52 protein-coding genes, 4 tRNA genes and 1 riboswitch (2 of these 57 only partly in view) are annotated in these 56,240 nt (G+C 72.4%); of the genes, 22 read left to right on the forward strand and 34 right to left on the reverse strand.

Annotation, left to right across the window (positions count from 1 at the left end; translation table 11 throughout):
* On the reverse strand, window positions 1-74 hold the start of the coding sequence (locus ABME01_RS10495) for a DUF4193 domain-containing protein (RefSeq protein ID WP_353828350.1). 220 nt of this gene lie to the left of the window's left edge; 74 of the gene's 294 nt are visible here — the first part of the coding sequence; its start codon is at window positions 72-74; its stop codon lies beyond the left edge, outside the window.
* A 193-nt stretch (window positions 75-267) separates the two neighbouring features.
* Between ABME01_RS10495 and sepH the strand changes: the two genes are divergently transcribed.
* The gene (sepH, locus tag ABME01_RS10500; RefSeq protein ID WP_353828352.1) at window positions 268-1,350 is read left to right on the forward strand and encodes a septation protein SepH; all 1,083 of its coding nucleotides are present in this window, start codon (window positions 268-270) and stop codon (window positions 1,348-1,350) included.
* A 169-nt stretch (window positions 1,351-1,519) separates the two neighbouring features.
* Complete coding sequence (locus tag ABME01_RS10505; RefSeq protein ID WP_353828353.1) at window positions 1,520-1,804, forward strand: hypothetical protein; 285 nt, start codon at window positions 1,520-1,522, stop codon at window positions 1,802-1,804.
* A gap of 40 nt (window positions 1,805-1,844) precedes the next feature.
* On the opposite strand, the gene clpX is transcribed toward ABME01_RS10505, so the two are convergent.
* The 6 genes from clpX to ABME01_RS10535 form a co-directional block, all read right to left on the reverse strand.
* Complete coding sequence (gene clpX, locus ABME01_RS10510; RefSeq protein ID WP_353828354.1) at window positions 1,845-3,122, reverse strand: ATP-dependent Clp protease ATP-binding subunit ClpX; 1,278 nt, start codon at window positions 3,120-3,122, stop codon at window positions 1,845-1,847.
* A gap of 140 nt (window positions 3,123-3,262) precedes the next feature.
* The gene (locus ABME01_RS10515; protein ID WP_353828355.1) at window positions 3,263-3,934 is read right to left on the reverse strand and encodes an ATP-dependent Clp protease proteolytic subunit; all 672 of its coding nucleotides are present in this window, start codon (window positions 3,932-3,934) and stop codon (window positions 3,263-3,265) included.
* Between the two features lie 19 nt (window positions 3,935-3,953).
* Complete coding sequence (locus ABME01_RS10520; protein WP_344369172.1) at window positions 3,954-4,544, reverse strand: ATP-dependent Clp protease proteolytic subunit; 591 nt, start codon at window positions 4,542-4,544, stop codon at window positions 3,954-3,956.
* 105 nt (window positions 4,545-4,649) lie between these two features.
* A complete protein-coding gene (locus tag ABME01_RS10525) occupies window positions 4,650-5,156 on the reverse strand; it encodes a tetratricopeptide repeat protein (RefSeq protein WP_353828356.1) in 507 nt (168 codons plus the stop codon).
* Between the two features lie 87 nt (window positions 5,157-5,243).
* A complete protein-coding gene (gene tig, locus ABME01_RS10530; protein ID WP_353828357.1) occupies window positions 5,244-6,728 on the reverse strand; it encodes a trigger factor in 1,485 nt (494 codons plus the stop codon).
* A gap of 52 nt (window positions 6,729-6,780) precedes the next feature.
* Window positions 6,781-6,855: transfer RNA gene (locus ABME01_RS10535), tRNA-Pro, on the reverse strand.
* Window positions 6,856-7,057: 202 nt separating this feature from the next.
* Here ABME01_RS10535 and ABME01_RS10540 point away from each other — a divergent pair.
* Window positions 7,058-10,807: an SCO7613 C-terminal domain-containing membrane protein gene (locus tag ABME01_RS10540; RefSeq protein ID WP_353828358.1), complete on the forward strand. Its 3,750-nt coding sequence runs from the start codon at window positions 7,058-7,060 to the stop codon at window positions 10,805-10,807.
* 100 nt (window positions 10,808-10,907) lie between these two features.
* Window positions 10,908-10,981: transfer RNA gene (locus ABME01_RS10545), tRNA-Gly, on the forward strand.
* Between the two features lie 73 nt (window positions 10,982-11,054).
* On the opposite strand, the gene ABME01_RS10550 is transcribed toward ABME01_RS10545, so the two are convergent.
* Entirely contained in the window at window positions 11,055-11,528 is a 474-nt protein-coding gene (locus tag ABME01_RS10550) for an aromatic ring-opening dioxygenase LigA (protein ID WP_353828359.1), read from the reverse strand.
* 213 nt (window positions 11,529-11,741) lie between these two features.
* Here ABME01_RS10550 and ABME01_RS10555 point away from each other — a divergent pair, with 213 nt between their 5' ends.
* Both ABME01_RS10555 and ABME01_RS10560 read left to right on the forward strand, forming a co-directional pair.
* Window positions 11,742-12,245 carry a Dps family protein gene (locus ABME01_RS10555; RefSeq protein ID WP_353828360.1) on the forward strand — a complete coding sequence of 168 codons (504 nt, stop codon included), beginning with the start codon at window positions 11,742-11,744 and terminating at the stop codon, window positions 12,243-12,245.
* Window positions 12,246-12,318: 73 nt separating this feature from the next.
* On the forward strand, window positions 12,319-13,023 hold the full coding sequence (locus tag ABME01_RS10560; protein ID WP_353828361.1) for a hypothetical protein: 705 nt from the start codon (window positions 12,319-12,321) through the stop codon (window positions 13,021-13,023).
* Between the two features lie 49 nt (window positions 13,024-13,072).
* Here ABME01_RS10560 and ABME01_RS10565 read toward each other — a convergent pair whose 3' ends face one another.
* From ABME01_RS10565 to ABME01_RS10585, 5 genes are all read right to left on the reverse strand, one after another.
* Window positions 13,073-13,732 (reverse strand): response regulator, encoded by a 660-nt coding sequence (locus ABME01_RS10565; protein WP_353828362.1) that lies wholly within the window; start codon window positions 13,730-13,732, stop codon window positions 13,073-13,075.
* 11 nt (window positions 13,733-13,743) lie between these two features.
* The gene (locus ABME01_RS10570) at window positions 13,744-15,294 is read right to left on the reverse strand and encodes a sensor histidine kinase (RefSeq protein WP_353828363.1); all 1,551 of its coding nucleotides are present in this window, start codon (window positions 15,292-15,294) and stop codon (window positions 13,744-13,746) included.
* A gap of 204 nt (window positions 15,295-15,498) precedes the next feature.
* Entirely contained in the window at window positions 15,499-17,037 is a 1,539-nt protein-coding gene (locus ABME01_RS10575; protein WP_353828364.1) for an amidohydrolase, read from the reverse strand.
* Window positions 17,016-18,020, reverse strand: a complete 1,005-nt coding sequence (locus ABME01_RS10580) for an Fpg/Nei family DNA glycosylase (RefSeq protein ID WP_353828365.1) — start codon at window positions 18,018-18,020, stop codon at window positions 17,016-17,018. Before ABME01_RS10580 ends, ABME01_RS10575 begins: the two co-directional genes overlap by 22 nt.
* Window positions 18,021-18,023: 3 nt before the next feature.
* Window positions 18,024-18,551 (reverse strand): ribose-5-phosphate isomerase, encoded by a 528-nt coding sequence (locus ABME01_RS10585; protein ID WP_353828366.1) that lies wholly within the window; start codon window positions 18,549-18,551, stop codon window positions 18,024-18,026.
* A 123-nt stretch (window positions 18,552-18,674) separates the two neighbouring features.
* On the opposite strand from ABME01_RS10585, the gene pepN (ABME01_RS10590) reads away from it, so the two are divergent.
* The 5 genes from pepN (ABME01_RS10590) to ABME01_RS10610 all read left to right on the forward strand — a co-directional run bounded on the left by pepN (ABME01_RS10590) (window position 18,675) and on the right by ABME01_RS10610 (window position 27,202).
* On the forward strand, window positions 18,675-21,227 hold the full coding sequence (pepN, locus tag ABME01_RS10590; protein ID WP_353828367.1) for an aminopeptidase N: 2,553 nt from the start codon (window positions 18,675-18,677) through the stop codon (window positions 21,225-21,227).
* The gene (gene pepN, locus ABME01_RS10595) at window positions 21,227-23,779 is read left to right on the forward strand and encodes an aminopeptidase N (protein WP_353828368.1); all 2,553 of its coding nucleotides are present in this window, start codon (window positions 21,227-21,229) and stop codon (window positions 23,777-23,779) included. The genes pepN (ABME01_RS10590) and pepN (ABME01_RS10595) overlap by 1 nt, the downstream gene beginning before the upstream one ends.
* A 115-nt stretch (window positions 23,780-23,894) precedes the next feature.
* Window positions 23,895-25,073 carry a mechanosensitive ion channel family protein gene (locus ABME01_RS10600; RefSeq protein WP_353828369.1) on the forward strand — a complete coding sequence of 393 codons (1,179 nt, stop codon included), beginning with the start codon at window positions 23,895-23,897 and terminating at the stop codon, window positions 25,071-25,073.
* Between the two features lie 14 nt (window positions 25,074-25,087).
* The gene (locus tag ABME01_RS10605) at window positions 25,088-25,471 is read left to right on the forward strand and encodes a globin (RefSeq protein WP_353828412.1); all 384 of its coding nucleotides are present in this window, start codon (window positions 25,088-25,090) and stop codon (window positions 25,469-25,471) included.
* A gap of 54 nt (window positions 25,472-25,525) precedes the next feature.
* Complete coding sequence (locus ABME01_RS10610; RefSeq protein WP_353828370.1) at window positions 25,526-27,202, forward strand: FAD-binding dehydrogenase; 1,677 nt, start codon at window positions 25,526-25,528, stop codon at window positions 27,200-27,202.
* Between the two features lie 13 nt (window positions 27,203-27,215).
* On the opposite strand, the gene ABME01_RS10615 is transcribed toward ABME01_RS10610, so the two are convergent.
* The gene (locus ABME01_RS10615) at window positions 27,216-27,896 is read right to left on the reverse strand and encodes a DUF8185 domain-containing protein (protein WP_353828371.1); all 681 of its coding nucleotides are present in this window, start codon (window positions 27,894-27,896) and stop codon (window positions 27,216-27,218) included.
* Between the two features lie 98 nt (window positions 27,897-27,994).
* Between ABME01_RS10615 and ABME01_RS10620 the strand changes: the two genes are divergently transcribed.
* From ABME01_RS10620 to ABME01_RS10630, 3 genes are all read left to right on the forward strand, one after another.
* A complete protein-coding gene (locus ABME01_RS10620) occupies window positions 27,995-28,876 on the forward strand; it encodes an acyl-CoA thioesterase (RefSeq protein WP_353828373.1) in 882 nt (293 codons plus the stop codon).
* A 125-nt stretch (window positions 28,877-29,001) separates the two neighbouring features.
* Window positions 29,002-29,472, forward strand: a complete 471-nt coding sequence (locus ABME01_RS10625; protein ID WP_353828374.1) for a QcrA and Rieske domain-containing protein — start codon at window positions 29,002-29,004, stop codon at window positions 29,470-29,472.
* Window positions 29,469-30,017, forward strand: coding sequence for a hypothetical protein (locus tag ABME01_RS10630; RefSeq protein WP_353828376.1), 549 nt, complete (start codon window positions 29,469-29,471; stop codon window positions 30,015-30,017). The genes ABME01_RS10625 and ABME01_RS10630 overlap by 4 nt, the downstream gene beginning before the upstream one ends.
* Before the next feature lie 9 nt (window positions 30,018-30,026).
* Here the strand turns inward: ABME01_RS10630 and ABME01_RS10635 are convergent, their stop codons facing one another.
* The 4 genes from ABME01_RS10635 to msrA form a co-directional block, all read right to left on the reverse strand.
* Window positions 30,027-30,506: an acyl-CoA thioesterase gene (locus ABME01_RS10635; protein ID WP_353828377.1), complete on the reverse strand. Its 480-nt coding sequence runs from the start codon at window positions 30,504-30,506 to the stop codon at window positions 30,027-30,029.
* Between the two features lie 4 nt (window positions 30,507-30,510).
* Window positions 30,511-32,193, reverse strand: coding sequence for an energy-dependent translational throttle protein EttA (gene ettA / locus ABME01_RS10640; RefSeq protein WP_353828378.1), 1,683 nt, complete (start codon window positions 32,191-32,193; stop codon window positions 30,511-30,513).
* Window positions 32,194-32,377: 184 nt separating this feature from the next.
* Window positions 32,378-32,965 carry a single-stranded DNA-binding protein gene (ssb, locus tag ABME01_RS10645; RefSeq protein ID WP_353828379.1) on the reverse strand — a complete coding sequence of 196 codons (588 nt, stop codon included), beginning with the start codon at window positions 32,963-32,965 and terminating at the stop codon, window positions 32,378-32,380.
* A gap of 177 nt (window positions 32,966-33,142) precedes the next feature.
* Window positions 33,143-33,667, reverse strand: coding sequence for a peptide-methionine (S)-S-oxide reductase MsrA (gene msrA / locus ABME01_RS10650; protein WP_353828413.1), 525 nt, complete (start codon window positions 33,665-33,667; stop codon window positions 33,143-33,145).
* A gap of 20 nt (window positions 33,668-33,687) precedes the next feature.
* On the opposite strand from msrA, the gene ABME01_RS10655 reads away from it, so the two are divergent.
* The gene (locus tag ABME01_RS10655) at window positions 33,688-34,695 is read left to right on the forward strand and encodes an aldo/keto reductase (protein WP_353828380.1); all 1,008 of its coding nucleotides are present in this window, start codon (window positions 33,688-33,690) and stop codon (window positions 34,693-34,695) included.
* 59 nt (window positions 34,696-34,754) lie between these two features.
* Window positions 34,755-35,432: a hypothetical protein gene (locus tag ABME01_RS10660; RefSeq protein ID WP_353828381.1), complete on the forward strand. Its 678-nt coding sequence runs from the start codon at window positions 34,755-34,757 to the stop codon at window positions 35,430-35,432.
* A 72-nt stretch (window positions 35,433-35,504) separates the two neighbouring features.
* On the opposite strand, the gene nadE is transcribed toward ABME01_RS10660, so the two are convergent.
* The gene (nadE, locus tag ABME01_RS10665) at window positions 35,505-36,329 is read right to left on the reverse strand and encodes an NAD(+) synthase (RefSeq protein WP_353828382.1); all 825 of its coding nucleotides are present in this window, start codon (window positions 36,327-36,329) and stop codon (window positions 35,505-35,507) included.
* A 149-nt stretch (window positions 36,330-36,478) separates the two neighbouring features.
* On the opposite strand from nadE, the gene ABME01_RS10670 reads away from it, so the two are divergent.
* Together ABME01_RS10670 and ABME01_RS10675 are read left to right on the forward strand one after the other, a co-directional pair.
* Complete coding sequence (locus ABME01_RS10670; RefSeq protein WP_353828383.1) at window positions 36,479-37,771, forward strand: ATP-binding protein; 1,293 nt, start codon at window positions 36,479-36,481, stop codon at window positions 37,769-37,771.
* A 107-nt stretch (window positions 37,772-37,878) separates the two neighbouring features.
* Entirely contained in the window at window positions 37,879-39,060 is a 1,182-nt protein-coding gene (locus tag ABME01_RS10675) for a cation:proton antiporter (RefSeq protein WP_353828414.1), read from the forward strand.
* On the opposite strand, the gene ABME01_RS10680 is transcribed toward ABME01_RS10675, so the two are convergent.
* A tRNA-Arg gene (locus ABME01_RS10680) sits at window positions 39,022-39,094 on the reverse strand. The two genes, ABME01_RS10675 and ABME01_RS10680, sit on opposite strands and share 39 nt — an antisense overlap.
* A gap of 98 nt (window positions 39,095-39,192) precedes the next feature.
* Between ABME01_RS10680 and orn the strand changes: the two genes are divergently transcribed.
* From orn to ABME01_RS10700, 4 genes are all read left to right on the forward strand, one after another.
* Window positions 39,193-39,834, forward strand: coding sequence for an oligoribonuclease (orn, locus tag ABME01_RS10685; RefSeq protein ID WP_353828384.1), 642 nt, complete (start codon window positions 39,193-39,195; stop codon window positions 39,832-39,834).
* Between the two features lie 40 nt (window positions 39,835-39,874).
* A tRNA-His gene (locus tag ABME01_RS10690) sits at window positions 39,875-39,950 on the forward strand.
* Window positions 39,951-39,973: 23 nt separating this feature from the next.
* Complete coding sequence (locus tag ABME01_RS10695; RefSeq protein ID WP_353828385.1) at window positions 39,974-40,321, forward strand: metallopeptidase family protein; 348 nt, start codon at window positions 39,974-39,976, stop codon at window positions 40,319-40,321.
* A gap of 25 nt (window positions 40,322-40,346) precedes the next feature.
* On the forward strand, window positions 40,347-41,597 hold the full coding sequence (locus tag ABME01_RS10700) for a D-alanyl-D-alanine carboxypeptidase family protein (protein WP_353828386.1): 1,251 nt from the start codon (window positions 40,347-40,349) through the stop codon (window positions 41,595-41,597).
* A gap of 9 nt (window positions 41,598-41,606) precedes the next feature.
* On the opposite strand, the gene ABME01_RS10705 is transcribed toward ABME01_RS10700, so the two are convergent.
* From ABME01_RS10705 to ABME01_RS10770, 14 genes are all read right to left on the reverse strand, one after another.
* A complete protein-coding gene (locus ABME01_RS10705) occupies window positions 41,607-41,852 on the reverse strand; it encodes a hypothetical protein (RefSeq protein WP_353828387.1) in 246 nt (81 codons plus the stop codon).
* A gap of 61 nt (window positions 41,853-41,913) precedes the next feature.
* On the reverse strand, window positions 41,914-42,477 hold the full coding sequence (locus tag ABME01_RS10710) for a nucleoside/nucleotide kinase family protein (RefSeq protein ID WP_353828388.1): 564 nt from the start codon (window positions 42,475-42,477) through the stop codon (window positions 41,914-41,916).
* Window positions 42,474-43,271, reverse strand: coding sequence for an energy-coupling factor transporter transmembrane component T family protein (locus ABME01_RS10715; protein ID WP_353828389.1), 798 nt, complete (start codon window positions 43,269-43,271; stop codon window positions 42,474-42,476). Before ABME01_RS10715 ends, ABME01_RS10710 begins: the two co-directional genes overlap by 4 nt.
* Entirely contained in the window at window positions 43,268-44,770 is a 1,503-nt protein-coding gene (locus ABME01_RS10720) for an ABC transporter ATP-binding protein (RefSeq protein WP_353828390.1), read from the reverse strand. Before ABME01_RS10720 ends, ABME01_RS10715 begins: the two co-directional genes overlap by 4 nt.
* Before the next feature lie 3 nt (window positions 44,771-44,773).
* The gene (locus ABME01_RS10725; RefSeq protein WP_353828391.1) at window positions 44,774-45,418 is read right to left on the reverse strand and encodes an ECF transporter S component; all 645 of its coding nucleotides are present in this window, start codon (window positions 45,416-45,418) and stop codon (window positions 44,774-44,776) included.
* 36 nt (window positions 45,419-45,454) lie between these two features.
* Window positions 45,455-45,565, reverse strand: a riboswitch (TPP riboswitch).
* 56 nt (window positions 45,566-45,621) lie between these two features.
* Window positions 45,622-45,954 carry a hypothetical protein gene (locus tag ABME01_RS10730; RefSeq protein ID WP_353828392.1) on the reverse strand — a complete coding sequence of 111 codons (333 nt, stop codon included), beginning with the start codon at window positions 45,952-45,954 and terminating at the stop codon, window positions 45,622-45,624.
* 64 nt (window positions 45,955-46,018) lie between these two features.
* Window positions 46,019-47,302 (reverse strand): DNA polymerase IV, encoded by a 1,284-nt coding sequence (locus ABME01_RS10735; RefSeq protein ID WP_353828393.1) that lies wholly within the window; start codon window positions 47,300-47,302, stop codon window positions 46,019-46,021.
* A gap of 33 nt (window positions 47,303-47,335) precedes the next feature.
* Window positions 47,336-47,947, reverse strand: coding sequence for a hypothetical protein (locus ABME01_RS10740; protein WP_353828394.1), 612 nt, complete (start codon window positions 47,945-47,947; stop codon window positions 47,336-47,338).
* Between the two features lie 161 nt (window positions 47,948-48,108).
* The gene (gene gatB / locus ABME01_RS10745; RefSeq protein ID WP_353828395.1) at window positions 48,109-49,626 is read right to left on the reverse strand and encodes an Asp-tRNA(Asn)/Glu-tRNA(Gln) amidotransferase subunit GatB; all 1,518 of its coding nucleotides are present in this window, start codon (window positions 49,624-49,626) and stop codon (window positions 48,109-48,111) included.
* Window positions 49,626-51,155, reverse strand: coding sequence for an Asp-tRNA(Asn)/Glu-tRNA(Gln) amidotransferase subunit GatA (gene gatA / locus ABME01_RS10750; RefSeq protein WP_353828396.1), 1,530 nt, complete (start codon window positions 51,153-51,155; stop codon window positions 49,626-49,628). The genes gatB and gatA overlap by 1 nt, the downstream gene beginning before the upstream one ends.
* Window positions 51,152-51,451, reverse strand: a complete 300-nt coding sequence (gatC, locus tag ABME01_RS10755) for an Asp-tRNA(Asn)/Glu-tRNA(Gln) amidotransferase subunit GatC (protein WP_353828397.1) — start codon at window positions 51,449-51,451, stop codon at window positions 51,152-51,154. Before gatC ends, gatA begins: the two co-directional genes overlap by 4 nt.
* 36 nt (window positions 51,452-51,487) lie before the next feature.
* Complete coding sequence (locus ABME01_RS10760; RefSeq protein ID WP_353828398.1) at window positions 51,488-53,308, reverse strand: alkaline phosphatase family protein; 1,821 nt, start codon at window positions 53,306-53,308, stop codon at window positions 51,488-51,490.
* A gap of 16 nt (window positions 53,309-53,324) precedes the next feature.
* Window positions 53,325-55,580 (reverse strand): NAD-dependent DNA ligase LigA, encoded by a 2,256-nt coding sequence (gene ligA / locus ABME01_RS10765; protein ID WP_436407426.1) that lies wholly within the window; start codon window positions 55,578-55,580, stop codon window positions 53,325-53,327.
* Between the two features lie 179 nt (window positions 55,581-55,759).
* Window positions 55,760-56,240, reverse strand: the 3' portion of a protein-coding gene (locus ABME01_RS10770; RefSeq protein WP_353828400.1) for a hypothetical protein. Its footprint extends 359 nt past the window's final position; the window shows 481 of its 840 coding nt (coding positions 360-840); its start codon lies beyond the right edge, outside the window — the gene reads right to left on this strand; its stop codon occupies window positions 55,760-55,762.

The raw sequence follows: 56,240 nt of genomic DNA on the forward strand, positions 1-56,240 counted from the left end.
ACGCGCTCCTTGATGGCCTCGATCGACTCGGAGTCGTCGTCGGTCTTCCGCGGCGCGTCGTAATCCGTTGCCATTCCCATCCTTTTTCCGTTGCCGTGGATTCGGCGGCCATAGTCTGCACGAAATCAAGTGCGTAAGCAAACCATCCGGCGGCCGTCCGAACCGGTGGAATGCACAACTGACGGCACGCCCGCGGTATTCCCGCGCCGCCCGGGGCGGGCGTGGCATCCTTGGGCGCAGGTCAAGGGCACGGAAGGGCTTCTCGCCATGCAGGAACTCAAGGTGATCGGGGTCGAGAGCGGCGCCCTCATCGCGGCCTCCGACGACGGCGCGCGATTCCGGATCGAGATCGACGAGGTGCTGCAGTCCCGCATCCGCAAGGCGGTGCCGGAGACGCGGTCCGGGCCGAAGCTCTCGCCGCGCGAGGTGCAGGCGCACATCCGCTCCGGACTCTCGGCCGAGGAGGTCGCCGAGCTCACGGGCGCGTCGGTCGACGACATCCGCCGCTTCGAGGGCCCGGTGATCGCGGAGCGCGAACACATGGTCACCTCGGCCCTGGCGGTCCCGGTGCACGTCCCGGAGAACGCCGACGCCGACGACGCCTCGTCGTTCGGGAGCATGGTCCGCGAGCGCCTGGCCCAGCTCGGCGCGCACGGCGAGCGATGGGCGAGCTGGAAGGACCAGGAACGCGGCTGGATGGTCAAGCTCGAGTTCACCGCCGACGGGATCGACCACGACGCCCGCTGGACCTTCGAACCCCGCAAGCAGGCCCTGCACCCGCAGAACACGGATGCGACGACGCTCTCGGCCCACGGCGAGGTGCGGGGCGGGATGATCCCGCGCCTGCGCGCCGTCTCCGCGACCGAGCAGGACGGCAGCCGCTTCGACAGCGGGGCGTTCACGTTCGACCCGACCGAGACCGCCGACCAGGACACGGCACCGCAGCCCGAGGTCGGGGCCGCTCGACCGGCGGCGACGACCATCACGAGTCCGGCGGTCGCACGTGCCGCCATCAAGCGCGCCGACGAGCCTGCACCGCCCGCCGGCGAGACCGCCGACCTCCTGGAGGCGCTGCGCCGTCGGCGGGGCGAACGAGAGGCCGCGCCGACGTCCGACCGACCTGCTCCCGAGCCGCTGCCGGCGCCCGCGGTCGAGGCCGACCCGGCGGTCGAGCCCGAGCACCGGGACGACGCGTCGGACCCGGATGAGCAGCAGCAGCGCGCCGGCGCCGCGGCCCGTGCCCTCTGGGGCGGTGCGAGCCAACCCGCGCGCTCGAAGAAGGGCCGCGCGGCCATGCCGAGCTGGGACGAGATCGTCTTCGGCGCCCGCAGCGACGACGACCTCGCCTGAGCACGATCGGCGCGACGCCGCCAGGTCGGAGACGCGAACTCGTCGACGTGCGCCGGCGGACCCCCGAGCGTGACCGCCCGGTCCGGCATCCGCGCCCGCTCCCGGGCGTTCCCTCGCCGACCGCCCGGTGCTAGCATTCGAACATACGTTCGAAGACTCGGAGGTCGGCATGCGGCAGACGATGGAACCGGTCGAGGTCTGGACCGACGCCGCAGGACTCCCCGAGCGACTGGTGTGGCGGGCGAGACGCTACCGCGTCGACGACACGCCGACGCCGCTGGTCGGCCCGGCCGACTGGTGGCTGCCGTTCGCCGGCGAGACGCCGGCGCCCGGCCGGGTGCCGCTCGCGATCAGCGGATGGCGCTTCCAGGCCTCGGGCGGCGACGGCGAGTCGCACGTGTTCGATGTCGGGCACGACGGCACGCACTGGCACGTGCTCCGGGTCTTCGACTGAACGGGCAGCTTCGGGGATCGCGGCGGGCGGACCGAGCCGCTCAGGCCGACTTCTCGGCCCGACGAGGCTTCGACGGCACGATGGTCGGGGCGGCGTTGTCGATGACCGTCTCCTTGGTGACGACCACGCGGGCGACCCCGGTCGTCGAGGGCACCTCGAACATGATCGGCCCGAGCACCTCCTCGAGGATGGCCCGGAGACCGCGCGCGCCCGTCTGACGGAGGACGGCGAGGTCGGCGATCGCCTCGAGCGCCGCGTGCTCGAAGTCGAGCTGCACCCCGTCGAGCTCGAACATCCGCTGGTACTGCTTGACGAGCGCGTTCTTCGGCTCCGTCAGGATCTCCATGAGGGCGTCGCGGTCGAGCGGCGTGACGGTCGCGACGACGGGGAGCCGGCCGATGAACTCGGGGATCAGGCCGAACTTGTGGAGATCCTCCGGGAGGACCTCGCCGAAGAGCTCCGCCTCGTCCTGCTTGGAGTGCAGCGGGGCACCGAAGCCGATGCCGCGCTTGCCGGAACGCGACGAGATGATCTCCTCCAGCCCGGCGAACGCTCCGGCCACGATGAAGAGCACGTTGGTCGTGTCGATCTGGATGAACTCCTGGTGCGGGTGCTTGCGCCCGCCCTGGGGCGGCACCGACGCGACCGTGCCCTCGAGGATCTTCAGGAGGGCCTGCTGCACGCCCTCGCCGGACACGTCGCGCGTGATGGAGGGGTTCTCCGCCTTGCGCGCGATCTTGTCGACCTCGTCGATGTAGATGATGCCGGTCTCGGCGCGCTTGACGTCGTAGTCGGCGGCCTGGATCAGCTTCAGGAGGATGTTCTCGACGTCCTCGCCCACGTAGCCGGCCTCGGTGAGGGCCGTGGCGTCCGCCACCGCGAAGGGCACGTTCAACTGCTTCGCGAGCGTCTGGGCGAGGTAGGTCTTCCCGCAGCCGGTCGGGCCGATGAGCAGGATGTTCGACTTCGCGATCTCGACGTCGTCGTGCGCACGGTCGGCCGAGGTCAGCGCCGCGCGGGCGCGGACCCGCTTGTAGTGGTTGTACACGGCGACGGCCAGGGCGCGCTTGGCGGCATCCTGGCCGATCACGTACTCCTCGAGGAACGAGAAGATCTCCTTCGGCTTCGGCAGCTCGAACTCGCCGGCCTCGGTCTCGCCCGCCTCGGCGAGTCGCTCCTCGATGATCTCGTTGCAGAGCTCGACGCACTCGTCGCAGATGTACACGCCCGGGCCGGCGATGAGCTGCTGGACCTGCTTCTGGCTCTTCCCGCAGAAGGAGCACTTCAACAGGTCAGCACTCTCGCCGATGCGTGCCATCGCTTCCTCCCTCGCGCAAGGTCTGTACCGAGCCTAGCCCGACGTTCGCCGCGTGTGGCCGATCCGCCACGGTTTGGCGGAAACGACACGAACGAGGGGCGGGTGCGCCATCCGCGCCCGCCCCTCGTTCCGCGCCCGCGCTATCGGCTGAGCGCCGGAAGGGTCTTCCGCGACGACAGGACCTGGTCGATCAGCCCGTACTCGCGGGCCTCCTCGGCGGAGAGGATCTTGTCGCGGTCGATGTCCGCGTTGACCTCGTCCTGGCTGCGGTTGGAGTGCTTCGACAGCGTCTCCTCCAGCCAGGTGCGCATGCGCAGGATCTCGGCTGCCTGGATCTCGATGTCGGATGCCTGGCCGTGTCCCGCCTCGCCCATGGCGGGCTGGTGGATGAGGACGCGGGCGTTCGGCAGCGCGAGGCGACGGCCCGGCGTGCCGGCCGCGGCGATCACCGCGGCGGCCGAGGCGGCCTGGCCGAGCACGACGGTCTGGATCTGCGGACGGATGTACTGCATCGTGTCGTAGATCGCCGTCATCGCGGTGAACGAGCCGCCGGGCGAGTTGATGTACATCATGATGTCGCGGTCGGGGTCCATCGACTCGAGGACCAGCAGCTGGGCCATGATGTCGTCGGCCGACGCGTCGTCGACCTGCACGCCGAGGAAGATGATGCGGTCCTCGAAGAGCTTCGCGTAGGGGTCCTGGCGCTTGTAGCCGTAGGCCGTGCGCTCCTCGAAGCTCGGCAGGATGTAGCGCGAGCCCGGGGCCTGCCGGCCACCCGAGAAGGCGGTGCCGCCGAAGGCGGGGATGTTCATGCTCACTGTCTCTCTCTTCCTACGCAGCCTGGTCGGTCCCGCCGCCGCCCGAGACATCGAGCGCCGACTCGCGGATGTGGTCGACGAAGCCGTACTCGAGGGCCTCCTGCGCGTTGAACCAGCGGTCGCGGTCGCCGTCGGCGTTGATCTGCTCGACGGACTTGCCGGTCTGCGCCGCCGTGATCTCGGCGAGCCGCTTCTTCATGTCGAGGATCAGCTGGGCCTGGGTCTGGATGTCGCTCGCGGTGCCGCCGAAGCCGCCGTGCGGCTGGTGCAGCAGGACGCGGGCGTTCGGGGTGATGTAGCGCTTGCCCTTGGTGCCCGCGGTCAGGAGCAGCTGGCCCATCGAGGCCGCCATGCCGATGCCGACCGTGACGATGTCGTTCGGGACGAACTGCATGGTGTCGTAGATGGCCATGCCCGCCGTGATCGAGCCGCCGGGCGAGTTGATGTAGAGGTAGATGTCCTTCTTCGGGTCCTCGGCGGCGAGGAGCAGCAGCTTCGCGGCGATCTCGTTCGCGTTGTCGTCGCGCACCTCGGAGCCGAGCCAGATGATGCGGTCCTTCAACAGTCGATCGAACACACTGGGCTGCAGTGTCGGTTCGGCCATGGATATCGCTCCGTTTCGTTGCGTTCGTTGTGTCGAATCTATCCGGTGCAACGTTCGCGAACCGGGCTGTTCGCCGTCGGCGGAGGAGCCGCCGCGCGGGGTGCGTCAGGCGCCGCCCGCGGCGTCGTGCTCCTCCGGCGCGACGAGTTGCCGGGCGTAGGCGCCGACGGCGCGACGGTACTGCGTGAGGTGCGGAGCGAGTGCCATCAGGGCGACGGCCGCGGCGGCATCCGCCTCGCCCGCCGACGCGAGCGCGAGCGCTCGGAACGCCGCCACCGCATCGGCGAGGTCGCCGGCGTCGAGCGCGACCTCGTCGAGGAGCGCGAGCGACTCGGCGGGGCGCCCGAGGTTGCGGATCGTCGACGCGAGCTGGATGTGCGCCTCGACGCGGGCCCGCCCGGACAGCCCGAGCTCGAGCGCGCGGCGGTAGCGCGGTTCGGCCTCGGCCTCGAGTCCCGCCGAGTCCCGGGCTCCGGCCGACTCGAAGGGACCGCGCGGATCGTCGTCCGGCAGCTCGGCGGCGAGGGCGTCGATCGCGGCGATGACCGCTCGCTCCCCCAGTTCCGGTGCGGCGGCCCAGACCGCATCGACGCGCTCCTGCCAGTCGTCCATGACCCCTCCTGCCCGGACCGGACGGTCCGGAGACGGCGGACGGGGCCGGGCGATACCGCCCGGCCCCGTCTGCACGGCGTGTTCCGATTACTCGGCGTCGGCCTTCTTCGTGGTGCGCTTGCGCGCCGGCTTCTTCTCGGCGGGCGCCTCCTCGGCGGCGGCGTCCTCGGCCGGGGCCTCCTCGGCGGCGGCCTTCTTGGTCGCACGCTTGCGCGCCGGCTTCTCCTCGGCGGGCGCCTCGTCGGCGGGAGCCTCCGCGGCGGCAGGCTCGGCGGCGTCGTCGGCCGACTCCTCGGCGACCGCGGTGAACTCGGAGAGGTCGACGGCGTTGCCGTCGGCATCGGCCACCTTCGCCTTGCCCAGCGCGATCGCGAGCGCCTTGTTGCGCGCGACCTCGCCTACCATGGCCGGGATCTGGCCGTTCTGGCTCAGGATCTGCACGAACTCGTTCGGATCCATGCCGTACTGCGCGGCGCCCTGCACGAGGTACTGCGTGAGCTCCTCCTGGCTGACCTGGACCTTCTCGGCCTCGGCGATCTTGTCGAGCACGATCTGGGTCTTGAAGGCCTTCGTGCTCGCCTCGGTGACCTCGGCGCGGTGCTCGTCGTCCTCGAGGCGCCCCTCGGACTCGAGGTGACGGTGCACCTCGTCCTCGATGACGCTGTCGGCGATCGGCACCTCGACGAGCTCGAGCAGCTTGTCGACGAGGAGGTCGCGGGCCTGCGTGCCCTGGCCGAACGACTTGTTCTTGGCGACCTGCTCCTTCAGGCTCGCGGTGAGCTCGTCGAGCGTGTCGAACTCGCTCGCGATCTGCGCGAAGTCGTCGTTCGCCTCGGGAAGCTCGCGCTCCTTCACGGCGCCGACGGTCACGGTGATCTCGGCGGTCTCGCCCTCGTGGTCGCCGCCGAGCAGCTTCGACGCGAACGTCGTCGTCTCGCCCGCCGTCAGGGAGTCGAGCGCCTCGTCGATGCCCTCGAGCAGCTCGCCGGAGCCGAGCTCGTACGAGACGCCGCTCGCGGTGTCGACCTCGGCGCCGTCGATGGTCGCGACGAGGTCGAGGGTGACGAAGTCACCGGTCTTCGCGGGGCGGTCGACCGTGATGAGCGTGCCGAAGCGGGTGCGCAGGCGGTCGAGCTCCTCGGCCACCTCGTCGTCCGAGACCTCGACCGAGTCGACGGTCACCTCGAGGCCCTCGTAGTCGGGCAGCTCGATCTCGGGACGCACGTCGACCTCGATCGAGAGGAGCAGGTCGCCCGAGAAGTCCTTCTCGTTCGGCCACTCGACGATGTCGGCCGAGGGACGGCCGAGCGGGCGCAGTTCGTGCTCGGTCACGGCGGCGCGGTAGAAGCCGTCGAGGCCCTCGTTCACCGCGTGCTCGAGGACGGCGGCCTTGCCGACGCGCTGGTCGATGACGGGAGCGGGCACCTTGCCCTTGCGGAAGCCGGGGACGTTGATCTGCTCGGCGATGTGCTCGTAGGCGTGGGCGATGCTGGGCTTGAGCTCCTCGGGCGTCACCGAGATGGTGAGCTTGGCGCGCGTCGGGCTCAGCTTCTCAACCGAAGTGGTCGGCATGGGGAAGATTCTCCTGTTTGGTGGAAGTACGTGGTCGAGCCGCTGCGACTCGTCGGGGCGACAGGATTCGAACCTGCGACCTCCCGCTCCCAAAGCGGGCGCTCTAGCCAAGCTGAGCTACGCCCCGAGTCGCCGGCTTGACTCGCCGGTCCGGCACGACGGCGCGCGGAAACACGTCGAAGCGCGGATGGACCCCCGAAAGTCTACTGCACGAGCCGTGGTTGGCCGTGGCCGGCCGGTTCGACCGTCCTGTCCGCGCCGGGCTGTGGACACCCCGGCTCGGGGTCGTCCCGGAGCCGCGGGGCCTCCGGGCCTGCCACAGTGTGCCCATGACCGCGCCGACGCACCCCGCCGACGACCTGCGCCGATGGCCCGGCGATCCCGCCCTCCTCATCGACACCACCCGCTGTCCGGCGTGCTTCGCCGCCCTGCACCGCCCGGCGTGCGACGTGTGCGGACTGCGGCTCGACGGTGCGGACGCAGCCGACCTGCTCGCCGCCGGCATGCGGGTGCATGACGCGGAGGTCGGGCGCCAGGCGGTGATCACGCGCATGCGCGCGGCGCAGGACGCGCTCGCCGCGGCCTCCGGCCCCGGGCCGACGGCGAGCGCGCGCGACGCGATCGATCCTCCGCCTCCGACCGGCGCGGACGGCGGGGTGACGCCGACCGCCGGACCGATCGCGCGGGAGCCACGGGGAGGTCCGCTCCCGGGCCCGGCGGTCGCGGCCTCCACGGCGGGCGCACCGCCGGCGACCGGCGCCGACGTGCCGATCGCCCCGACCGCACCCGCAGTCGCGCCCCCCGGTCGACGCCGCTCAGGCGTGCAGGTGTTCCTGCTCGTGCTCGGGGTCGTGCTGCTGTCGGTGGCCGCGATCGTGTTCCTCGTCGTGGCGTACGTCGTCGCCTCGTTCGAGGTGCGCTCGATCGTGGTGGCCGTCACGAGCGTGCTGGTCCTCGGCCTCTCCGCCCTCCTGCGGGTCCGGAACCTGCCGAGCACCGCCGAGGGCGTGTCGGCGGTCGGCGTCGTGCTGCTCCTGCTCGACGCGGGGATCGTCCGCGCCAACGACGTGTTCGGCGCCGCCGCCGTCGACGGCGCCGCGTACTGGGCCGCTGCGCTGCTCGCGACCGCGACGGTCCTCGCGCTCGGGGGCGTCGTGGGCGGCCTCCGCGTCCCGGCCGTGGCGGGCGCCGTGCTCGCGCCCATCGGCGTGTTCGTCGCCGCCGTCGCGATCGTCCCGGGCGACGACCCGTGGACCGCCGCCTGGCTCGGCGGACTGGCGGTGCTGCTGCTCGGCGCGGGCTCCCGGTTCGTCGCCGCCGCGCCGGAGCGGCTGGTCCTGCGCTGCATCGGATTCGCAGGCGGGACGATCGCCTCGGTCGCCGCCGTCAGGGCCCTCCCCGATCTCGGCGCCGGCTCGCTGTGGAGCTTCCTCGCCGTCGCGGCGGCGTGGACCACGATGCTCGTCGCGATGCCGGCGCCGAGCCCGTGGCGCACGCTGGCCTCGATCAGCGCGGGCCTGAGCCTGCCGCTCGGGCTCGCCCTGCAGGTCTCCGCCGACCTGCCGGCGAGCACGGCGGTGTGGGCGGCTCCGGTGATCACCGGCGGCGTCGCCGTCATGGCCGCGGCGTTCGCACGACGCGACTCGCTCCGGTCGGACGTCACGCCCGCGTTCTTCGGGGCGATGGCGGTCTGGCTCGGCGCGCTCCTGCCCGCGGTGGTCGTCGCGGTGGACGCCGCACTCGACGTGCAGTCCGTGCTCCTCCGCGTCTGGGAGCTGGACGCGGCCCTCCCGCGCACGACATCGTTCGGCGACGATGTCGCCGCCGCCGCGGTGGCCGGCATCGCCTCGGGCGCACTCGCGGCCTCCGCGATGGTGTTCGCCCGGCGGCGCGCCGCCGTGCTCGGATGGCTCGTCGCCGGCGCCTGGACCGGCGCAGCGCTCGCAGGGGCCGTGCTCGCCCCGACGCTGCTCGGGACCGCGCTCGTGCTCCTCGCGACCGCGGCCGCGGCGCTCGCGCTCGCGGCGACGCCGTCGCTGCGCGATGCGCGGGGCGTCACGGCGACGCTCGCGAGCGGCGGCATGCTGGCAGCGGCGCTCGCCTGGGGCGTCGCCCCCGTCTCGACGGCGCTCTGGTGGTGGATCGTGCCCGGAGTGCTGGGGCTCGCGGTGGCAGGTCGATTGCTCGCCCGTCGGGTCTGGCCCGATCGGCTCGCCGTCGCCGTCGGCGCGGCGCACCTGGCCGTCGCCGCGGTCGTCGGGTCGGTCGCCGCCTGGATGCTGCCCGGCTGGCTCGTGGCGTCCGGGCGTTCCCCCGCTCCACCGTGGGCCGACGCCGCGTTCGTCGCCGCACTGGTCTCCGCGCTCGCACTCGGCGCACTCGCGTCGGTGCCGAGGATGAGCCGGATCGATCGCGGTGTGCTCGGCCTCGCGGCCCTGATCGGCGGGGTGATCGCCGCATCGGCCGTCGCGGCGACGGGTTCGGTCACCTTCGGCTGGATCCCGGCGAGCGTGCTGGCCGTGGCGGCGATCGCCTGGTTGCGGCAGGAGCCCGAGCCCATGCGCCTCGCGGCCGCCGGTGCGACCCCGATCGCCCTCGGGCTGGCCGCGGTCTCCCTGGCCGGCGAGGTCGGCCCGGTCACGGTCGCGCTCGGCCTGGCGGTGGCGACCCTGCTCGCGTCGGCGCTCGGTCATGTCGTGCTTCCCCACGGTCGACCCCCGCGCGGGTGGTGGAGCGCGGCGACTGCGGTCGTCCTCGGCGCGACCCTGCTCGTCATGAGCCCGGGGAGTCTGGACCCCGAGGGCGGCTGGCTCGTCCTCCTCGTGCTCTCGCCCGTGCCGCTCGTGACGGCGTCCCTGTGGGGCGACCCGATCGCGGGCGACTCGTCCGCCAGGTATGCGTCGTGGGGTACTCCGGCGCTCGTCGTCGGCAGCGCGTGGGCCTGGATCGCGGAGCGGCCCGTCAACGCGGTCGAGTGGGTCACGCTGCCGCTCGCGACCGCACTCCTCGTCTCCGGCGCCGTCGTGGCGTGGCGACGACCCGCCGAACCGGGCACCCTCACGGGTCGCACCGCGGTGCTCGCCGCCGCGGCCGCGGTCGGCGTGCTGCCGAGCGTCGCGATGTCCGGCTCATCCGACCTCCGGACGCTGGTGCTGGTCGCGGTCGGCGCCGTCCTCGTGCTCGCGGGCTCCTTCGCTCCGGACCTGGTACGCGGCGTCCCCGTGCGCGCGGTCGCGGTCGCCACCGGATGGGTGGCCGCCACCGGTGCTGCGCTCGTGCGGGGGTCCGCCATCGGGGTCGGTGCGCCGGCGGAGCTCGGCGTCGAGTTCTGGCCGGTCGTCGCGCTCGCCATCGGCGCCACGGCGTCGGTGCTCTGGGTCCGCGACCGCGTCGAGCCCGAGCGAGCCGCCGAGGCCGCGCTCGCCGCGTCGATCGCCGCGGCATCGATCCCGACCGGGGTCGCCATCATCGAGGGTTCGGAGGCCCTCGTCCGCACCGTCGTCCTGCTGTGCCTGCTCGGGCTCGCGCACGTGACGGCGATCGCGAGCCGCATGCGACCGGTCGCCGGTCCGTGGCTTCGGTGGACGAGCATCGCGCTCGCCGCGACGATCGGCGCGGGGGCGCTGCTGCGCCCGCACGTCGAGCCGTTCGACGTCGTGACGGTGCCGATCGCCGCCGCCCTGATCTGCGCCGGTGCCGTGACGCTGCGACGGTCGCCCTCCGCTGGAAGCTGGGGCACGCTCGGAGTCGGACTCGCCGTCCTGCTCGTTCCCGCGCTGCTCGCCGACTGGGTCGACCCGACGCTCTGGCGGCTGGTCGCGCTCGGCCTCGCCGCGGTGGCGGCCGTGCTCGTGGGTGCGCGGCTCCGGCTGCAGGCCCCCTTCGTGATCGGGGGGTCCGTCCTGCTGGTGCACGCGGTCGCCCAGCTCTGGCCGTGGATCAGCCTGCTCTACCGCGCAGTCTGGTGGTGGCTCTGGCTCGGCATCGCGGGAGCCGCGCTCGTCGTGATCGCGGCGACCTACGAGCGCCAGCTGCGGCTGGCCCGAGGCGCCATCCACTCGGTCGCGTCGCTCCGCTAGGGCGTGGATCGGCGTCCCACGCCGGGACGCGCCCGCCACCCGCCATGCACGCGAGGGACCACTCTCACGTGTACGATGTTGCAGTGCCCGAGCGGGCGCTGGGGATGTAGCTCAATGGTAGAGCCTCAGTCTTCCAAACTGATGGTGCGGGTTCGATTCCCGTCATCCCCTCCATGTCATCCGGTCGATCCGGAACGTTCCCCGCCCCGGCGATCGGGCGCGACATCCGCCGCACCGACCCGCTTCGTCAGTCCGACGTGACCGTCGAGGGTGCCCGCGTCGGGACGAGGAAGTTCAACGCGAGGCCGAAGAGCAGGAAGAGCACGCCGACGCCCGCGGCGAAGAGGGCCACCCCGTACGACACGACCGACGTGAACAGCGATGCGCGCAGGAACGAGGCGGTCATGACGGTCTGTCGCGTCGGATCCTCGCGGTCGAGTTCGGCGTAGGTCGCGCCGTCGGAGGCCTCGAGCGCGTGGGTGTTGATGATGTCGGCCTGGACGAACGCGGAGATGGGGCCCGCGACCTGCTGGCCCTGCATCGCGGAGGCGTCCTCGGGGATCGTGATGTTCTCGGCGCGCAGCTGCGTCGAGACGCCGACCCACGCGACGATCCCGACGATGATCAGGAGGATCCCGCCGATGATGCCCAGCCAGGCGATGACGCGGATGGCTCGGCCCTGACCCCGGGTGAGGGCGACGGTGGCGGTGGAATCTGACATGGCGGGGTTCCCCTCGGTCGGTGCATCGGACACCTGCGACGCTACGAAACGGCCGCCGACCGGGACGGGGACCTTCGGCCCCTTCTCTCCGGGACGGCGGCGGCGACATCCGCCCTGTCAAGCCCCTGCGAGTCCGACGGGAATCCCGCGGCGCCCCCTGCGGTTGGTCGTAGCGTGGCACCCGTACGTCACGAGTGGAAGGGGATCAACCACATGACCGACTCGAAGACTTCCGCGAAGCCGACCGCCCCGATGAGCGGCGCCGACCCCGAGGTCGCCTCGGGCGTCTCCCAGTTCTTCACGCCCGTCGTGCACGAGCTCACCGCGCTCGCCGTGAACGGCAAGCAGGCGCACTGGAACGTGCGCGGTCGCGACTTCCTCGAGGTGCACGAGTTCCTCGACACGGTCGTCGACCACGCCCAGGAGTGGGCCGACCTCGCTGCGGAGCGGGTCGTGGCCCTCGGGCTGCCGATCGACGCGCGGCTCGCGACGATCGCCTCCGAGAGCGGCGCCGTGAACCCGGCCGCCGGGTTCAAGCAGTCCGACGAGACGATCGCCGACGTCGTCGCGCAGATCGACGTCGCGACCGAGAAGGTGAACGCGGCGATCTCGGGCCTCGAAGAGCTCGACCCCGCGAGCCAGGACGTCGCGATCGCGATCCGGCAGGGGCTCGACAAGGACCGCTGGTTCCTCGCGGCGCACGTCAGCGTGAAGTGACCTCGGCGGGCCGAGTCCCGCCTGCGCCGCGCCGTGAGGTGCGGCCGACCGGGCCCGGGTGCAGAATGCCGTCATGGCGGAAGCTCCCGGGCCCGAGCCGTCCCCGCTCGCCGACGATGCATCGGCGAGCGGCCTGACCGACGCGCAGCGCTCGCTCCGCGCGCAGATGCTCGCGACGGAGCACTGGAGCCTGCTCGCGTCGCGCAGCACCACGCAGAGCGAGGTGCTGACCCGCATCGCCATCTTCCTGACGCTCGTTTCGGCGGGCCTCGTGACGCTCGGCGTGCTGGGCAATGCGACGTCCTTCCGCGGGTGGTTCGGCATCGCCGCGCTCGGCGTCCTGCTGCTGCTGGCGCTGCTCGGCCTGATCACCCAGCGACGGGTGTTCAACGCGTCGCTGGACGACCTGATGTACGTGATCGCGATGAACCGGCTGCGCGGGGCGTACCTCGACCTCGACCCCGGTCTCGAGCCGTACCTGCTCTCCTCGGCGAACGACGACGAGCCGGGCATGCAGCGCACCTACTACGCGTTCGGCCGGCGACCCGGGCAGATCCTCGCCAGTTCCGCGATGGTCATCTCGGTGGTCGAGGCCGCCGTCATCGGGCTCTTCGCGGGAGGGACCACGCTCGCCCTCGGCGGTCCGGCCTGGGTGGCGGTGGTCATCGGCGCCGTCCTGGCGATCGGCTCGATGGTCCTGTGGTTCATCGAGGGGTACCGGACGTACGTGGACGTCTTCCGCGTGCACGCTCCGCTGCGCAGGACGACGGCGACCTGATCGCAGGCAGGGGCGGGTCGACGAGGGGTCGACGAGCTGTCGACGCTCGTCAGCGCCGCAGCCAGGCGAGCACCGCGAGCACCCGGCGATGGTCCGTGCCCGAGTCCTCGAGGCCGAGCTTCTGGAAGATCGAGGTGACGTTCTTCTCCACGGCGCCGACGCCGATGAACAGCTGGGCGGCGATGCCCGCGTTGGTGCGCCCCTCCGCCATCAGCTCGAGCACCTCCCGCTCGCGCGGGGTGAGGGACGCGAGCGGATCGCCGCGGCGAGCGAGCAGCTCGCGCACCACCTGCGGGTCGAGCACCGTGCCGCCGTCGTGTACGCGCAGCACGGCGTCCTGCAGGTCGTCGAGCGACGCGACGCGATCCTTCAGGAGGTAGCCCATGCCGCCGTCGGCGGACGAGAGCAGCTCCTGCGCGTACGTGCCCTCGACGTACTGGCTCAGCAGGAGCACCCCGAGCGCGGGCCGTCGATGTCGCAGCTCGATGGCCGCACGCACGCCCTCGTCGCGGAACGTCGGCGGCATGCGGACGTCGAGCACCGCGACGTCCGGCGCCGCACGATCGAGGTCCGCGAGCAGGGCCTCGGCGTCGCCGTAGGCGCCGACGGTCTCGAAGCCGGCTTCGTCGAACAGCCGGACGAGGCCCTCACGGAGCAGCATCGAGTCCTCGGCGAGCACGACGCGGACGGCAGCGGGACGGTCGATCATCGAGGCCAACCCTAGCGAGCGCCCGCCGGGTCGATCGGGCCGCTCCCCGCGGGCGACTCCGTCGACGGCGCACCATCCCCCGGCGCGGCGATCGCGCCGTATGCGTCCGTGACGGTCGGCGACGGCCGCGCCGGCACGTACGGGAAGTGGGCGCCGATCACGGTCGGCCCGCCGACGGGGCTGTCGATGATCAGCACCCCTCCGAGGCCGCGGACCCGCTCGTCGAGTCCGTCGAGCCCGTGCGCCGGGACGGCGACCGCTCCCCCCCGTCCGTTGTCGGTGACCCAGAGGTCGAGCCAGTGACCCGTGGCTCCCGTGTCGCGCGTGGCGAGCCGGAGGCGGACGGCGCTCGCGCCCGAGTGCTTGACGGCATTGGTCAGCAGCTCGGCGGCGATGAAGTAGGCGTTCCGCTCGATCGCCGCGGGCAGGGCGGCATCCGTCGGCAGCAGGAGCTCGAGCGAGACCGGCACCGGACTGCGACCGGCCAGCGACTCCAGGGCGCTCGCGAGCCCGCGGTCCTGGAGCAGCGGCGGGGCGAACCCCCGCGAGAGGGCGCGCAGCTCGTCCAGCGTGTCCCGCGCCTGGTCGCGCGCTTCGCCGAGCAGTTCGCGTGCGGCGTCCGGGTCGGCCTCCAGCTTGCGCTCGATCGCCGCGAGATCCATCTGCAGGCGCACGAGCCGCTGCTGCGGGCCGTCGTGGATGTCGCGCTCGAGGCGTCGCAGCGCGGTGTCCTCGGCCTGCACGGCGGCGCCGCGCGATGCGGCGAGCTGCTCGACCTGGCGCTCGAGCGCCTCCGATCGCCACGCGCCCAGCATGCCGCGCCCGATCGCCCCGTGGAGCCGCGTGAAGCCCGTCGTCACATACGGGAGAGTGAGCAGGAACACGGCGCCGAGCAGGAACTGCGCGACCGCCTCGATCGCGAGCGGGTCGAGTGCGACGGCGGCGGAACCGCCCGGCCAGACCCGGTCGAGGACCCATTCGACCGGCCAGGTGTCCCCGGCCTGGTCGGGCAGGAACACGGCCCAGATCCAGAACGTCAGCCCACCGAGCGCGATCGAGATCCACACGATCGCGAAGGTCCAGCTCACGAGCGCGACGATCGGCGCCACGACCATGCCGTGCAGCAGGTACAGCCAGTAGTGGCCGTCGACGAATGGCGCGAAGAACGCGCGCCAGGGACCGTCGCCCGCGGGCCCCGCGGCATCCCATCGAGGACGACGGATGGACGGCCGCCCCGCCCACTCGAGGCGGACGAGCTCGAAGGTGCCGAAGCCGCGCGCGGTGTAGAGCGCGGCCGCGATGATCACGATGCCGACGACGATCACGAGCAGGCTCGCGCCCGTCGAGAAGAGCGTCACGAGCGTGACGAACGCGACGAGTGCGACCGGGAATCCCAGGAGGAGGTACCCGAGTTCGCGGGGCACGTCCGCCCACAGCCCGCCGTACCCGCGACGGCGTGCGCGGGTGACTCCGTCGGCGGCCCCTTCGCTCGCCCGGGCGGCTCGCGTCGGCTCGCCGGCGGTGACGCGAGCGGCCGGGTGCGGATCGGTACTGGTGGTCATGGTCGTGGGTCCTCCCGGTCATCGTCGCACGACGCCTCGGCTCGGGCGACGGGACGCATCGGCTCCGCGGTCGCCGAGGCAGGCCGCCGGATCGTGGCTCGAGCCTCTCGCACCGGGTCGGCGGCCCCCAGCCGACCGCCACCCGGATGGGTACGGGGGTTGGCCCCCGTCACGGCGGGCGCCGTCCGGATCCGATCGGTCGGATCAGAGGGCGCGGTGCGTGACCCGGCCGGCGAGGACGGTGAGCGCCACGGGCATCCGCCGGAGTTCGCCGACCGACGCGACGAGCGGATCGGATTCGATCACGGCGAGGTCGGCGGTCATGCCCTCCCGCACCACGGCTCCCGCGCCGTCGGTCGACGCGGCGAGCGCGAGCCCGGCGTCGATGGACTGCTCGGGGTGCCACGGTGCGCGGTCGTCGCGCGTGCGACCGACTGCGGCGGCGATCGCGACCCACGGGTCGAGCGGGGCGACGGGCGCGTCGGATCCGAGCGCGAGCTCGACGCCGGCGGCGGCGAGCTCGCGCAGCATGAACGCGCGGTCGGTGCGGCCGGCCCAGTACAGGTCGGCGACGTCGCGGTCGTCCATCGCATGCTCGGGCTGCACGCTCGCGACGACCCCGAGCCCCGCGAAGCGGCGGACGTCCTCGCGGCGGAGCAGCTGCGCATGCTCGATCGAGGCGCGCCCGGACCATCCCCGCGGGCGCACCGCGGCGAGCGCGTCCAGCGCGTCCTCGTTCGCACGGTCGCCGATCGCGTGCACGGCCGGGTCGAGACCGATCCGCTCGGCGTGCCGCAGGTGCGCGACGAGCTCGTCGAAGGGCACGTTCACGACGCCCGTGGGGTGGGCGTCGGCCCCGAGACCGGGGTAGGCGTCGACGCACCACGCCGTGCGGGTGTTGAGCGACCCGTCGGTGATGACCTTGTACGGCCCGACCCGCACGAGCCCGTGCGTGCCCTCGACCGGGTCGCCGCTCCGCAGGCCCGCGGCCGCGGCCCGGTCGAGGTCGCGCGTGTACACGCCGAACCGCACGCGCAGGGCATCGGCCCCGCGGGCCGCGCGACGCGCCCAGTCGTCGCGGTTCCAGCGCATCTCGAGGTCGACGACGCCGACGACGCCGCGGGCCGCCGCCCGCCGGGACGCCTCGTCGACCCACGTGTCGAGCACGTCGTCGGGGAGGTCGTCGAGCTCGCGCACGAGCCGGAAGCAGTCGTCCTCGCGGAGCACGCCCGACTCCCCCGCGGCGTCGAGCGCGCCGTGGCGGCGGGCGGCGGCGCGGTTGACCCAGCAGGCGTGCAGGTCGGCCGCGACGAGCACGACGGGCACGTCGCCGGACACCGCATCGAGCCCGTCGAGCGTCGGCGCATCCGGCCACAGCCCGTCGCGGTAGCCGAAGCCGACCACCTCCCGCTCCCCCCGGGCGACGGCCGACGCGACGAGCGCGACCACCTCGGCGGCCGAGCCGGCGCCGCCGACGTCGAGGCGGCGCGAGACCATCGCCCACTGCGAGAGGTGCACGTGACGGTCCCACAGTCCGGGCACGATCCAGCGCCCGCCGAGCTCGATGCGATCGTGGCCGCGGTCGGCGCACGCGGCTCCGGCCGGGGCCACCCGCCGGACGACGCCGTCGACGACGTGGACGTCGACCGGCGCTGCCGCGCCGGGCAGGCGACCCCCGGCGAGCACCGTGGTGCCTGGGGCGCCGGAGCCGTGCGCAGCCGTCATGCCTGGTCGACCGGGCACCAGTACAGCTTCCGGGCGCCCATCTCCTCGAGCACGATGTTCGTCCCGCACACCCGGCACGGCAGCCCCTCGCGCTTGTACACCCAGTGCCGGTCCTCGCGGTTCGCCATGGCCTTCGCCCACTCCTCGCCCTCGAGGCCGTCCATCGTCATCATCTGGCCGGTCTCGACCCCGATGCGCAGCAGGCGCGACCAGTCGCGCCAGAGCTCGCGAACGGTCTCCTCGGGAACGAGCCGACCCGGCGTGTGGGGGTTCAGCCGGGCCCGGAACAGGAGCTCGGCGCGGTAGACGTTGCCGATGCCGGACACGACGTTCTGGTCCATCAGCAGGAGGCCGATCGGGGTCGGCTTGCGCCGCACGACGGTCGTGAACCGCTCCTCGGCCTCCGGGCCGTCCTCGAGCAGGGGGTCGGGACCGAGACGGGCCACGATCGCCTCGACCTGTGCAGGGTCGAGCACCTCGCACGCGGTGGGACCGCGCAGGTCGGCGACGACCGTGTCGGTGAGCAGGCGGACGCGGACCTGGCCGATCGGGTCGGGCGGGAAGGACTCGAGCCCGTCGCCCTCCTTCTCCGACTCCGACATCCGCAGCCGCGTTCGCCGCGGCGCGCCGATCGAGGTCAGCGAGTTCTCACCGGCGGAGTCGAACACGACCGCGTCCGGGTTCGGTCCGTCGAGGAAGGTGCCCTTCTGGTTCGTCTGCCCCATCCGCCCGTTCGCCGACGCGATCGTCGCGTCCATCAGGATGTCGCCCGCGAAGTCCCACGCGCCGTACATGCCGAGGTGCACGCGCAGCCAGCGGTCGCCCTCGAAGCCGAGGAACATCTGCTTGCCGACGGCGCGGGCATCGACCATCCGGCGCCCGTCGAGGTCGGCAGCGCCCTCGGCGAACCGTCCCTGCGGGCTCGAGGCGCGCACGGTGCGGCCGACGAAGTTGCGCTCGAACTGCCGGGTGATGCGGTGGACGGAGTGGCCCTCGGGCACGCGCTACTCCGCAGGCGCCTCGACGACGCGGCCCGTCGAGCCCTCGACGTCGACGCCCTTGCCCGCGATGTCGCCGGTGCGCTCGTACTCGGCGAGCTGGCCGATGCGGCGCACGTGGCGCTCGTCACCCGAGAACGGCTCGGCGATGAAGGCGTCGATGTAGCGGATCGCCTCCTCGACGGTGTGCTGGCGGGCGCCGATCGAGATGACGTTGGCGTCGTTGTGCTGGCGGGCGAGCAGGGCCGTGTCCATGCTCCACACCAGCGCGGCGCGGATGCCCTCGACCTTGTTCGCGGCGATCTGCTCGCCGTTGCCGGAGCCGCCGAACACGACGCCGAGGGTGCGGACGCCCGCGGCCTGGTCGCGGGCCACGGCGAGCGCGGCGTTGATGCAGAAGGCCGGGTAGTCGTCGACCGGGTCGTAGTCCGCAGGGCCGTGGTCGACGACCTCGTGGCCGCCGTTGACGAGGTGCGCCTGCAGCGTCCGGCTGAACTCGAGGCCGGCGTGATCGGTCGCGATGTGGATGCGCATGGGCCAAGTCTAGGGAGACGTCATCGACCTGCCGTCTCGGAGGCCGCGCGACTAGGCTGATCGGGTTGTGCCGCGCCACGAACGCCGGTGCGACGCTTCCGTTCGACGCAGATGGAGACCTGAGTGCCTGGAGAGAACCTCACCCGCATCGAGGCCGAGGAGCGCGCCGCGCTCGTCACGGTGCACGACTACGACGTCCGCCTGGACGTGACGACCGGTCCGGAGGTGTTCCGCTCCGAGACGACGGTCCGCTTCACGGCCCGGAAGGGCGCGTCGACCTTCATCGACGCGATCACCGCGGCCGTGCACTCGATCACGCTCAACGGTCGCGAGCTGGACCCGGCCGAGGTCAGCGACGGCGTGCGGATCCAGCTGCCCGACCTCGACGACGAGAACGAGCTCACGGTCGTCTCCGATGGCCGCTACATGCACACCGGCGAGGGCCTGCACCGCTTCGTGGACCCGGTCGACGACGAGGTGTACCTGTACACCCAGTTCGAGGTGCCCGACTCGCGCCGCATGTACGCGGTGTTCGAGCAGCCCGACCTGAAGGCCGCCTTCCGCTTCACCGTGACCGCGCCGGCGCACTGGCAGGTGGTGTCGAACTCGCCGACGCCCGACCCCGTCGACGCGCACGACGGCGCGAAGACGTGGGCGTTCGAGCCGACCCCGCGGATCTCGAGCTACATCACCGCGATGGTCGCCGGACCGTACGACGTCGTGCGGGACGAGCTCACGAGCGCCGACGGCCGCGTCATCCCGCTCGGGGTGTTCGCCCGGAAGAGCCTCTCGGAGTACCTCGACGCGGACTACGTGTTCGAGAAGACCAAGCAGGGCTTCGAGTACTTCGAGCGCAAGTTCGGCGTGCCCTACCCCTTCGCCAAGTACGACCAGCTCTTCGTGCCGGAGTACAACGCGGGCGCGATGGAGAACGCGGGCGCGGTCACCTTCACCGAGGTGTACGTGTTCCGCTCGAAGGTGACCGACGCCATCCGGGAGCGGCGCGTCGTGACGATCCTGCACGAGCTCGCCCACATGTGGTTCGGCGACCTGGTCACCATGAAGTGGTGGAACGACCTCTGGCTGAACGAGTCGTTCGCCGAATGGGCGTCGACGATCGCGACCGCCGAGGCGACCGAGTGGGAGGGCGCCTGGACGACCTTCAACGCGATGGAGAAGAGCTGGGCGTACCGCCAGGACCAGCTCCCCTCGACGCACCCGATCGTCGCGGAGATCCGCGACCTCGAGGACGTGCAGGTGAACTTCGACGGCATCACCTACGCCAAGGGCGGGTCGGTGCTGAAGCAGCTGGTCGCGTGGGTCGGGGTCGACGAGTTCTTCGCGGGCGTCTCCGCGTACTTCCGGAAGCACGCCTTCGGCAACACGACGCTCGCAGACCTGCTCGTCGAGCTCGAGGCCTCCAGCGGGCGAGACCTCTCGGACTGGGGCGCGCTCTGGCTCGAGACCGCGGGCGTGAACACCCTGCGACCCGAGATCGAGACCGACCACGACGGCCGGATCACCTCGTTCGCCGTGCTCCAGTCGGCCATCGAGGAGTACCCCACGCTGCGCCCGCACCGCCTCGCGATCGGCTTCTACAACCTCACCGGCGGCAAGCTCGTGCGCGACCACCGAGTGGAGCTCGACGTCGCGGGCGAGCGCACCGACGTGGCCGAAGTGGTCGGCCTCGACCGGCCCGACCTGGTGCTGCTGAACGACGAGGACCTGGCCTACGCCAAGATCCGCCTCGACGCCGCGTCGCACGGCGTGGCCCTCGCGAACCTCTCGGAGATCGAGGATCCCCTCGCGCGCGCCCTCGTCTGGAGCTCGGTGTGGGATGCCACGCGCGACGCCGAGACGCGGGCGAGCGACTACCTCGCGCTCGTCCTCGGCAACATCGCCAGCGAGACCGAGTCGACGACGCTGCGCATCGTGCTCGCCAACTCGGTGCTCGCCGCGAGCGCGTACACCGATCCGGCACGCCGCGCCGACGCGCTTCGCCGCCTCGCCGACGGCTTCTGGGAGCTGGCGAGCCAGGCCGCACCCGGCAGCGACGCGCAGTTCCAGTTCGTGAAGGCGTTCGCCTCGATCGCCGAGCACGGCTCGCGCCTGGAGGACCTGCAGGGCCTCTACGCGGGCGACGTCGCACTCGACGGGCTCGCCGTCGACACCGACCTGGGCTGGGAGCTGCTCATCGCGCTCGCCGCGGCCGGCCGGGCCGGCGACGACGACATCGACGCGCGCCTCGCCGAGGACGACACGGTCACCGGTCGCGAGGCCGCGGCCAAGGCACGTGCCGCGATCCCGACGGCCGCCGCCAAGGAGCGCGCGTGGGCGTCGATCGTCGACACCGACACCGCGACGAACTCGGTCGTGCGCGACACCGCTATCGGCTTCGTGCGCGCGGCCGACCCGGCGCTGCTCGAGGGCTACGTGGACCGCTACTTCGGCATGATCGGCCGCGTGTGGAGCGAGCGCAGCTTCATGATCGCCGAGAAGCTCGTGGAGGGCCTCTACCCGTCGACGCTCGCGAACCGCGCGCTCGCGGACGCGTCGCGCGCGTGGCTCGACGCGAACCCGGATGCGCCCGCGGCGCTGCGGCGGCTGGTGGTCGAGGCCCTCGCGGGCGTGGATCGCGCGCTGGCGGCGCAGGCCCGCGACGCCGAGGCCGCGTGATGTCGGGTCGCCCGGACCTCACGCGGGCGGAGGCCGAGGAGCGCGCTGCGCTCCTCGGCTCCCCCGCGTACGAGGTGACGCTCGACCTGACCGGCGGGGACGGCCGGTTCCGCTCGGACACCCTGGTGCGCTTCACCGCGACGCCGGGCGCCGCGACCTTCATCGAGGCGACGACCGCGGAGCTGCACGAGGTGGTCCTCAACGGCCGACCGCTCGAGGTGGCGTCCGTCTCCGACGGCTACCGCATCCGACTCGATGGCCTCGAGGCCGAGAACGAGCTGCTCGTGGTCTCGACCCGCGAGTACACCAACACCGGGGAGGGACTGCACCGCTTCGTCGACCCGGTCGACGGCGAGGCGTACCTGTACACGGAGTTCGCCGTCGCCGAGGCGAACCGCGTGTACGCCGTCTTCGACCAGCCCGACCTCAAGGCGTCGGTGCGGTTCACGATCACGGCGCCGGATCACTGGAGCGTGCTGAGCAACGCGCCGTCGCCCGAGCCGCACCCCGCGGCGTCCGGGACCGCGATGTGGGCCTTCGAGACCGGACCCGTGATCTCCAGCTACATCGTCGCGATCATCGCCGGGCCCTACGCGTCGTGGCGTTCGTCCGCGTCGAGCCGCGACGGGCGCGAGGTGCCGCTCGGGCTCTTCACCCGGGCGTCGCTCGCGCAGCACGCCGAACCCGATGTGATGTTCGAGCTCGTGCGCGACGGGCTGGCGTTCTACGAGGACGCCTTCGGGGTTCCCTACCCGTACGGCAAGTACGACCAGATCTTCGTACCCGAGTACAACTGGGGTGCGATGGAGAACGTCGGCGCGGTCACGTTCAACGAGGGGTACCTGTTCCGCTCTCGCGTGTCGGACGCCCGCCGCGAGCAGCGCGCCATCGTCGTGCTGCACGAGCTCAGCCACATGTGGTTCGGCAACTCGGTGACGATGCGCTGGTGGAACGACCTCTGGCTGAACGAGTCGTTCGCGACCTGGGCGTCGACCCTCGCGACCTCGCGCATCACGGAGTTCACCGACGTATGGGCGACGTTCGCGAGCGATGAGAAGACGCACGCCGCCGAGCAGGACCAGCTCCCCTCGACCCACCCGATCGTCGCCGTCATCGACGACATCGGCGACGTCGAGGTGAACTTCGACGCGATCACGTACGACAAGGGCGCCTCCGTGCTCAAGCAGCTCGTGGCGTGGGTCGGGCTCGAATCCTTCCAGCAGGGCGTCGGCGCCTACCTCGCGCGCCACGGCGGCGGCAACGCGACCCTCGCCGACCTCCTCGCGGAGCTCGAGACCGCGAGCGGCCGCGAGCTGGCCGACTGGTCGGCGGCGTGGCTCGAGACCGCGGGCGTGAACACCCTTCGCCTCGAGGTCGAGACGGATGACGCGGGCCTGATCACGGCGGCCCGGGTCGAGCAGTCGGCGGCGGCGTCCCATCCCACGCTGCGCCCGCACCGCGTCGCCATCGGGTCCTACGACGACGTCGAGGGCCGGCTCGAACGAGTGCACCGCGTCGAGCTCGACGTCCACGGCGCGCAGACCGAGGTGCCCGAGCTCATCGGCCGGCCCCGCCCCGCGCTGCTGCTCGTGAACGACGACGACCTCACCTACGCGAAGGTCCGACTCGACCGCGCGTCGTTCCGCACGGCCCGCGAGCGGCTGTCCGAGATCGCCGACCCGGTCGCACGCGCCGTCGTGCTCGGGTCGGCCTGGGACGCCGTGCGCGACGCGGAGCTGCCCGCGAGCGACTTCGTCCGGCTCGTCGTCTCGTGCATCGGACACGAGACGCAGTCCGCCGCGCGCGCGCTCGCGCTCGCCCGGCTCGAGCTCGCGACGAGCCGCTACCTCGCGGACCACCACCGCGACGTGCTCTCCGAGGAGGCGGCGGACGCGGTCTGGGCGCTCGCCGAGCTCGCACCGGAGGGCTCCGATGCGCAGCTGCAGTTCGTCAAGGCGTTCACCCGACTCGCCTGCGCGCCGGCCCACGCCGACGTGCTCGACGCGCTGCGCACCGGTGACGCGCGCCTGCCCGGGCTCGACGTCGACCTCGACCTCCGTTGGGAGATCACGATCGCGCGCGCCGCGCTGGGTGCGGCATCCGCCGACGAGATCGACGAGGCGCTCGCCGCCGACGACACGGCCAAGGGCCGCCAGCTCGCCGAGACCGCGCGAGCCGCGCGACCCGACCAGGCGTCGAAGGACGCCGCGTGGCGGCGCGTGGCGACCGACCCGACGCTGTCGAACGACCTCGCGCGGGCCATCGCCGACGGATGGCAGCGGACCGTGGACCCGGCGCTGCTCGCCGGTACCGCCGAGGACTACCTGGGCCTGCTCGAGCGGGTCTGGGCGGAGCGGAGCTTCACGATGGCGTCGCTCATCGTGCGTCGGCTCTTCCCGGCCCCGGTCGTGGACCCGGAGCTCGCGTCCCACGTGCGCGGCTGGCTCGAGGCGCACCATGAGCCGGCGCCGCTGCACCGGCTCGTGGCCGAGCAGCTCAGCGAACTCGATCGAGCGCTCGCCGCACGCGATCGCGACGCGACGACCGCCTGACCGCGGACGATCCCGCCGAGGCCCGTCGCTCGCTCCTCCCGGAAGCGGCGGCGGGCCTCGGGCCGTCCACCCGCCCAGCACGCGCCCGGGCGGGCGCGGATACACTTCGATCATCATGCGACCGTTCGACGAGCCCGACCCCGAGCAGGTCGACATCTCGGTCCAGTTCGACGTGTTCTGGCAGACCTGGTACGGGCAGGTGCTCGGCAACGTGATCCAGGTCGCGATCATCGTGCTGGTGGCGCTCATCGTGCGGTGGATCCTCCACGTGGTAATCCGCCGGACGGTCAACCAGGTCGTCACGGGCGTCAAGCGCAAGCAGTCGGTGACCGACACGCAGGCGTTGAACGCCGCCTCTCCGCTCGCCGCGGTGCGCGTCGTGCAGCGCACTCGCACGCTCGGGTCGGTGCTCACGAACATCGTGAACGTGACGATCGCGATCGTCGTCGTCCTGCTGGTCGTGCAGGTGCTCGCTCCCGACATCCTGGGCTCGTTCACGCTGCTCTCGGCCGCGATCGGCGCCGGCCTCGGCTTCGGTGCGCAGAACATCGTGAAGGATGCCCTGAACGGCATGTTCATGGTCGTCGAGGACCAGCTCGGCGTCGGCGACATCGTCGACCTCGGCCACGCGTCGGGCATCGTCGAGGAGGTCCGGATCCGGGTCACGAGCATCCGCGACGTCAACGGCACGCTGTGGTTCGTTCGCAACGGCGAGATCACGCGGGTCGGGAACATGTCGCAGGGATGGGCGCGGGTCATCGTCGACCTGGCGGTGCCCTACGACGCCGACATCGACGAGGTCGAGCAGCGGATGCTGGCGACCGCCACGGACCTGGCGGCGGCGGGCAGGTGGCGCTCCCGCATCCTCGAGAAGCCGGAGGTGTGGGGACTGGAGTCGGTCTCCGCCGATGCCATGGTGATCCGGATCGTCATGAAGGTGCGCACCTCCGCGAAGGACGACGTCGCCCGCGAGCTGCGCGTGCGGCTGAAGGCGACGACCGACGAGATGGGCCTCACGCTGCCGAGCCTGTCGAGCGTCGTGCTGTCTGGCTTCGACGGCGTGACCCGCGTCAAGGGCGCGAAGCCGCCGCGCACCGAGCCCAGTCCCGTGGTCCCGCAGCCGCCGAGCAAGCGCCTGCTGCGCGCCATGCGCGCCGCGCGGACCGTCACCGGCACCGGCAGCGTGCCGACCGTCGGCGGCGCCGGCGCGACCGCGAGCGCCGGCACCGCGACGGCGACCGCGCCAGGCGAGCGCACCGACGTCGAGACCGAGAACCCGGAGGACACCCCGTGACCCTGCCCGACAGCCTGCCCTCGCCGAGCTTCTACGAGCAGGTCGGCGGGCACGACACCTTCGCGCGCCTCGTCCACGAGTTCTATCGCGGCGTCGCGGGCGACCCGGTGCTGAAGCCGATGTACCCCGAGGAGGACCTCGGGCCGGCCGAGGAGCGCCTGCTGATGTTCCTCGAGCAGTACTGGGGCGGCCCCACCACGTACGGCGAGCAGCGCGGCCATCCGCGCCTGCGCATGCGCCACCTGCCGTTCAAGGTCAACCCCGACGCCCGGGACCGCTGGCTGGCGCACATGCGCGCGGCGGTCGACACGCTCGACCTCCCGCCCGTGCTCGAGACCACCCTGTGGGACTATCTCCAGCGAGCGGCGTTCGCGATGGTGAACACGTTCGAGGACTGACCCGCCCCGGCATCCGCCCCGAGGATGCCCACCGCCCGAGACGAAGGAGTCCCCGTGGCCGACCCGACCCCCCGCGCCGACGAGCGCACGGAGTTCGACGCCGTCATCGTCGGCGGCGGCCTCTCCGGACTCGTCGCGGCCGCCGAGCTCGTCGATGCCGGGCGACGTGTCGCGATCGTCGACCAGGAGCCCGAGGCGAACCTCGGCGGGCAGGCGTGGTGGTCGTTCGGCGGACTCTTCCTGGTCGACTCGCCCGAACAGCGTCGCCTCGGCGTGCACGATTCGCTCGAGCTCGCACGGCAGGACTGGCTCGGCTCGGCGGGCTTCGATCGCGACGAGGACGAATGGGGCCGCCGCTGGGCCGAGGCGTACCTCGAGTTCGCCGCCGGTGAGAAGCGCGACTGGCTCCGGGGCAAGGGCCTGAGGTTCTTCCCCGTGGTGGGCTGGGCCGAGCGCGGGCACGGCATGGCGATCGGGCACGGCAACTCGGTGCCTCGATTCCACATCACCTGGGGCACCGGCCCCGGCGTGCTGGAGCCGTTCGTCGCGCGGGTGCGCGCCGGCGAGGCTGCGGGGCTCGTCGACCTCCGCTTCCGGCACCGGGTCGACGAGTTCGTCGTCGAGGATGGTGCGGTCGTCGGGGTCCGCGGGGCTCGGCTCGCGCCGGACGACGCGGAACGCGGCGTCGCATCCAACCGGGAGGTCGTCGGCGAGTTCGAGCTCCGCGCGGGCGCCGTCGTCGTCGCCTCGGGCGGGATCGGCGGCAACCACGACCTCGTGCGGGAGGCATGGCCCGAACGGCACGGCACCCCGCCCGCGCACATGCTCTCGGGCGTGCCCGCACACGTCGACGGGCGCATGCTCGGCATCGCCGAGGCGTCGGGCGCGCGCCTGGTGAACGGCGATCGCATGTGGCACTACACCGAGGGCATCACGAACTGGGACCCGGTGTGGCCGTCGCACGGCATCCGGATCCTCCCCGGCCCGTCGTCGCTGTGGTTCGACGCGACCGGGAAGCGACTGCCGGCGCCCCTCTTCCCGGGCTTCGACACGCTCGGCACCTTCGAGCACCTCATGCGGACCGGCCACGACCACTCCTGGTTCGTGCTCACCCAGCGCATCATCGAGAAGGAGTTCGCGCTCTCCGGCAGCGAGCAGAACCCCGACCTGACGAACAAGGACCTCCGATTGCTCGCCGAGCGCCTCGGGTCGGGGGCGCCGGGACCCGTCGAGGCGTTCAAGGAGCGCGGCGCCGACTTCGTGGTCGCCGACACGCTGCCCGAGCTGCTCGACGGCATGCGCCGCCTCTCCCCCGACGGGATCCTCGACGCCGACAACGTCGAACGCGAGGTGATCGCGCGCGACCGCGAGGTCGACCACGAGTTCTCGAAGGACCTGCAGCTCACGGCGGTCCGCGGCGCCCGGAACTACCGCGGCGACAAGCTGATCCGCGTGGCGCCGCCGCACCGCATGCTCGACCCGAAGGCAGGGCCGCTGATCGCGGTGAAGCTGCACATCCTCACGCGCAAGAGCCTCGGCGGCATCCAGACCGACCTCGACTCGCGCGCACTCGGCGCCGACGGCGCCCCGGTTCCCGGCCTCTACGCGATCGGCGAAGCGGCGGGTTTCGGCGGGGGCGGCGTGCACGGATACCGCGCGCTCGAGGGCACGTTCCTCGGGGGCTGCCTCTTCACGGGACGCTCCGCCGGGCGCGCGATCGCCGCCGGGTGAGACGGCGCGGCCGCTATCCCTTGAGGGACCAGGCCTTGCGGCGCACGAGCACGTGACCGCGTCGCGAGCTCAGGCGCGTCCAGGGACCGGTCTCGAAGATCGAGGTCGGGTCGTCGCCGAGGAATCCGAGGCTGAACGCCGCGAACGCGGCGCCCGCGGGCACGTACTCGAGGTCGTCGATCCCGCGGCCCCAGATCTCGGCCCGGACACGCTGCACGAGCTGCTCGCCCGTGCCCTCCGGGATGGTCTCGGCCACCTCGTCGATGCCGGCCCGCGCGGCGCGTTCGAGCGTCGGCGAATCGGTCTCGCCGAGCGGGCGCCATCCGCCCCTCGGCGGCGAGATCCCGGCCCACGTCACGGTGTTGACCTCGGGCGGCCGCGTCATCGTCACCGGCCGCGACTCGTCGTCCTCCCCGAGCTCGCCGCGAGCCCGCACGATGCGCTCGACCACGGAGCGCATCGGGACGACGACGTCGAAGTCGTCGGTCTCGAACAACTGGAACGTCCGCAGGCCCAGCACCGTGGGACTCTCGTCGAGGATGCCCCGCGGGTACAGGATGGCGGTGTACACGGCGAGGATGCCGTTCGCCGCGACGAGGCGCACCGAACCGTCCTCGACCCGCGCGGCGCGCTGGAGGTAGGTGTGCAGATCGCCGAGCGACAGGCTGTCGGCAAGCGTGAATTGCTGGACCATGGCCTGTCTAGACTACCGAGGGAGCGCCGCGGCCCCGCTCGCCGTGCGCCCGCCGGCGACCGGGGCGACGTGCGGCGACGCATCCGGACGGAGGAACGATGAGCGGATCGATCGACGGCCTGTTGAGCACCCTGCAGCTCACGGACACCGAGGCGCGCACCACGGAGGACATCTTCACGGGTCCGTCGCAGTGGATGCCGCTCGGACGGGTGTTCGGCGGGCAGGTCCTCGCGCAGTCGATCATCGCGGCGACGAACACGGTGCCCGACGACCGGCCGCTGCACTCCATGCACGGCTACTTCCTCCGCCCCGGTGACGTCGAGCACCCGATCACCTTCTCGGTCGACCGCATCCACGACGGCCGATCCTTCTCGACGCGCCGCACGCAGGCGTTCCAGCACGGCGAACCCATCCTCTCGCTCATCGCCTCGTTCCAGACGGAGGACGCCGGCCTCGAGCACCAGCTCGAGATGCCGGACGACCTGCCCGACCCCGAGGGCCTGCCCTCCACGGCCGACGTCCTCGGCCACCTCGATCACGACGTGGCCCGGTACTGGTCGAGCGAGCGCGCATTCGACGTGCGGCACATCCCGTCGCCCGTCTACCTCAGCGTCGAGGGCGAGCGGGTGCCGAAGCAGGCCGTCTGGATGCGCGCGTACGGACGACTCCCCGACGACCCCCGGCTGCACCGGGCCGCGCTCGCCTACGCGAGCGACTACTCGATCCTCGAGCCGGTGCTGCGCGCGCACGGCGTAGCCTGGGCGACCCCCGGGCTCAAGGTCGCGAGCCTGGACCACGCGATGTGGTGGCACCGCGATGCCAGGGTCGACGAGTGGCTGCTGTTCACGATGGACTCGCCGTCGGCGAGCGGCGGTCGTGGGCTCTCCCTCGGCAGGATCTACACGCGCGACGGCATGCTCGTCGCGAGCGTCGCCCAGGAGGGCATGGTGCGCGTGCCCGGGCGTCCGACCTCGGGCTGAGTCGCTGAGCGCCGGATCGTCGCCGGCGCGATTCTGGACGATCCCGGCGAGTGCCGGGAAACGGTGGCCGACCTGCCGCAGAATGGCACCACGCCGCGCCACGCGGTCCGACGAGGAGGCACCACATGGACGACGCACGTGAACTCTCGCGCCGCACGGCGCTCGCACTCGGCAGCGGCGGCGTCGCGGCCGGCGCCCTCATCCTGACCGGATGCGCCCCGGCCGCCGACTCGGGGGACGGGTCGTCCGGGACGTCCACCGACGCGTCGGGATCCGGCGACGCCGGTTCGGGCGACGGCGCCTCGGGTCAGGAGATCGCGGCACTGTCCGACATCCCGGTGGGCGGGAGCATCGGCGCCACCATCGACGGGAAGCCGGTCCTGCTCTCCCAGCCCGCGGCAGGCGAGGTCGTCGCGTTCAGCGCGATCTGCACCCACCAGGGCTGCCAGGTCGCCGCCGCCGGTTCCGCGTTCGAGTGCCCGTGCCACGGATCGATCTTCGACGCCGCCACGGGCGCGGTCGAGCAGGGGCCGGCGCTCGAGCCACTGCCCTCGGTGCCGGTCACGGTCGACGGCGACCGCGTGATCGCCGGATGAGCGACCTCCTCGACCTCCAGGTCGCCGGGCTCCCGCTGCACATCCTGCTCGTCCACGTCGTGGTCGTGGGCGTGCCGCTGCTCGCGGTGCTGCTCATCGTGCTCGCCGCCTGGCCGTCGGCGCGGCGCGTGCTCTGGCTGCCCGTGCTCATCGCCGCCGTGCTCGTCCTCATCCTCACGTTCGCGACCGTGGAGGCCGGCGAATGGCTGCTCTCGCGCGTGCCGGAGGCGCCTCTCATCACGCAGCACGCGGAACAGGGCGAGGACGTCACGCCCTGGGTGGTCGGACTCGTCGCCCTCGCCGCACTCGTCGCCGGCGTCGCGATCGCGGAGCGTCGGACGCCCGCGCCGAGGGATGACGGGACGTCGCAGGAACGCACGGCCGCCCGACGCGGCGGGTGGCGCACGGCGATCGCCGTGCTCCTCGTCGTCGCGTCCGTCGGCGTCGGCGTCGGCGCGATCTGGACGACGATCCGCGTCGGCGAGGCCGGCAGCCGGGCGGTGTGGGAGGGATCGTTCAGCGACGATCCCCTCGACGGCCGCTGACCGTGGGGATCAGCTCCGGCGGAAGGCGATGGGTTCGCCGAGGAACGGCTCCCACGCCTCGCGCTCCGCGTCGGTGATCCGACGCGGACGCTCCGTCGCGGCGTCGACGAGCACGATGGTCGTCGCGGCGCGCGTGTACAGCGTTCGCGGCGTCGCCCCCGCGGGCGAGTGGACCTCGTAGCAGACGTCGAGGCTCGCGCCGCCCATCCGGCCGATCCACAGCTCGATGTCGAGCGGGAGTCGCTGGTACGGGATCGGGGCCAGGTACTCGACCTCCTGCCGCGCGATGAGCGTCAACGTCGCCGAGCCGGGCGTCGCGTCGAGGACCGCGGTGGAAGCCCCCACGGCGTGCTCGGCGGTGCCGTCCTCGTTCACCCAGAACGCCTGGATGCGAGCCTCCTCGAGCAGGCTCAGCATCCGGGCGTTGTTCACGTGGCCGTACGCGTCCAGGTCGCTCCAGCGGAGGGGCGTCGGCACGTGCAGGCGCATGGCGTCAGTCCCTCGTGAGCTTGCGGTAGGTGGAGCGGTGGGGCTTGGCGGCATCCGGTCCGAGCCGCTCGACCTTGTTGGCCTCGTACGCCTCGAAGTTGCCTTCGAACCAGTACCAGTCGGCGGGACTCTCGTCGGTGCCCTCGTACGCGAGGATGTGCGTGGCGATGCGGTCGAGGAACCACCGGTCGTGGGTGATGACCACGGCGCACCCCGGGAACTCGAGCAGCGCGTTCTCGAGGCTCGACAGCGTCTCGACGTCGAGGTCGTTCGTCGGCTCGTCGAGCAGCAGCAGGTTGCCGCCCTGCTTGAGCGTGAGCGCGAGGTTCAGTCGGTTGCGCTCGCCGCCGGACAGGACTCCCGCGCGCTTCTGCTGGTCCGGGCCCTTGAAGCCGAACGTCGACACGTAGGCGCGGCTCGGCACCTCGGTCTTGCCGACCTGGATGTAGTCGAGCCCGTCGGACACGACCTCCCAGAGGGTCTTGTTCGGGTCGATGCCGGTGCGCGACTGGTCGACGTACGAGATCTTGACCGTCTCGCCGATCTTCAGGTCGCCGCCGTCGAGCGGCTCGAAGCCGACGATGCTCTTGAAGAGCGTGGTCTTGCCGACGCCGTTCGGCCCGATGATGCCGACGATGCCGTTGCGCGGCAGCGAGAAGCTGAGCCCGTCGATGAGCATGCGGTCGCCGAAGCCCTTCTCGAGCTTCTTGGCCTCGAGCACGATGTCGCCGAGGCGCGGACCGGCGGGGATCTGGATCTCCTCGAAGTCGAGCTTCCGCGTGCGCTCCGCCTCGGCGGCCATCTCCTCGTACCGCGCGAGGCGGGCCTTCGACTTGGCCTGGCGGCCCTTGGCGTTCGAGCGCACCCACTCGAGCTCGTCCTTCAGGCGCTTCTGGAGCTTGGCGTCCTTCTTGCCCTGGACCTGGAGCCGCTCGGCCTTCTTCTCGAGGTACGTGGAGTAGTTGCCCTCGTACGGGTACAGGCGCCCCCGGTCGACCTCGCAGATCCACTCGGCGACATGGTCGAGGAAGTACCGGTCGTGGGTGACGGCGAGCACGGCGCCGGCGTACTTGGCGAGGTGCTGCTCGAGCCACAGCACGCTCTCGGCGTCGAGGTGGTTCGTCGGCTCGTCGAGCAGCAGGAGGTCGGGCTTCTGCAGCAGGAGCTTGCAGAGCGCGACGCGGCGCTTCTCACCGCCGGAGAGCACCGAGACCGGCGTGTCGCTCGGCGGGCACCGCAGCGCGTCCATCGCCTGCTCGAGCTGCGAGTCGAGGTCCCACGCGTCGGCGGCGTCGATCTCCTCCTGCAGCGTGCCCATCTCGGCGAGCAGCGTGTCGAAGTCGGCATCCGGGTCGGCCATCTGGGCGGAGATCTCGTTGAACCGATCGATCTTCGCCTTGATCGGGCCGACGCCCTCCTGGACGTTCTCGAGCACCGACTTCGACTCGTCGAGCTCGGGCTCCTGCATGAGGATGCCGACCGTGTACCCGGGCGTGAGCCGCGCCTCGCCGTTGGAGGGCTGGTCGAGTCCGGCCATGATCTTGAGGATCGTCGACTTGCCGGCGCCGTTCGGGCCGACGACGCCGATCTTGGCGCCCGGGAGGAACGCCATCGTGACGTCGTCGAGGATCACCTTGTCACCGACCGCCTTGCGGGCGCGGACCATCGAGTAAATGTAGTCAGCCACTGGATTCCTCACGTCTGGAGTGCGCGGTTCAGCCCACCAGCCTAGCGGCCCCGCCGCCACTCGACCGCCGAGCGGGGCCCGACCCGGTCGGACGACGACGACGCGGCGCCGCGTGGCCCTCGCCCGGCGACGCCGAGTCGATCGCCGCGAACGCGCGGGCCCGCCGCAGGACCGCGCCGCCGGCTCAGGCCGGGAGCGATTCGCGATCGACCTCCTCGGGCTCGCGCGCGGCCGCCTCCGCTCCGTTCGACGCGGGCTCGAGGTCGATGCCGGTCGACCCGTCGCCGTCGATGCCCGTCGGCCATCCGTCGGCCCCGTCCCACGCGCTCGCCGCCGTGTCGGACGCCGAGCCGCCGTCACTCGACGCCGCTCCCGCGGAGGCCTCGTCGGCCCCTCCCGCGTCGACGAGCTTCGAACCGGTGGTCTTGGAGTAGACCGCGACGCCCCATGAGAGGTCGTGGCCGATCGCATCCGCATCGATCTCGATCGCCGTGCCGGACCGCTCGCCGGTCTCCCACGCGCGCACCCGGAGCCGGCCGTGCACCACGACGCGCTCGCCCTTGCGCAGCGAGCGGGCGGCATTCAGCGCGAGCTGGCGGAACGAGGCGACGGTGTACCAGTTGGTCTCGCCGTCGGCCCAGCTGCCCGTCTCGCGGTCGAAGTAGCGCCGGGTGGAGGCGAGTCGGAAGTTCGTGATAGGCAGTCCGGTCGCGGTGACGTTGTGCCGGGGGTCGTTCCCGACGACGCCGACGACGGTCACGTGATCGGTCATGGTGTGCTCCTCAGGGCTCGTCGCCGCCGCGAGTCGGCGGCTCGCGGCATCCGGGGCCCTCGTGCCGGAACGACCCCGGATGCCGCTGCACACAGCGTGCGCCCGTCGCGTTCCCGACGGGCGGGCGGGGACGAGCCGGTGCGGGCCGAGTGCTGCGCCTCGCCTGGTGAGGAGGGGTCAGGCGACGATGTAGTCCGCGTAGGAGCGGCGGATCTTGCGTACCTTCGGCAGCGCGACGGCCATGCAGTAGCCCTGGCCGGGGTTCTTGGCGAAGAAGTCCTGGTGGTACTCCTCGGCGCGGAAGAACTCGCCGAGCGGCTCGATCGTGGTCACGACCTCGCCGGGCCACCACTCGGCGGCGCGCTCGCGCGCCGCCTCGAACCGCCCGCGCTGCTCGTCGCCGTCGAAGAACATCGCCGATCGGTACTGCGTGCCGACGTCGGCGCCCTGCCGGTCCAGCTGCGTCGGATCGTGCAGCGTGAAGAAGACGTCGAGGATCACCTCGCGCGGGATCACGTCGGGATCGAACTCGACGGCGACCGCCTCGGCATGGCCGGTCGCACCCGTGCAGACCAGCTCGTAGGACGGGTTCGGCAGGGCGCCGCCGGTGTAGCCCGAGACCACGTCGGCGACGCCGCGAAGGGTGCGGTACACGGCATCCAGGCACCAGAAGCAGCCCCCGGCGAGGACGAAGCGTTCGATCACGGCCATAGGCTACCGGCATGACCTACGTCGCCTCCCCCGAACGTTACGACCGGATGACGTACCCCAGGATCGGCAGGAGCGGGCTCAGGCTCCCCGAGCTCTCGCTGGGCCTCTGGCACAACTTCGGGCACGACCGCCCCCTCGACACGCAGCGCGCGATCGTCCGCCGCGCGTTCGACCTCGGCATCACGCACTTCGACCTCGCGAACAACTACGGTCCGCCCGCCGGCAGCGCCGAGGAGAACTTCGGGCGCCTGCTCGGCACCGACCTGCTGCCCTATCGCGACGAGCTGATCGTCTCGTCGAAGGCGGGCTACCACATGTGGGAGGGACCGTACGGCGAGTGGGGCTCGCGCAAGTACGTGCTCGCGTCGCTCGACCAGAGCCTCTCGCGCCTCGGCCTCGACTACGTCGACGTGTTCTACTCGCACCGACCCGACCCCGAGACTCCGATCGAGGAGACCATGGGCGCGCTCGCGCACGCCGTCCGGCAGGGCAAGGCGCTCTACGTCGGCGTCTCCAACTACTCGCCCGAGCAGACCGCCGCCGCCGCCGAGGCGCTCGCGGCGGAGGGCGTGCCGCTGACGATCCACCAGCCCCGCTACTCGATGTTCGACCGGCACATCGAGGACGGCCTGTTCCCGGTGCTGGACGAGGTCGGCGCGTCGGCGATCGTCTTCTCGCCGCTCGCACAGGGCCTGCTCACCGACCGCTACCTCTCGGGCGAGGTGCCCGCCGGCTCGCGCGCCGCCACGAGCCAGTTCCTGCCCGCCGAGCGGATCAGCGAGGCGTACCTCGAGCGCGCTCGCGCGCTCGATGCGATCGCCGAGGCGCGCGGCCAGACCCTCGCGCAGCTCGCGCTGTCGTGGGTGCTGCGCGTCCCGCAGGTCGCCAGCGCGCTCATCGGCGCGTCGAGCGTCGCCCAGCTGGAGCAGAACGTCGCCGCGTTGGACGCGGCACCGCTCACCGACGACGAGATCGCGGCGATCGAGCCCCACGCGGCGCACGGCACCGCGCTCGGATGAGCGCGGCCACGCCGGGTCGGATGGCACGAGACGGGGCTCGACGGCGCTAGCCTTCGCACATGCAGTGGTGGAATGACCTCGTCGACTGGCTCCTCGCGGCGGACACCCGTCCGGTGCTGTTCACGGCCGCGGTGCTCTTCGCCGCCGTCCTCGTCGCGGGCCTGCTCGCGGCGTGGATCGCGCGCGCCGCGATCCGCGGGCTGATCCGCCAGCGCGACCGCGAGCTGCGCAACGCGGCCGTCGCGGCGCTCGTGGACGCCGCGACCGAGGCGTCGGTGTGGAACTCGCTGACCCCGCAGGAGCAGGTGCTGGCCGATCGCGCGGTCGGCCAGGCCGACATGCAGGTGCGCCTGCTGCCGATCCGTGGCGCCGACATCGCGGCCGACTGGGCCGCGCACCAGCTCCACGAGCTCAAGCGCGCCTCGGCGACGTTCGGCTACCAGCTCGATCCCGCCGTCGTCGAGTTCCGCGACCGGATGCTCGAATGGCAGCGCCATCCGTCCCGCACCCGCCGCGACTTCCGCAACGACCTCGATCGGTGGCGCGTGCAGCGGGACGAGCCGCAGCAGGCGATCGTGACGGACCAGGACACCTGGGTCGCCGAGCAGCACCACGAGCGCTATGCGGACGAGCCCCTCGTCGAGGACCAGTCCACCCAGCCGGTGGACGTCGCGGAATCCGACGCGGAACTCGCCGACGCGGACACCGACCGGCGGCCGGTCGCGCAGCGCGACTGACGACCCCCTGCGGGTCGTCAGGAGCAGCCGTCGGGGTCCCGGCCGACCCGCGCTCCGATCAGCGACGAACGCTCAGTCCCGCCACCAGTCGTCGAACATGGTGACGGGCTCGGCGCGCTTGTGACGGGTCTGCAGGTAGCGCGCCTCGATCTTCTCCGCCACCTCCGCTTCGATCTCGCGGCCCTCGAGGAAGTCGTCGATATCGCGATAGGTCAACCCGAGGTTGGCCTCGTCGGCCTGGCCCGGATCGTGGTCGAGGAGGTCGGCCGTCGGCGTCTTGAGGGAGAGGTGCTCGGGGGCCCCCAGGTGCTCGAGCAGGGCCCGGCCCTGCCGCTTGGTGAGCCCCGAGAGCGGCAGCAGGTCGGCGCCGCCGTCTCCGAACTTCGTGAAGAACCCGGTCACGGCCTCCGCGGCGTGGTCGGTGCCGACGACCAGGAGTCCATCGTCGCCAGCGAGTGCGTACTGCGCGACCATCCGCATGCGCGCCTTCGAGTTGCCCTTCGCGAAGTCGCTGATCGGTTCGCCCACGGCGGCCTCGAACTCCGCTGCGAGGCCGTCGACCCCTCGCTTGATGTTGAACTCGACCGTTTCGGCAGGGCGGATGAAGGCGAGCGCGAGCTCGGCGTCGTCGGCGTCGTGCTGCACGCCGTACGGCAGGCGGACCGCGATGAACCGGGTGGGCCGGCCCTCGGCGGCGAGCTCCTCGACCGCGAGCTGGCACAGCCGGCCCGCGAGGCTCGAGTCCTGTCCGCCGCTGATGCCGAGGACGAGCCCCTTCGCGCCCGACCTGGTCAGGTACTCCTTCAGGAAGCCGATCCGACGACGCACCTGCTCGCCGGGATCGATCACGGGTTCCACGTGGAGTGCTTCGATGATCCGGGCCTGGAGGTCGCGCATGCCATGACCCTACGGCACGCATGTGACGACCGGATGACGCGGCCGCCGTGGCGGCGGAGGCGCCGCGATACGCTCGGCACGCGGGCCGGTGCGGTGACGGGCCCGTCGCGGACCGGGTCCGCGTCCGGGTACCGAGGGGGCGCAGCGCGATGACGGCATGGCGGATCCGCGAATTCCATCGCGACGACCTCGAGGCGTTCCTGCACCTGTGGGAGGAGGTGACCGCTCCCCCGGTCGAGCCCGTGTACGGGTTGAGCGAGGTGCTCGCCTCGCTCGAGAAGGACCACGCGATGCTCGCCGTCCACGGCGAGGAGGTCGTCGGCGCCGTCGTCGGGCGCGCGGCGCACAATCAGGGGTGGATCGTGTTCCTCGCCACCTCGATCGCCTGGCGCGGACGCGGGGTCGGAGCGGCCCTGCTCGCCGGGATCGAGAAGAAGATGGAGCCGCTCGGACTCGCGAAGCTGTCGGCGCTGATGCCGGAGTCCGAGACCCGGGTGCACGCCTTCCACGACCAGGGGTTCGAGCTGAAGCAGAACCTGCACTACTTCGAGCGCCGGATCCCCGTGCAGCGCGAGGAACTGAGCTCGCTCGCCGAACTCGGCGGCCGCCTGATGCCCCGCGACCTCTGGGAGGCGGTCGCGGGCATGCGCCGGGAGAAGGAGATCCTCGAGCAGCGCCTCGTCATGCCGCTCGCCGAACCCGACCTCGCGGAGCGCTTCGGCGTCGTGCCGCCACGCGCCGTCGTGCTGTTCGGGCCGCCCGGAACCGGCAAGACGACGTTCGCGAAGGCCATCGCCTCGCGGCTCGAGTGGTCCTTCGTCGAGGTCTTCCCCTCCCGGCTGGCCGCGGAGCCCAGCGGGCTCGCGGCGGCGCTGCGCGAGACCTTCCTGAAGATCGCCGAGCTCGAGCACGCCGTCGTGTTCATCGACGAGGTCGAGGAGATCGCCGCGCAGCGCTCCGGAGAGCCGCCGTCGCCGCTGCAGGGCGTGACGAACGAACTGCTCAAGATCATCCCCGCCTTCCGGGAGCAGTCCGGCAGGCTCCTGATCTGCGCCACCAACTTCATCCGCGCGCTCGACAGCGCCTTCCTCCGACACGGCCGGTTCGACTACATCATCCCGATCGGCCTGCCGGACGAGGCGGCGCGCCTGGCCATCTGGCGGCGCTACATCCCCGAGGCCGTCGGCGACTCCGTCGACCTGCCGCGGCTCGTCGAACGGACCGCCGGCTTCTCGCCCGCCGACATCGAGTTCGCCGCACGCAGCGCGTCGCAGCGCGCGTTCGAGGCTGCCCTCGAAGGCGGCGACGGCAGTGGTGCGGCGGATGCCGCCGGGCCGAGCACCGAGCACTACCTCGAGGCCGTCGCCGGAACGCGCACGACTGTCTCGCCGGAGACCACGGCGGCCTTCCTCGAGGACATCGACGCGCTCGCCCGCGTGTGAGACGGCCGGATGCGGCGCCGGGTCGGCATCCCGGCTCGGGCGGCACCGTGGGCTAGCATGCCCACGTACGAAGGGGGCTCCGCGTGCACGTCGACGTACCCACACTGGTGCTGATCCCGGCGGTCGCGGCGTTCGCTCCGCTCCTCACGCGCGCGGCCGGCCGATGGATCGCGATCCCCGTCGTCATCTTCGAGATCCTGCTGGGGATCGTCCTCGGCCCGGCGGTGCTCGGCTGGATCCGGACCGACGCGTTCATCGAGCTCATCGCCGACTTCGGGCTGGCGATGCTCTTCTTCCTGGCCGGCCAGGAGATCGACTTCGAGGCGATCCGCGGACGGCCGATCTGGCGCGCCGTGGCGGGGTGGGCGGTGGCCGTGCCGCTGGGCCTCGCGATCGGCTGGCTCCTCGACCCGGACGCCGGCGCGGTCTTCATCGGGATCGCGCTCACCTCGACCGCGCTCGGTGCGCTGCTGCCGATCCTGCGCGACGCCGGCCAGTTGCGCACGCCCTTCGGCATCTCGGTGCTCGCGATCGGCGCCGCCGGCGAGTTCCTCCCACTCATCGCGATCTCGCTGTTCCTGTCCGGCCGCGGCGCCCTGCACGAGGCCCTGCTCCTGGTCGGCTTCTCGGTCGTCACGGGCGTGGCGATCTGGCGGGCGTCCCGCGGCGACGGCCGGCGACTGCACGGCGTCATCCGCTCCACCCTGCACACCAGCGGGCAGTTCGCCATCCGGCTCGTGATCCTCGTGCTCCTCGCGCTCGTCGGGCTCTCGATCGTGCTCGACCTCGACATGCTCCTCGGGGCCTTCGCCGCCGGCGTGATCGCCCGGCTCCTGCTCGTGGGGGCGCCGGAGCCGGACCGTCGCGCGATCGAGGTCAAGCTCGACGGCATCGGGTTCGGCGTGTTCATCCCGGTGTTCTTCATCTACACGGGGGTCACGTTCGATCTCGATTCGCTCGTCTCCGATGCGGGCACGCTCGCCCTGCTGCCCCTGTTCGCCGTGCTGCTCATCCTCGTCCGCGGCGTGCCGTCGGCGCTCTTCGTCCCGCGCGGCATGCCCGTGCGGCAACGCGCGGCGACCGGGCTGATGGCCGCGACCGGCCTGCCGATCATCGTCGCGGTCACCACGATCGGCGTGGAGGGCGGCGACATGGACTCCGGCACCGCCTCGGCGCTCGTCGGCGCGGGCCTGCTCTCGCTGATGGTCTACCCGCTGACCGCGCTCGCACTCGATCGCGGCAGCTCCCGGCGCCCTCGGCAGGAATCGAACCTGCGACCAAGAGATTAGAAGGCTCCTGCTCTATCCGCTGAGCTACGAGGGCCGATCGCCTCCACGATACCGCAGGGCCCCGCGGGCTCCCGCGCCTCGCGCGGCGGAGCGGCGCCGACCGCCGTCGGGCCCCGCGACTAGACTCGCGGCATGGCTTCAGCGAGCGACCGACTGGTCTGGATCGACTGCGAGATGACCGGGCTCGACCTCGAGGTCGACGAACTCGTGGAGATCGCGGTCGTGATCACCGACTACGACCTCGAGCCGGTCGATGCCGGGCTCGACATCGTGATCAAGCCCGACGCGAGCGCGCTCGAGTCGATGAGCGAGTTCGTGCGCACCATGCACACGCAGTCCGGCCTCATCGAGGAGATCCCGAACGGCGTCTCGGTGGCCGACGCCGAGTACCAGGTGCTCGAGTACGTCCTCCGGCACGTGCCCGAGGAGCAGCGCGCACCGCTCGCCGGCAACTCGATCGGCACCGACCGCGCCTTCATCTCACGATTCATGCCGCGGCTCGACGCGCACCTGCACTACCGCAACGTCGACGTGTCGTCGATCAAGGAGCTGGCCAAGCGCTGGTTCCCGCGAGCGTACTTCAATGCGCCGGCGAAGGACGGCGGGCATCGTGCCCTCGCCGACATCCTCGAGTCCATCCGCGAGCTGCAGTACTACCGGCGAGCGGTCTTCGTCGCCGATCCCGGACCGACGAGCCAGGAGCTGCAGGCGATCGCCGCCGAGATCCTCATGTCGTCGGCCGACGTGTCATCGAGCACCTCCAACGTGGTGTAATCTCGTAGGGTTGCCGCTCGCGAAGCCGAGCGTGCGCATGGTGGGTATAGCTCAGTCGGTAGAGCGCCTGGTTGTGGTCCAGGAGGTCGCGGGTTCAAGCCCCGTTACTCACCCCAATCGCCTCCAGATCGGAGCCGCCGTGGAACTCGACGCCGAGGCCTTCGAGCAGCTCGTGGTCGATGAGCTCGACGACCTCCCCGATGACATGGTCGAGGGCCTCGAGAACGTCGTGTTCGTCGTCGAGGACCGACCCGAGGACGGCTCGCTCGACCTGCTCGGACTCTACGAGGGCGTCTCGCTGACCGAGCGGGACCGGTACGGCTTCGGGGAGATGCCCGATCGCATCATCCTGTACCGGGAACCGTTGCTGGCCGTCGCCGAGACCGAGGACGAGCTGCGAGACGAGATACACGTCACGCTCGTGCACGAGATCGCGCATTTCTACGGAATCGACGACGACCGGCTGCACGAGCTCGGCTGGGCCTGAGCCCGCTCGCGCTAGCCTGATCGCCATGAGCCCCTCCCCTGCTCGCGTGCTCGGCATCGCCCTGGGCACCGTCGCGATCCTCGGCATCGGCGTGTACACGCCGGCGATGCTGCTCGGACCGCTCCCCTCCGTCACGGTCGACGCCGCGACCGCGCCGGCCGCCGCGCCCGCGTCCACGGCGGTCGCCCTCCCGGCGGATGACGCGTCCGCGGTCGCGCTGCTCGCCGACGACGGCTCGCTGCGACCGGTCGCCAGCTCCGCGGACGATGAGACCGGGCCGATCGGCGGCGCCGCCAAGCTGGTCACCGTGCTCGCGGTACTCGACGGCCTGCCGCTCGAGCCGGGCGAGGACGGACCGAAGATCCGGATCGGTGCCGAGGACTTCACCGACTACCTGCGCTACTCCGAGGAGGGATCGCGCACGCTGCAGGTCTCACCCGGCGACTCGTGGAGCGAGCGCGACGTCGTGCGGGCCGTGCTCACCGCCTCGAGCAACAACCACGCCGACACCCTCGCGCGATGGGCGTTCGGCAGCCTCGACGCCTACGTCGCGCGCGCGAACGCCTGGCTCGAGGAGCAGGGCTTCACGGAGACGCGCGTCGCCGACACGACGGGCCTCTCCGGCGACAACGTCGGCACCGCCGCCGAGCTCACGCGGCTCGCCGCCCTCGTGCTGGCGAACCCGGAACTCGCGACGATGCTCGAGGGCGAGTCCGGGTCGTCCACGCCCACCGACGACCGCCGCGTACCCGATGTCGTCGCACACCTCGCGGACGACGGCATCCGCGCGATCAGCCGGAGCTACACCGACGAGGCCCTGATCACCTTCGTCTGGGCCAGCGACGTGACGACCGCCGACGGCCGGATGACGATGGTCGGCGCCATGACCGGGGTCGACGACTACGAGACGCTGGACGCCGCCGTGCTCACCGCCGTCGAGGGCATGGCGGCCGCGTCCACGGCGACCGAGGTCATCGCACAGGGCGCCGTCTACGGCCAGGTGCGCGCCGCGTGGGGCGACCGGGCCGACCTCGTGGCCTCGGCCGGCCGCAGCGGCGATGCCGCCGGGGCGTCCGTCGGAGACGCCGTGGTCGACGTCGAGCCCTTCAGCACGTCGCCCGCCGGGCGGTCGGTCGGGACCGTGACGGTGCAGGTGGGTGAGCGCGAGGTGACCTCGTTCCTCGAACTGGACCGCGCCATCGCCGACCCCGGGCCGCTCTGGCGACTCACCCACCCCGGTCAGCTGGTCGGGGCCTTCCTCGACCCGGAGGCCTGACCCGACGGGTCAGTCGTTCTCGTCGTCCGACTCGACGGGGTCCGAGTCCGATGCGTCGAACCGGAACCGCACGCGGACCTGGCCGCCGACCTCGCGCCGGTCGACCGCGTCGTACCAGAACAGCGACTCGAGGCCGTCGACGGCGGCGACCATGCCGACGCGCTCCTCGGGCTCGCCGTGCACGAGGGATCGCTGCTCGAAGTCGCCCTCCAGCGGGCCGTCGATGAACTCCGCCACATACGTCGCATCTGCCATGTGCCGAGCGTAGTCCGCGTGGCGCGACGCGGACACCCACCGCGCGGGCGGACCGCCCGGTTCAGCCCGCCAGCCGGACCCGGATGGCGCGGCGCCGCGCCGCGCCGGACTGCCCCAGGTATCGGCGCCAGTCGGACTCCCAGCCGTCCCAGTACGGGTCGAACGCCCCGCGGTCACGCGCGAGCGCGCGCTCCCGCCGGGTCGCGACGGGAGCGTCCAGCCAGACCCGGACTGCGCCCGTGCGACCGGCACCGGCGAGGAACGCGCCGCACCCCTCGAGGATGAGCGGGCCGCCGGGGGCGACGTGCTCGACCGGGCCGGGTCGATCCGCGATCCAGTCCCACGATCGCAGCGAGCCCGGACGTCCCGACCGCCGCGGTCGGAGCAGTCCCGGGCCGAGCATCTCGGCACCGCGGCGCAGCCCTCGCCATCCGGGGATCGCCTCGTCGACGCGGAGCAGCCTCGGGCGGCGACCCGGCCATTCGGCGACGAGTGCGGCGGCGAACGTGCTCTTCCCGGCGCCGCTCGGCCCGTCGATCAGTACGAGCGGAGCGGGACGGGCCGATGCCGCCCGCACGACGGCGTCGAGCGCCGGGCGGAGCGCGAGCGCGCGATCGACGTTCACGCCCACACCGGGTGGAACGTGCCCGCCCAGACCGCGCCGGCGATCGCCGTCGCCGCGATCGCCGCCGCGATCGCCACGAGCAGCACGTCCGGCGCGCCCACCGTCGACGGGCGCGCCCACGTGCGCGGCACGTCGGCCCCGAACCCGCGCGCCTCCATCGCCGTCGCGAGCTTCGACCCGCGGCGGATGGCGAGCACGAGCAGCGCGAACGCCATCGTGGCGGCGCGCCGGAGCGCGCCGTGGTCGCCGATGCCCCGTGCGCGGCGCGACAGCGCCATGGCCCGCCAGTCCTCGACGAAGAGCCCGACCAGGCGGGTCGCGGCGAGTGCCCCGAGCACGAACCGGGCGGGGAGGCGCCACACCTGCGCGAGGCCGTCGGCGAGGTCGGTGGGGTCGACACGGAGGAACAGGAGGGCGGCCGGCAGGCCGATCGCGAGGACCCGCACGGTGACCGCGACGGCGAGCTGGATCGAGCCGTCGGTGATGCGCGCGAGCCAGAACTCCCAGTACACGGTGCCCGACGGCCTGCCGTACAGCAGCATGCTGAGCCCCGCGAGCGGCGCCGCGACCAGGATGGGCCAGGTGCGGCGCACGAGCAGCGCCGGCGTCACCCCGGCGAGCGCGAACAGCACGAGCTGGATGCCGAGTGCGAGCGCGGCGCTCAGCCAGTCGACCGTGACGAGCAGCGGCGTGGTGAGCACCATGGCCGCGGCGAGGCGCGTGGCGGGGTTCACGCGGTCGATGAACCGGAGGCCCGGGCCGACGACCGGCGTTGCGGCCTCGATCGCGCTCATGCGGGACTCCCGGCCGCCAGGTGCGCCGTGGTGACGGCATCGAGTTCGATCCGGTGCCCGCCGAGCGCCTCGACGAACGCGGCGTCGTGGGTCACGGACAGCAGGGTCGTGCCGCTGCGCACGATCTCGTGCAGGAGTCGGACGAGCTCGACCCAGCCCAGGCGATCCTGGCCGAACGTGGGCTCGTCGAGGATCACGACGCCGGGACGCGTCACGAGCACGGAGCCGACGCTGAGCCGCCTGGCCTCCCCACCCGACAGCGTGAAGGGGTTCGCCGCGGCGAGCCGGTCGAGCCGGAGCCGGTGGAGGACCTCGTCGACCCGTTCGTCCACCTCGTGGGCCGGCAGTCCGAGGGCGCGCGGCGCGACCGCGACCTCGTCTCGGACGGTCGAGGCGACGAACTGGTGCTCGGGTTCCTGGAACACCGTCCCGATCCGGGTCAGCAGCTCCCGCGACCGCCATCGGATCGGCGACCCGTCGAGCCCCAGCGAGATCGTCGGAGCGGCCACCACGCGGCCGGCCTGCGGCGGGAGCAGTCCGCCGAGGGTGAGCGCGAGCGTCGACTTGCCGGCACCGTTGGGTCCCGTGAGCACGGCCGAGCCGCCGGCCGGCAGCACGAGGTCGAGTCCGTCGTGGAGCATCGGCGCGCGCGGTCGGCCGATCCCGAGGCCGACGGTCGACAGCGCCGGCGGCGCGTCGGCTCGCCGGACCTCGCGCGCGCCGGGCACGTCGAGCGGCACGCCCGGCACCCACACGCCCGCCGCGGCCAGCTCGTCGCGGCGCCGCCCGAGCACGTCGCGCGGTGCGCCGTCGGCGACCAGGGAGCCCTCGGCGTCGAGGACCACGACCCGATCCACCAGGTCGACCCAGACGTCGACGCGGTGCTCGACCACGACGAGGGTCGCGCCGGTGCGCTCGAGCACGCGCGCGACCGCGCCGCGCACCTCGGCGACGCCGGTGGGATCGAGGTTCGCGGTGGGTTCGTCGAGCAGCAGCAGCCCCGGGCGCATCGCCAGCGCGCCGGCGAGCGCCATCCGCTGCTTCTGCCCGCCCGACAGTCGGGAGGTCGGATGGTCGAGCGGCAGGTCGAGCCCCACGGCGTCGACCGCCTCCCGCACGCGCTCCCAGATCTGCTCGCGCGGCACGCCGAGGTTCTCGCACCCGAAGGCGACGTCGTCGCCCACGCGAGCGAGGATCACCTGGGAGTCCGGGTCCTGCAGCACGAGTCCGGCGCGACCCCTGGCTTCGGCGGGCGGGCGTCCGTCGATCCGGAGTCGGCCCTGCGCCTCGCCCTCGTCGTCGCCGCCGAGCACGCCGGCCAACGCGTGCAGCAGCGTCGACTTGCCCGAGCCGGACGGGCCGAGCAGCAGCACCCGCTCCCCGGGCTCGACGACCAGGTCGATGCCCTGCAGCGCGGGACGACGGCGACCGGCGTGCCGCCAGCCCCACCCGGTGGCCTCCACGCGGGCGGGGCGGACGGCGTGCGGTGCACGGCTCACGCGTCAGACCCGTCCGGCATGGTCCCGTCCGGCGCCGAAGCGGCTGAGCGCCCCGGTGGCCGCGAGCGCGCGGACGACGATCCACCCGAGCAGGCCGGCGAGCACCGCGCCCGAGACGACGACCGTGCCGAGGTACAGGGCCAGGAACTCGGCCGACTTCTGCAGGTTGCCGGACAGGAACAGCTCGAGCACCCACGCGGCGGCGCCCGCGGCGGCGCCCGCGGCCATCGCGGTCACGACGCCGAAGCGACGGTAGCCGGTCGCGAGGAAGACGAGTTCGGCACCCAGGCCCTGCGCGAGGCCGGAGTAGATCGTCTCGATGCCCCACTGGTTGCCGACGAGCGCCGACACGATCGCCGCGAGCAGTTCGACGTAGAGCGCGGCCCCGGGCTTGCGGATGATCAGGCCGCCGAGCACCCCGCCGATGAGCCAGATGCCGACGGCGACGCCGCCGAGGCCGGGCGTGAGCGCGTCGGCGGCGCTGAACCACGCGAAGCCGACGTTGTTCCAGATGAGGAAGACGAGTCCGGTCGCGACGCCGATCACGCTCGCGACCACGATGTCGACCACGCGCCAGCGGGTGCTGCGGCGTTCGTCCGTGGCAGTGCCGTCCGCGAGGTCGGCCCGGTCGGTGGATGTCTCGTGCACTGTCGTGCCCTTTCGTCTCGTGGAAAGAGGCACGGGAATTGAGATCGTTGCCCTCCCTGCGCTGGCATGACCCAGATCAGGTTCGACGGTCGAAGGTTGGAGAACCTTCCTCTCAGCCCGGCTCACCGGACTCCCGTGTTCGACCCCGAGTATACGCGCGGGAGCCCGTCCGTCGCCGCGGCGACGGCGGAGGCGACCTCCGGCTACTTCTTGAGCGCCTTGACGAGCAGCCTCAGCGCCTTGCCGGTCACCGCGATCAACGGGATGGCGACGATGAGCAGGCCGACCACGTTCGGCTCGAAGCGGACGTCGCCGCCCCGACCGACGTAGGCGCCGAGCGGGACGGACCAGCCGCCGCCACCACCACCGGAACCCTCGTTCTGCTCGTCGTCGGTGCCGGACCCCCCGCCGAAGCCGTAGCCTGCGAGGGCGACCGGGACGACCTCGGTCCCGCCGATCTCGACCTTGTCGGCATAGGAGGTGCGGACGCCGACGCCGGCGACCTTGTCTGCGAGTTCGAGCACGAAATCAGCCATGCGGCCACGCTACCGGCGGTCGGTGCCGGGCTGGAAGGGCGTTGACGGACGGCGGGCCGCCGGTTCAGTCCTCCGAGCGCGGTCGTCGCGGGCGCTCGTCGCCGCCATCGTCGCGGACCGTCGGCGCGGCCGACTCCGCCGCCGGTCGCACGAGCGCCGCCGGCCGGACCGCACCCCGGCCGAACCGGGCGACCACCTGGTCGACCGTGCGCTCGGCGCCGCGCCAGTCCTCGTCGGGATCCCACAGCGGTGCGCCCGCACCGGCGGGCCGCAGCTGCTCGCCGCGGACCCCGATGAGTCGCACGCGCCGGCCGTCGCCGACGAGCTCGCCGAGCGGCACGAGCGCCTCCTCGTAGATGCGTCGGGCGACGTCCGTCGGCTCGGCCAGGGTGCGGGAGCGGGTCACCGTCGTGAAGTCGCCGTACCTGAGCTTCAGCGTCACCGTGCGGGCGAGCAGGTGCGCGCGACGAAGCCGCACGCCGACGTCGGTCGCGAGGCGGAGCAGCTCGCGCGCGATGTCGTCGGGCTCCACGAGGTCGTGGTGGAACGTGGACTCGTGGCCGATGCTCTTCTCGGCGCGCCGGGTCTCGACGTCGCGCGGGTCGTCCCCGTTCGCCAGCGCGGCGAGCCGTGACGCGAGCGCGGGGCCGACCGCCCGGGCCAGCGCGTCGGCGGGCATGTCGGCGACGTCGCCGACCGTGCGCAGGCCGAGCTTCAGCAGCGACTGCTCGGTCACCCGGCCGACGCCCCAGAGCGCCGAGACGGGGAGGGGATGCAGGAACGCGACGGTGTCGGCGGCGGGCACGACGAGCATGCCGTCGGGCTTCGCGCGCGAGGAGGCCACCTTCGCGACGTACTTGCTCGCGGCGACGCCGACCGAGCAGGTCAGGCCCGTCTCCTCGTGCACGCGCCGGCGGATGGTCCAGGCGATCTCGGCGGGGCTGCCGTGCAGGCGTCGGGCCCCCGACACGTCGAGGAACGCCTCGTCGATCGAGAGCGGCTCGACCAGGGGGGTCAGCTCGCGGAAGATCGTCATCACGCGCTCCGAGTACTCCGCGTAGCGCCGGTGGTCGCCGCGGAGCACGACCGCGTTCGGGCACCGCTGCAGGGCGGTGGACATCGGCATCGCGGAGTTGACCCCGAAGCGTCGCGCCTCGTAGCTGGCCGCCGCGACGACCCCGCGCCCTGCCGTGCCGCCGACGAGGACCGGCTTGCCCCGCAGGTCGGGTCGGCGCAGCAGCTCGACCGAGACGAAGAACGCGTCCATGTCGACGTGCAGGATCGGGGTGCCCGAATCGTCGACCGGCCCGGTCGTGACCTGGCGCGACGAGCCGTCCTGCTTGCTCACGCAGCGACCCTAGCGCGCACCGGCGACGCCGGGTCAGAACCCGAAGTCGCCGAAGTCCCCACCTCCGCCGAAGTCGCCGAATCCGCCCCAGTCGCCCCCGTCGGCGCCGGCGGCGTCGATCGAGCCGGCATCCGCGCCGGGATCGGCCCCTCCGCCGTCGACGTCGGCGCCGGCCGCATCGAACGCCCCCGGGTCCGGCAGGAACGCCTGCGCGATCGCCGACCCGATCACGACGCCCGCGATGGTCCCGAGCATCGAGCTGCCGATCATCGACCCCATCGAGGGTGCGGCACCACGTGCGCCGGGCGCACCGCCGAACGCGCGCTCCATCGAGCCCGGCTGCCGCAGTTCCTGCCGCGTCGCCGCGCGCGCGAGCGCGCTCGGCTCGTCGGAGACGACTCGTTCCCCGGCCGGCGCCTGCTCGGCGAGCGACCGGAACACCTGCTGCCGCTGTTCGGGCGTGAGCGTCGCGAACGCCTCGGCATGCACCGCCTCGATGGACTCGGGCGGCGCGGTGCGCAGCAGGTAGCGGTAGCGCTCGATCGCCAGTTCGTCGTCGGTGAGCCGTCGCGACTGGGGAACGGCAGGAGTGGGGCGGGCGGTGCGGTCGTCGCCTCCGCCGAAGAGTCGGTCCAGGAATCCCATGGTGTCCTCGCTCGTGTTCGGGATCTCAGGCTATGCGGCCCCACCATGAGGGGCCTGTGAGCGGGCGGCCTGCGGCCTCGGTCGCCGGTCGTCGCGCCCACGCGCTACGACGGGGATGCCGCGGCGCGGTCCGGCGCGCCGCGGCATCCGTTCGTCGGGTGCTAGCCCTCGCTGCTCGCGCGCTCGAGCACCAGTTCACGCACGCGCGCGGCGTCGGCCTTGCCCTGCATGGCCTTCATGACGGCGCCGATGACGGCACCGGCGGCCTGCACCTTGCCGTCGCGGATCTTCGCCAGCACGTCGGGCTGGGCGGCGAGCGCCTGGTCGATCGCGGCGACGAGGGCACCGTCGTCGGAGACCACCGCGAGGCCGCGAGCGTCGACGACCTCGCGCGGCGAACCCTCGCCGGCGATCACCCCCTCGAGCACCTGGCGGGCGAGGCGGTCCGTGAGCGTACCCTCCTCGACGAGCGCCGCGAGCTCGGCGACGTGCGCCGGCTCGGCGAGCCCCGAGGCGTCGACGCCCTGCGCGTTCGCGGTGCGGGTCAGCTCGCCGGTCCACCACTTCCGCGCCGCCGCCGGCGTCGCACCGGCGTCGATGGTCGCGGCGACCTCGTTCAGCAGCCCGCCGTTGGCGACGTCCTGGAACTCGAGGTCCGTGAAGCCCCACTCGGCCTTCAGCCGTCGGCGACGGGCAGCGGGCGGCTCGGGCAGCGCGGCGCGCAGCTCCTCGATCATCGCCGGGTCGGGCTCGACCGGCAGGAGGTCGGGCTCCGGGAAGTAGCGGTAGTCGTCGGCGTCGGACTTCGGCCTGCCGGAGCTGGTGGTGCCGGTGTCCTCGTGCCAGTGGCGGGTCTCCTGCGTGATCGTTCCGCCGTCGGCCAGGATCGCCGCCTGGCGCTGGATCTCGTAGCGCACCGCACGCTCGACCGAGCGCATCGAGTTGACGTTCTTCGTCTCGGTGCGGGTGCCGAACTTCTCCTGGCCGCGCGGCCGGAGCGACACGTTCGCGTCGCAGCGGAGGTTGCCGCGTTCCATCCGCGCCTCCGAGATGCCGAGCGAGAGGACGATGTCCCGGATCGTCGCGACGTACGCCCGCGCGACCGCGGGAGCATCCGCCTCGGTGCCCACGATGGGCTTCGTCACGATCTCGACGAGCGGCACGCCCGCGCGGTTGTAGTCGACGAGCGAGTACTCGGCGCCGTGGATGCGGCCGGTCGAGCCGATGTGCGTGAGCTTGCCCGCGTCCTCCTCCATGTGGGCGCGCTCGATCGCGACCTGGAACGTGCGGCCGTCCTCGAGCTCGACCTCGACCGAGCCCTCGAAGGCGATCGGCTCGTCGTACTGCGAGATCTGGTAGTTCTTGCCGAGGTCCGGGTAGAAGTAGTTCTTGCGCGCGAACCGGCTGGACGGCGCGATCGAGCAGCCGAGCGCGAGCCCGAGCGAGATCGACGAGCGGATCGCCGTCGCGTTCACCACCGGGAGGGCGCCCGGCAGGCCCATGTCGACGGGCGCGACGAGCGTGTTCGGCTCGGCGCCGTGATAGGCCTCGTTGGCGGGGTTGGGGGCCGGCGAGAACATCTTCGTCGCCGTGTTCAGCTCGACGTGCACCTCGAGGCCGATCACCGGTTCGAAGCGCTCGAGCGCCTCCTCGTAGTCCATCAATGCAGCGCGCGCCATCAGACCACGCCCTCCTCGGTCGCCGTGAGTTCGTGGGTGGACAGGTCGGGCGCCTGAGCCAGGATCGGGCCGCCCCAGCGGTCGACGAGCATCCGCTCGAGCGCGCCGCCGACGTTGTAGAGCCGGGCGTCCTCGCGCGCGGGCGCGAGGAACTGGATGCCGACCGGCAGGCCGTCCTCGGGCGCGAGGCCCGTCGGCACCGAGATACCGGGCACGCCCGCGAGGTTCGCCGGGATCGTGGCGATGTCGTTCAGGTACATCGCGAGCGGATCGTCGAGCTTCTCGCCGAGCTTGAACGCCGTCGTCGGCGCAGTGGGCGTGGCCAGCACGTCGACCTTCCCGAACGCGGCGTCGAAGTCCTGCTGCACGAGGGTGCGGACCTTCTGCGCGCTGCCGTAGTACGCGTCGTAGTAGCCGGCCGACAGGGCGTAGGTGCCGAGGATGATCCGGCGCTTGACCTCGGGGCCGAAGCCCGCTTCGCGGGTGGCCGCCATGACCTCCTCGACCGTGCCGCCGCCGTCGGGCGTCACACGCGGGCCGAAGCGCACCGAGTCGAACTTCGCGAGGTTCGACGACGCCTCGGCGGGCAGGATCAGGTAGTACGCCGCGATCGAGTACTCGAAGTTCGGCGCGCTGACCTCGACGATCTCCGCGCCGTTCGCGGCGAGCAGCTCGATCGCCTCGTGGAATCGCTGGCGGACGCCCGCCTGGAAGCCGTCGGAGTCGAGCTCCTTGACGACGCCGATCCGCAGGCCCGAGACATCCGCGTTTCGCACGGCCTCGGCCATCGACGGCCACGGGTCCGGGATGGAGGTCTGGTCGTGCGGGTCGTGCCCGGCGATCACGTCGTGCAGGAGCGCCGCGTCGAGGACGGTCCGGCTCACCGGACCGACCTGGTCGAGCGAGGACGCGAGCGCGATCGAGCCGTAGCGGCTCACGCCGCCGTAGGTGGGCTTCGTGCCGACCGTGCCGGTCACGTGCGCGGGCTGGCGGATGGAGCCACCGGTGTCGCTGCCGAGCGCGAGGGGCGCCTCGAAGGCCGCGACGGCCGCGGCCGAACCGCCGCCCGAGCCGCCGGGGATGCGCTCGAGGTCCCACGGGTTGTGAGTGGGGCCGTACGCCGAGTGCTCGGTCGAGGATCCCATCGCGAACTCGTCCATGTTCGTCTTGCCGAGCGGCACCATGCCGGCCTCGCGGACCTTCCGGACCGGCGTCGCGTCGTACGGCGGGATCCAGCCCTCGAGGATGCGCGACCCCGACGTCGAGGGCATGCCCTCGGTCACGAGCACGTCCTTCACGGCGATCGGCACGCCGGCGAGCGGTCCGAGCTCCTCGCCGGCGGCGCGCCGGCGGTCGACGGCCGCGGCGGTCTCGAGTGCGGCCTCGTTGACGTGCAGGAAGGCGTGGACCGCGCCGTCGACGGCGGCGATCCGGTCGAGGTGGGCCTGCGTCGCCTCGACGGACGAGACCTCGCCGGTGGCGAGCTTGGCGGCGAGGTCGGCGGCGCTCAGGCGGATCAGGTCGCTCACTGCTCCTCCCCCAGGATCGCGGAGACGACGAAGCGGGTGCCGTCGTGCTCGGGCGCGCCCGAGAGCACCTGCTCGACGCTCAGGACGTCGCTCGGGACGTCCTCGCGAAGCGGGTTGTGCAGCGGGATCGGGTGGCTCGTGGCCGCCACGTCGGACGTCGCCACCTCGCTCACCTTCTCCACCGCCTGCATGATCTGGCCGAGCTCCGTCGTGAGGTGCTCGATCTCTTCCTCGGTGAGCGCGATGCGAGCGAGGTTCGCGAGATGCGCGACCTGCTCGGCGCTGATTTCAGACATGCTGCTCCGTGGTCCGGGAATGGGGATGCAGCGATTCTATCGAGGCGCGCCGAAGAGTCCGACGCCGTACTTCTGCAGCAGTTCGTACGCCTCGCCGTACGTCTGCGGTTCGGCCTCGCCGTCGCCGTACTTCGCGATCAGGAGCCCCAGCAGGCCCTTCGCAGGCGGGCTGAGCGGCGCGCCGCGGTGGGCGTCGCCCGGGTGGAGCGGTTCGGCTTCGGGGTTGGGCGGCGTGTACTGCGGCGTGGTCTCGGGCCAGCTGAGCGGATGCCGCGGCGCGTCCAGCGTCACGGCGTTGTCGAGGACGGGGGCGCCGTCGTCGCGGTCGGTCAGCGGGTCGAGCCCGTGCCGCGCGCAGAGGGTGGCGATCACGGAGCCGTGGTGCATGGCGTCGTGGATGACGGCACCCGCGGGCGTGTACGCCGAGACCGCGATGGCCGGCACGCGGCATCCCAGGCGGTCGAAGGTGAAGTCCATCTCTCCCGCGCCGTCGTCGGCCGACGGCGGAACCGCGGCGGGCGGGGCCACGTGGTCGTACGTGCCGCCGTGCTCGTCGAACGTGACCAGGAGCATGGTGTTCATGGCGTTCGAGCCCGTCTTCGCCGCGCTCGCGCGGATCGCGGAGTAGATCGAGTGGATGAGCGCCTCGCCCGCGCGGACGTCGGACACGGCGCCGTCGGTGACCTCCACGCCGTCGACGTCCGACTCGCGCAGTCGGCCGACCGGGGGGTGGAAGTCGTTGTGGTCGTAGATCATCCGCGGTTCGACGAAGCTGTAGGGCGCGAGCTTCCCGTCGGCCACATCGCTCCAGAACTGCGACATCGGCGCGAAGTGCGCGGTGCGCCAGTACTCCTCGAGGGCGGGAGCGTGGATGATCCCGGTCATCGACACGAGCTGCAGGTCGTCGAAGTAGATGCGCCAGTCGAGGCCGGCGTCCTCGAGCCGGTTGAAGACGGTCGGGCTCGCGTCGGCGTCGAGCCACTTGCGATAGCCCCCGTCGCCCCGGTTCGTCACGAACCCGTGCGAGGTCGAGGCGTGGAAGAAGGAGCGGTTGCAGAAGGTCTGCGACGGCACCGCGCAGTGCCACGCGTCGTAGACCGCGAAGCCCTTCGCGAGCGTCGAGAGCACGGGCAGCATGTCGGGCGAGAACGAGCCCATGATCTGCTCGAGGTCTCGCCGCTCGGCGCCGCGGCGGCGGTGCTCGGTGTGGTTCGCGTAGTCGAGGACGAAGCCGTCCATGTCGGGATCGGCGCCCGCGTCGGGCGCGTTGTAGGGGGCCTGCATGTCGTCGATCCCGGCCGTGGCGTTCGAGGCGGGGCGGATGGTGCCGAACAGCTGCGTGTTGACGTGGGGGTACTCCTCCCCCGGGTCCGGGTCGGGACGCCGCATGATGGCGTCGGTCGCTCCGGCGTAGACGTGGGCCGCGATGCGGCGGCCGTCGGGCGCGGTGTTCGCGTGCTCGCCGAAGGCGAGCCCGTCGAAGCTCGCGCCGTCCGGCAGGTCGTCCTCGCCGTACAGCCACCCGAGGAGGTTGTCGAAGGAGCGGTTCTCGCCCATCACCACGACGAGGTGGTCGAAGCCCGGCGTGGCCCTGGCCGGCGGCGGCGGCGGGAGCGGCTGGACGCCGGCGTTACCCTCGTCGACGCCCGCGTCGTGGCCGACCGCTGCCCCGATGGCGGCGGCCGAGCCTCCGGCGACGACGGCAGCGGCGCCCGCGACGCCGCCGTACCTCAGGAACTCGCGTCGCGTCGTTCCGTGCGCGGGGTCGTCGCGGGATGCGCCTCCGCCGCCGCCGTCGCTGCCCTTCCGATCCGCACCGGCGCCACCGCGTGCGTCCGCTGGTCGGTCGGATCCCATCGCGCCCCCGTGGTCGTCAGCCGTCGAGCGCCGCCGGTCCCTCCGTGACGAGGATCGCGAACTGCGCCGCGTCGATGACCCGGACACCGAGGTCCTCCGCCTTCGCGAGCTTGGAGCCGGCGCCGGGACCCGCCGCGACGAAATCCGTCTTCTTCGAGACGCTCGACGCCGCCTTGCCCCCTGCGGCGATGATAGCCTCCTGCGCTCCCTCGCGCGTGAACCCGTCGAGCGATCCGGTCGCGACGACGGTGAGGCCCGCGAGCACCCCGCCGGCCTCCGCCGCCCGTCCGGGACCGGGATGGCCGGGCGTCGCGAACTGCACGCCCGCCGCGGCCCAGCGGTCGATGATCTCGCGATGCCAGTCGACGTCGAACCAGTCCAGGAGCGAGTCCGCGATGATGCCGCCGACGCCCTCGACCTCGGCCAGCTCCTCGCGGGTCGCAGCGCGCACCGCATCGAGCGATCCGAAGTGGTCGGCGAGGGCACGCGCCGCAACCGGGCCGACGTGCCGGATGTTCAGTGAGACGAGCAGGCGCCAGAGCGGCTTCGTCTTGGCCTTCTCGAGTTCGGAGAGGAGCTTCGTCGCCGCCTCGGAGGGCAGAAGCTCGCGGTGGTCCTTCCGGATGCCCGCGGCCCGTCGCTCCGCGGCGGTCAGCGATCCGGCACCCGGCGGGTAGGTGAGGCGCACCTTCTGGAACGGCGCCCTGCGGACCTCCTCTCCGGTGACCGGGTCGGTCCGCGGCTCACCCGTCTCGGCGTCGCGGACGACGACCTCGATGGGCACGAGCTCGTCCATGGTGAGGTCGAAGAGGCCGGCTTCCGTCACCAGCGGCGGGACCTCGGGCACGAGCGGCTGGGTGAGCGCCGCCGCGGTGACCTCGCCGAGCGCCTCGATGTCGAGCGCGCCGCGCGACCCGATGTGCTCGACGCGCCCGCGCACCTGTGCCGGGCAGCTGCGCGCGTTCGGGCAGCGCACGTCGATGTCGCCCTCCTTCGCCGGGCGGAGCGTGGTGCCGCACTCCGGGCAGGTCTCGGGCATCCGCCACTCGCGTTCCGTGCCGTCGCGGAGTTCCTCGACGGCGCCGAGCACCTCGGGGATGACGTCGCCCGCCTTGCGCAGCACGACGGTGTCGCCGATCAGCACGCCCTTGGCCTTCACGACCTCCTGGTTGTGCAGCGTCGCCTGCTCGACCGTGCTGCCCTGCACCTTGACCGGCGCCATGACCGCGTACGGCGTCACGCGGCCGGTGCGCCCGACGCCGACGCGGATGTCGAGCAGCTTCGTGTGCACCTCCTCCGGCGGGTACTTGTACGCGATCGCCCATCGGGGCGCCCGGCTCGTGGCACCGAGCTCGTCGTGCAGCGCGAGCTCGTCGACCTTGACCACGATCCCGTCGATCTCGTGTTCGACGTCGTGGCGGTGCTCGCCTCGGTCGGCGATGAACGCCGTCACGTCGTCGATCGTGTCGAACACGCGGGAATGCGGCGAAACGGGCAGCCCCCAGCCGGCGAGCAGTCCGTAGACCTCGGACTGGCTCGTGACTGGCGGGTCCTCCCACGCGCCGATGCCGTGCAGGTAGAGCGCCAGGCGGCCGAGCCGGTCGCGCATGAGCTCGAGCTGGAATGCGGTCTTGTTCTCGCGTCGCTGGCGGATGCTGCCAGCGGCGGTGTTGCGCGCGTTGGCGAACTCCGGGAACCGGGTCGGGATCGCATCCTCCGTCCGCCCCTTGGCGCGCTGCTCGGCGGCGAAGGCGGCCTGGAGCTCGTGCTGGCGCGCGTTCAGCGCCTCGAAGTCCGCCGACCGGAGGAAGACCTCGCCCCGCACCTCGAAGAACGCCGGGAACCCCTCGCCGGCCAATCGGCGCGGAATCGCCGGGATGAACTCCACGTTCTCGGTGATGTCCTCGCCGACCCGGCCGTCGCCGCGGGTCGTGGCGGTCTCGAGCACGCCGTCACGGTAGGCGAGGCTGATCGCGAGCCCGTCGATCTTGAGCTCGGAGAGCCAGCGCACCGGCCGCCCGGCAGCGGCCTGCGCCTTCGCCGCCCACTCGGCGAACTCCTCGAGCGTGAAGACGTTGTCGAGGCTGAGCATGCGCTCGGCGTGCTCGTGCGGCGGGAACCCCACCGAGACGAGCGCCGCGCCGACCTGCTGGGTCGGGCTGTCCTGCCCGGCGAGCGCGGGGAACGCCTGTTCGAGCGCCTCGAGACGGCGGAAGTCGACGTCGTACTCGGCGTCGCTGACGAGGCTGACGCCCTCGGAGTAGTACGTCATGCGGTAGCGCTCGATTCGCTCGCGCAACGCGTCGTACTGGGCGCGGGCATCGTCGAACTCGGAGGGGATGTCGCTCACGGAGTCATCCTATGGACGACCGCCGACGCCCTCGGCCCGCACCGGGCACGACGGCGGGCGTGCGCCCGAGGCGCACGCCCGCCGTGGTGTCGCTGCGCAGGTCAGGCGCCGAAGCCCGCGGCGTCGACCTTCCGGTGGTACCGGGTCCCCGCCTTGCCGCCGAGGATCGCCCCGCCGAGCGTCACGGCGACGAGCAGGATGACGGTGATGATGCCGGCGAGGGTGAGCTCGCCCTCGGTGACCGGGATGCGCGGGAACGCGTTCACGTTCGCGAGCACGTCGTAGCGGCTGCCGGCGAGCGCGCCGAGCGCGGCACCGACGATCGCCATCACGATCGCCCAGAGCCAGACGGCGACGCCCTGCTTCACGCCGTTGAACCGGGCCATCCGCCCGGCGACGTACCCGCCGGCGTAGTACGCGACGAACAGTGCCACGAGCAGCAGGATCGCGCCGATCACGCCGATCGTCTGCGGGTCGCTCTCGACGGCCTCGTCGACCGCCTCCCCCACGTTGCCGAGGCCGAGCGCCGCTCCCGTCGCGGCGAGCAGCGCTGTGAGCAGCGCCGCGAGGCCCACGGCCGTG

Origin of the sequence: Agromyces litoreus, assembly GCF_040496015.1 — a bacterium.
Taxonomy (GTDB): Bacteria; Actinomycetota; Actinomycetes; order Actinomycetales; family Microbacteriaceae; genus Agromyces; species Agromyces litoreus.

Excerpts from the sequence above, each read along its gene's own strand:
- ABME01_RS10730 (WP_353828392.1), bottom strand. The coding sequence starts at position 45,954 with ATGGCTGATTTCGTGCTCGAACTCGCAGACAAGGTCGCCGGCGTCGGC.
- gatC (WP_353828397.1), bottom strand. The coding sequence starts at position 51,451 with ATGTCTGAAATCAGCGCCGAGCAGGTCGCGCATCTCGCGAACCTCGCT.
- ABME01_RS10600 (WP_353828369.1), top strand. The coding sequence starts at position 23,895 with ATGCGACCGTTCGACGAGCCCGACCCCGAGCAGGTCGACATCTCGGTC.
- ABME01_RS10570 (WP_353828363.1), bottom strand. The coding sequence starts at position 15,294 with ATGACCACCAGTACCGATCCGCACCCGGCCGCTCGCGTCACCGCCGGC.
- ABME01_RS10625 (WP_353828374.1), top strand. The coding sequence starts at position 29,002 with ATGGACGACGCACGTGAACTCTCGCGCCGCACGGCGCTCGCACTCGGC.
- ligA (WP_436407426.1), bottom strand. The coding sequence starts at position 55,580 with ATGACGTACTACTCCGAGGGCGTCAGCCTCGTCAGCGACGCCGAGTAC.
- ABME01_RS10525 (WP_353828356.1), bottom strand. The coding sequence starts at position 5,156 with ATGGACGACTGGCAGGAGCGCGTCGATGCGGTCTGGGCCGCCGCACCG.
- ABME01_RS10635 (WP_353828377.1), bottom strand. The coding sequence starts at position 30,506 with ATGCGCCTGCACGTGCCGACGCCCCTCCGCTGGAGCGACCTGGACGCG.
- ABME01_RS10560 (WP_353828361.1), top strand. The coding sequence starts at position 12,319 with ATGGCGGAAGCTCCCGGGCCCGAGCCGTCCCCGCTCGCCGACGATGCA.
- ABME01_RS10505 (WP_353828353.1), top strand. The coding sequence starts at position 1,520 with ATGCGGCAGACGATGGAACCGGTCGAGGTCTGGACCGACGCCGCAGGA.
- ABME01_RS10565 (WP_353828362.1), bottom strand. The coding sequence starts at position 13,732 with ATGATCGACCGTCCCGCTGCCGTCCGCGTCGTGCTCGCCGAGGACTCG.
- ABME01_RS10515 (WP_353828355.1), bottom strand. The coding sequence starts at position 3,934 with ATGAACATCCCCGCCTTCGGCGGCACCGCCTTCTCGGGTGGCCGGCAG.
- clpX (WP_353828354.1), bottom strand. The coding sequence starts at position 3,122 with ATGGCACGCATCGGCGAGAGTGCTGACCTGTTGAAGTGCTCCTTCTGC.
- ABME01_RS10585 (WP_353828366.1), bottom strand. The coding sequence starts at position 18,551 with ATGCGCATCCACATCGCGACCGATCACGCCGGCCTCGAGTTCAGCCGG.
- ABME01_RS10630 (WP_353828376.1), top strand. The coding sequence starts at position 29,469 with ATGAGCGACCTCCTCGACCTCCAGGTCGCCGGGCTCCCGCTGCACATC.
- ABME01_RS10655 (WP_353828380.1), top strand. The coding sequence starts at position 33,688 with ATGACCTACGTCGCCTCCCCCGAACGTTACGACCGGATGACGTACCCC.
- ABME01_RS10670 (WP_353828383.1), top strand. The coding sequence starts at position 36,479 with ATGACGGCATGGCGGATCCGCGAATTCCATCGCGACGACCTCGAGGCG.
- ABME01_RS10660 (WP_353828381.1), top strand. The coding sequence starts at position 34,755 with ATGCAGTGGTGGAATGACCTCGTCGACTGGCTCCTCGCGGCGGACACC.
- ABME01_RS10620 (WP_353828373.1), top strand. The coding sequence starts at position 27,995 with ATGAGCGGATCGATCGACGGCCTGTTGAGCACCCTGCAGCTCACGGAC.
- orn (WP_353828384.1), top strand. The coding sequence starts at position 39,193 with ATGGCTTCAGCGAGCGACCGACTGGTCTGGATCGACTGCGAGATGACC.
- tig (WP_353828357.1), bottom strand. The coding sequence starts at position 6,728 with ATGCCGACCACTTCGGTTGAGAAGCTGAGCCCGACGCGCGCCAAGCTC.
- ABME01_RS10700 (WP_353828386.1), top strand. The coding sequence starts at position 40,347 with ATGAGCCCCTCCCCTGCTCGCGTGCTCGGCATCGCCCTGGGCACCGTC.
- ABME01_RS10615 (WP_353828371.1), bottom strand. The coding sequence starts at position 27,896 with ATGGTCCAGCAATTCACGCTTGCCGACAGCCTGTCGCTCGGCGATCTG.
- ABME01_RS10550 (WP_353828359.1), bottom strand. The coding sequence starts at position 11,528 with ATGTCAGATTCCACCGCCACCGTCGCCCTCACCCGGGGTCAGGGCCGA.
- sepH (WP_353828352.1), top strand. The coding sequence starts at position 268 with ATGCAGGAACTCAAGGTGATCGGGGTCGAGAGCGGCGCCCTCATCGCG.
- gatB (WP_353828395.1), bottom strand. The coding sequence starts at position 49,626 with ATGGCGCGCGCTGCATTGATGGACTACGAGGAGGCGCTCGAGCGCTTC.
- ABME01_RS10715 (WP_353828389.1), bottom strand. The coding sequence starts at position 43,271 with ATGAGCGCGATCGAGGCCGCAACGCCGGTCGTCGGCCCGGGCCTCCGG.
- ABME01_RS10555 (WP_353828360.1), top strand. The coding sequence starts at position 11,742 with ATGACCGACTCGAAGACTTCCGCGAAGCCGACCGCCCCGATGAGCGGC.
- nadE (WP_353828382.1), bottom strand. The coding sequence starts at position 36,329 with ATGCGCGACCTCCAGGCCCGGATCATCGAAGCACTCCACGTGGAACCC.
- ABME01_RS10760 (WP_353828398.1), bottom strand. The coding sequence starts at position 53,308 with ATGGGATCCGACCGACCAGCGGACGCACGCGGTGGCGCCGGTGCGGAT.
- ABME01_RS10520 (WP_344369172.1), bottom strand. The coding sequence starts at position 4,544 with ATGGCCGAACCGACACTGCAGCCCAGTGTGTTCGATCGACTGTTGAAG.
- pepN (WP_353828368.1), top strand. The coding sequence starts at position 21,227 with ATGTCGGGTCGCCCGGACCTCACGCGGGCGGAGGCCGAGGAGCGCGCT.
- ssb (WP_353828379.1), bottom strand. The coding sequence starts at position 32,965 with ATGACCGATCACGTGACCGTCGTCGGCGTCGTCGGGAACGACCCCCGG.
- ABME01_RS10705 (WP_353828387.1), bottom strand. The coding sequence starts at position 41,852 with ATGGCAGATGCGACGTATGTGGCGGAGTTCATCGACGGCCCGCTGGAG.
- ABME01_RS10740 (WP_353828394.1), bottom strand. The coding sequence starts at position 47,947 with ATGGGATTCCTGGACCGACTCTTCGGCGGAGGCGACGACCGCACCGCC.
- ABME01_RS10540 (WP_353828358.1), top strand. The coding sequence starts at position 7,058 with ATGACCGCGCCGACGCACCCCGCCGACGACCTGCGCCGATGGCCCGGC.